Below are 57,671 nucleotides of genomic sequence, written 5' to 3' on the forward strand. Positions count from 1 at the left end.
AATTTTACCATTCATAAATAAAGCAACAGCAGCAGGCACAAGTGTTAATGACAAAACCAGCGCGGCCATTAATGCCATCACTACCGTAGCCGCCATAGGGTGAAACATCTTTCCCTCAACCCCAGTTAAACTAAATAACGGGATATAAACGATAGTAATAATAAAGACACCAAATAAGCTCGGCCTGATCACTTCATTCGTTGCCGAATAAACGACATGTAACCGATCTTTTCGAGAAAGAATACCGCCTTGGAGTTTTTGCGCATCGCTTAATCGTCTAATGGAGTTTTCAACAATGATCACTGCACCATCAACAATTAAACCAAAGTCAAGTGCGCCAAGACTCATTAAGTTGGCTGAAACACCTGTTTTCACCATACCTGTGATCGTTGCTAACATAGCTAAGGGAATTACTGCTGCAGTAATTAATGCTGCTCGAACATTGCCTAGTAAAAGAAAGAGCACAATGATGACCAGTAAAGCCCCTTCAACTAAGTTTTTTTGTACTGTGTACATGGCTTTATCAACCAGCGTTGTTCGGTCATATACCGACTCAACGATAACGCCTTTTGGTAGGGACAATTTTATTTTCTCAAGCTTTTTAGCAACCGCTAAGGCAACTACCCGAGAGTTCTCACCCACCAACATCATGGCACTGCCGAGTACTATTTCTTTACCAGCAGATGTTGCAGCACCCGTACGAAGTGATTTACCGATAGCAACTTGGGCAATATCTGATATTTGCACTGGTGTATCATCAATGACTTTAACAATCACTTGTTCTATATCGTTGATATTGGCGAGTTGACCCGGCGATCTAACCGTAAGTTGCTGACCATTTTGTTCTATGTAACCTGCCCCTCGATTGCTATTATTATTACTTAAGGCAACATTGATATCGTTAAAGGAGATTGAAAATTCGAGCATTTTTTTAGGCAATGGCGTGATATGGTATTGTTTGTCATACCCTCCTATCGTATTTATTTCTGTAACGCCGGGCACCAATGCAAGTTGAGGTTTAATAATCCAATCTTGAATTTCCCGCAAAGCCGTTGCGTCATAGGGTAAACCGTCTGCTTTTACTGCCTGTGGTGATGCCACCACGCTATACATGAAAATTTCTCCCAATCCCGTTGATATCGGCCCCATTTCAGGCTCTAGACCTGCGGGGATTTTATTTTTAATGGTGCTTAACTTTTCGTTAATCAGATTACGGGCAAAATATAAATCGGTATCTTCACTAAAAACCACCGTGACCTGCGATAATCCATAACGTGAGATGGAGCGCGTGTATGACAAATTAGGAATACCAGTAAGCGCCGTTTCGACCGGAAAAGTAATGCGCTGCTCCGTTTCAAGTGGTGAATAACCTGGCGCACGGGTATTAATTTGCACTTGCACATTAGTAATGTCAGGCACTGCGTCTATGGGAAGTTTTTGATAACTCCAATAACCAAGACCGATGAGTACAAATATCATGGTCATCATCAGCCAACGACGCGCGATGGAGAAACGTAATATTGATTCAATCATGTTTATCTCCTTAGTGAGCGTGCGCTGCGCCAGCTTTACCTAAATCGGCTTTTAGCAAGTAACTATTGATCAGCGCATATTGCTCACCCGCTTTTAAACCTGAGATAACTTGACTAAATTGTCCATCAGTTTGGCCAAGTGTTAGTTCACGCGTTTCATATCCCCCTTTATTTGTTACAAAAATAATGTTTTTTCCTTCAACGGATTGAAAGGCACGATTATCGATAACTAAGTTAACATCCACTTGATGAGTTACTACACTGCCCGTTAACAGTTGTCCTGGAGCCCATGAACCTTTGCTATTATCTAATGGCACTCTTGCGATGATAAATGGCTGATTTTTATTGGCCATTAAATGCATGATGCTCGATTGAGTTGTGGCAGCTGTTGATGAAATAGTGACTTGTTGACCTGTGTGAATTGCTTGTCGTTGACTTGGGAATATCTTGTACTGAACCCATAACTGCTTATAGTTTTCGACAGTTAATAGCGGTTGTTGATTGGTCAAGTCGCCGGGGTTAGCGTGACGTTTGGTTATCACACCTGAAATAGGCGCGGTAATGTTATAACGCGTTAAACTATCGCTTGATTCTACTTGGGCAATGTTTTCACCCGTCGTAACATTATCGCCAACGTTAACGGTTAATTTAGTGATCAGTCCAGGAAAACGTGCGCGCACCTGACTTATTGCACTTGAGTCAATCACCGCTTTACCATAGACAGTGGTCGTTTGTTTTATTTGCCCTGCACCTGCTGTAGCGTTGATGATACCTGCTTTTTGCGCATTAACTTTTGTAATTTCAATATGCCCTTCTTCTTCACCATGTTCATCTTTGTGTTCGCTTTTATGCTCATCCGTGTGCTCATCTTTATGACCATGCGTATCTGCTGACATTGCATTGTTGCTGATGGCTATGCTGGCTAACGCCGTTACTAATAAGAATAAAACACTGGGATTGACTCTATTTTTAATCACTTTTTTGTGACCTTTTAGTTGGTGACTAGTTTCTCTTTGAAAAGTTGCCATGGAAAATACCTTAAAATGCTTTTTGATTGATGAAGTTATTTGGTTGCGCATGATTGCTCTGTGTCGCAGACAATGGCTCAGCGATAAGTTGTTCTATTTGTGTGCCATAGCGTAAAGCGGCTGCTGCTGATTCAATCATGGCGCGACGAGCAAAGAGCAATTCCTGCCTTGCACTTAAATAATCCAAATAACTGTAACGGCCACGTTGGTATGCTACCTGGGTCTCATTTAACGCTTCTGTTAATGTCGGTATGATGCTCTCTTTTAAATTTTTCGCAGTAAAAATAGCCTGTTTCCTGTTCGCATAAGCTCGATATAGCTGATGGTGTAAAGCCAGCATGGTCGCTTTCCTTTTAACAACTACTTCGTCACGTGCTGCTTGAGCTGCGCTAATTGCGCCGACATTTCGTTTTGAAGCAAATAACGGCATGCTAAAACCGGCGGTTAGTGCAGTATCATTTAGCGCTTGTATTTGTTTGATACCGACCGACCATTTTATATCTGCACTGGACTCTGTCCGGGCTAATCTTAACTCAGCTTCTTTTAATCGTTCTTCAGTGGCATAAATTAAAATTTCAGGGTTTTGTTTCACCTTCTCCAACAAGATTGTAAATTCAATATCCGTTGAAAACTGATATAAACTGCCCTCAACACGGGTAAATGAGGGTGTCGTTTCATTCCACATCATGGCGAGCGCAACTCTTGCGTAGTCCAGCTGTTGTTGCTCAGATGAGGTGGTAAGTCTGGCATTGCCTACTGCGGCTAGTGCTCGTTTTATCTCTGCTTTAGGTGCTACTCCCGCTTTTGAGCGTTTTTCAACTTCGGTTAACGTCTCCTCAGCGAGTAATGTCGCCTCTTTAGCTAATAACAAACGCTCTTGTGCCGCAATGATGTCAATGTACCGACGAGTCACTTCACCTAGCACATTTAGCGCTTCAATTTTACGCATCGCCGCAATTTGTGAGCTACGGCTATTAATCACATCGGCACGCGCTTTTCTTTTATCCCCTAATTCTAAAATTGAAGAAAGTGAAAGAGTGAATTCTGTACTTTTGAAGACACCTACATCATCCGTACCGGCGAAATTTTCCATTTCAAAACCGACTTCATAAGCCGGACTTAAACCCTGAATTTGTAATTGGCCCTCAAGAGCGTTCTGACGAAATTTAAATACCTTAAGTGAAGGGTTATCTTTAAGCGTTCGTTTGATCGCCGAAGACAATGTTAAGTGTTGCTGTTCAGGTGTTTTTACTTCATTTTTACTGTGCACCAAAGGACTAAATGCCCAACAAAGCAGAATAAATAATTGAAGGTAAAATACCTTCGCTGAAGATAACCACGACATGTTTACTGTCTTATGAGGCACATTACTAAAATAATGCATCTGTATTTCCTATTTTTTGATAATGATATTGAAGGTATTTTGTCAACTACCTACGGAGTTTTAAAAGGTTATAACGTACGTTTTTGGCGGACGAAGTCCTAAACTAAACCGGTTAGACCGACTTGATAACGATAAAAATATGGCTGAAAATTCTTGGGTAATGCACTCATTAAGTACGGTTTTTATCAGCTACTGCATCGCTTTGAATTGATACTTTCGCTTCATTAATAATAGCGAGACTAGAATGAATGACGATACCAGCAATGACACTGCCTATTACCCAATCAGGCCATGCTGCATCGAATTGACCGACTAAAACGGCTGAGATTATTATCCCTATATTGGCCAACATATCGTTACGTGTGCAAATCCAGCTGGCTTTAAGGTTCACATCACCTTGTCTGAACTGGTATAAGAGGACAAAACAAATCATGTTAACAATTAAGGCCATGAAACCAATCGAAAGCATCAACTCAGATTGAGGCTCACTGCCAAGCCAGATGCGTCTGGCGACATCGACTAATACGAGTAAACCAAGCGATAACTGCAAATAGCCATTTGCCAAAGCCGCACGACCTTTATACAACAAACTTTTACCAACCGCATAAAGGCTAAGTGAGTACACTGCAGCATCGGCAAGCATATCTAAAGAATCTGCAAGCAATCCACTAGAATTGGCTAACCAGCCTGCAATAAATTCGATAACAAACATACTAAAATTAAGGATGAGTACAATCCAGAGTAGTTTTCTTTCACTGGCATTCTTTGCTTCTGCAGCACAACAACTCGACATAATAAGCTTCTTTATTCTTGAATAAGGTATTTAATTACGTCATGATAAACCTTACTGTTGGAGTAAGGTCAAGCGTAATGAAAATAAATCAGCTATCTAAATTAACCAATGTGCTCAGCAAAACCATTCGATATTATGAAGACGTTGGTTTACTGCCTAAAGCATCGCGTAATAGCAATGGCTATCGAGAGTACCGTTCTAGCGATGTCGATAATTTGATTTTTATTCGCCGATGTCGAGAACTACAAATTCCTCTTGAGAAAATAAAAATTTTAATACAAGTACAAACAGACACCTCATCCTCGTGCAGTGAAGTAGACCTACTTATTAAGCAGCAATTGGAGAATGTTCGTGAGACGATAAACGAATTATCATTATTAGAGAAAACGTTGCATACGTTAGCGAAATCTTGCTCAAATGATATTGTTGGGGAATGTGAAATTTTGAAGAATTTAAAACAGTAAATTAACTAAACAGGCAACAATAAAATTATTACCTGTTCTTGATCACTAATACTTTATTCAGGTAAACCAAAGGTATCAACAACGTAATCGAGATCTTTATCTCCTCGACCACTTAGATTAACGAGTACAGATTTTTCTGGGAATTTCTGTGCAAGTTTCATGGCGTAAGCAACCGCATGGGCACTTTCTAAAGCGGGGATAATTCCTTCTAATCGACTCAATTCATAAAATGCATCAATACACTCTTTATCGGTAATACTGTCGTAGGTCACTTTATTCATATCCTTCAACATACTGTGCTCTGGACCAACGCCGGGGTAATCAAGTCCACTGGCAATAGAATGCACTGGTGCTGGCTCACCATTTTCATCCTGTAAGATATAACATTTAAAACCATGGATGAGACCAGGCTTACCGAGAGTCATAGTGGCTGCATGCTCACCCATTTTAAAAGATTTCCCTGCAGGTTCAATACCAAACAACTGAGTCTCATCATCTTCTAAAAAGGAAGAAAAAATTCCCATCGCATTACTACCACCGCCAATACAAGCAACAACGCTGTCAGGTAACTCACCTGTCATATCTAAAAATTGTTCCCGCGCTTCAATGCCAATAACACGTTGAAAATCACGTACTATCATTGGAAATGGATGTGGACCCACAACTGAACCGATGCAATAAATGGTTGAAATCGGATCTTTAAGGTACGCTTCAAAAGCACTATCTACCGCTTCTTTTAACGTTTTCAAACCATGCGTTACGGGGATAACAGTTGCCCCTAATACTTTCATGCGCAGTACATTAGGGTACTCTTTTTTTATATCAACTTCGCCCATATGTATTTCGCACTCTAAGCCAAAATAAGCCGCTGCGGTAGCCAAGGCAACACCATGTTGTCCTGCGCCCGTTTCAGCAATTAGCTTCTTTTTACCTAAGTGTTTAGCGAGCAATGCTTCGCCCATACAATGATTTAACTTATGAGCACCTGTATGGTTTAAATCTTCTCTTTTTAAATAAATTTGGCCTCCATATTTTTCTGATAAGCGTTGGCAATGATAAACAGGAGTCGGACGACCTTGATAATATTTTCTAATATCACGAAGCTCTGAAATAAATTTATGGGACTTACTAATAGCAAAGTAAGCATCATTAATTTTTTTCATTTCTTCTTCTAAATTTGGGGGAATAAATGCACCGCCATATTCATTAAAAAATCCGTCTTTGTTTGGGTACTTTTTAAAATAATTCTCTTTCATTTTATTCCTTTATGATTATGGGAAGAGTAAAAATAATAACCAGCGATAAATAATACCGCAAGGATAAATCTGCCTATTATCCCAATCTAAATCAAATAAATGGGAAAAATTTCATTAGGTAAAAAACTGGATGAAGTTTTTGAATTTTTAAATAATATTTATCAGAGTATTTTGGATGACATATAGATTATCTCAACGATTATTCTTTCCCTCTCCTTAAAATTAGTCGTCATAAGATGGTGCAATTACAGTGTTTTAGCCCAATTGTAAGTGCATTAAATCAGTGACTGGCAGTAAAGCCCAAAAAACACCTACTTTTAATGTTAATTAAACAATTACCTTGTGTTGAATCAAAGTAATTGTTTTAATTAATTTTATAATATCAGGTAATCCCCATTAATTTATTATTTATGAATCATCAGTTTATCGTTTTTCTAAAAGCATTATTAGGTAGTTGTAAAGACTTGTTACCTATTATCCTCGTTATTGCATTTTTTCAATTTGCTGTGCTGCAACAACCCATGCCTAATATTGGCGATATTTTAGTTGGTCTCGCATTAGTCGTTCTCGGATTAACCTTCTTTATTTACGGTTTAGAAATGGGCTTATTCCCCATTGGTGAATCGATGGCGCAAGCATTCGCCAAAAAAGGCAGCATTAGCTGGTTACTGACTTTTGCTTTTTGTTTAGGATTTGGCACCACTGTGGCTGAGCCTTCCTTAATCGCCGTAGCTAAAGAAGCAGCAATTGTTGCGGCATCAGGTGGAATTATTGCTGATACGTTAGAGTCACAACTTTCTTATGCCAATGGTTTACGTTTTACCGTTGCCTTTGCTGTTGGTTTTGCCATTGTTATTGGTGTATTACGCATAATTCGTGGTTGGCCTATACAATATTTAATTTTGGGCGGTTATGTTGTTGTGGTATTGATGACGTTAATTGCTCCTAGCTGGATTATTGGTATTGCCTACGATTCTGGCGGCGTTACGACGTCAACGATTACCGTCCCCTTAGTAACAGCATTAGGTGTTGGTTTAGCCTCAGCAATAAAAGGTAGAAACCCGATGATTGATGGCTTTGGTTTAATTGCTTTTGCCTCATTAACACCAATGATTTTTGTGATGATTTACGGCATGGTGATCAGTTAATGGATTTATTATTTGAATTTTTGACCACCTTAAAAAATACTGTTATTGATGTATTACCTATTCTGTCGATAATTTTAGGCTTTCAGTTGCTGGTTATTCGCAAACCTATTCCGCACATTAAACAAGTAGGCTTCGGTTTTATCTATGTACTTATTGGTTTAGCGTTGTTTTTGCTTGGTTTAGAAAAAGCCTTATTTCCGCTCGGAAAAATGATGGCAGAACAGCTAACCGCACCAGAGTTTATTCATGCTGGCGAGCAAGTGTTAACCAGCATTCATTGGACAGATTATAAGTGGGTTTATATTTTTGCCGCAGCTATTGGTTTTAGTACTACCATTGCAGAGCCCTCACTTATCGCCGTAGCCCTTAAAGCAGAAGAAGTTTCCGGTGGAGCGATTAATGCGAATAGCCTGAGAATTTCAGTGGCTATTGGCGTTGCTTTTGGTATCGCTTTAGGGAGCTACCGCATCGTCGTTGGTCATCCTATTCATTATTATATTATTGCCGGCTATATTGTTGTGGTCATTCAAACTTTTTATTGTCCTAAACTTATAGTGCCATTGGCATATGATTCAGGTGGTGTAACAACCTCAACCGTAACCGTTCCTTTGGTAGCTGCTTTGGGGTTAGGTTTAGCCAGTACTATTCCGGGACGTAGTCCTTTGATTGACGGATTTGGTTTAATCGCTTTCGCTAGTTTATGTCCAATCATTGCCGTAATGGCTTATGCGCAGCTTACTGAAGCGAAAACACATCGGACGCATAAAAGATTAGAAAAAAGAAAAAGAATTAAGGAAGAAAAACGTAATTTAAACAGAAATAACGAGGCTCCTTAACAGAGTCTAAAAGATAAATAAAACAGGTGATCATATGCAATTCAAACTAATTGTTGCCTTTGTTGACGACGCTGTAACAGACGACGTTATGAAAGGTGCAAGAATGGCCGGTGCAACAGGCGCAACCATAATAAACAATGCCCGAGGCGAAGGTGTTAAACGCCAGCGCACTTTTTTTGGCATGCAACTTGAGACACAAAGAGATGTATTGCTTTTTGTTGTTGAACAGCACTTAGCGAGAAAAATTCTTGAGCGAATTAGTAATATTGCTGGTTTTGATGAAGATCCAGGTAAAGGTATTGCTATTCAATTAAATGTCGAAGATGCAGTAGGAGTAGCTCATCAGGTGGAGCGCTTAAAAGGTAAAATTGAGGAAGAGTTATGAGCCATAAGTTTGTACAAGTTAAAGATGTAATGACCACCAACAACTATCAATTTGCTGATGGGATGATGACCGTTGCTGAAGGCATTAAATTAGCCAAAGAGCACAATATTAGTGCGCTAATTATTAATAAACGTAATGAACAAGATGAATACGGTTTAGTTATGCTTGCTGATATTGCCAAAGAAGTCCTGGCAAAAGATCGTTCTCCAGATCGCGTGAACTTATATGAAATAATGACAAAACCATTGGTCAGTGTATTACCTGACATGGATGTAAGATATTGCGCTCGATTATTTGAGCGCTTAAGTATTCACCTTGCACCTGTTATTGAAAATAAAAACATTATTGGTATGGTTGATTATACCAATATGGTTTTTAGCCAAGTTGAATAACACTAACAAAAAGACCCGCTTTTTGAGCAGATTCAATTTTCAGCCTACTGAATAATAACGTTTGCTAAGATAGATGATTTCCGCAGCATTGTTGCAGTAATGTAATGGCTCCACAATGCTGACATCTCAATCTTATAGGTAACAAGAATAATAGACGCAGAGCAATCAAACGTTCTAAATTTGATTGCTCTTTTTTCTGTGCATTTCACTATTTATACCCTCTTATAAACAGTCCCAATTACTCTTCTTCCTAAAATGCCAAGCAGCCACAAAATATGCTTTTTTGTCATTTATATTGCCTTAATCACAACACTTAGATAACAAATTGGCCATTAAAATTTAGTAGACGTTGTTCTTTTGTTGGTTATTTAATAGTTATGCGATTGATCAAGGTCAACATGACCATAGATAACTTAATTCATAATAATAAAGCGCAGTATTGTTGTATCTAAGGGGAGAAATACTTTGGAATTTTCTGACGAGGATCTATTCGAACAAGGACCTGTTATTTTATTTACCTGGCAACTTACGCCGGGTTGGCCTGTGGTGAAAGTAACGAATAATGTTCATCAATTTGGCTACGAACCCGAGGAGTTTTTATCAAAAAAGTTATCGTTTACTGACATTGTCCACCCTGAAGATTTAGGTCGTATTATCAATGAAATGATGGCTTTCTTAGAGAATGATATTGTTTATTTTGAGCAAGATTATCGAATCATGACCCGTAGTGGTGATGTTCGCTGGGTCTATGAAAAAACAATATTAAAAACAGATGCTACAGGATTGCCAACGCTCGCTAAAGGTTATCTGCTTGATATAACCGAACGTAAACTAGCAGAGCAAGAGTTACGCGAATCTTCAGAAAAATACTACCAACTGTTTGATAAAAATAAGGCTATTGAGTTACTAATAGATCCCAATACTCAAAAAATCGTCAAAGCAAATGGTGCTGCTGAAGTATTCTACGGCTATAACGAACAAGAATTCAACAACTTATCTATCAGCGATATCAATGTACTATCCGTTGAAATAATCGAAGCGGAAATAGAACTTGCAGTAACCGAAAAACGTGATTATTTTAATTTTAGACATCAGCTTAAAAGCGGTGAGATTAGGGATGTCTGTGTTTATTCAGGCCCTTTGATAATGGCTGGCCGTAAGGTACTTTATTCAATTATCCATGATATTACCGATCAGCGTCTGGCCGAAAAAGCTCTTTTGCAAAGCGAACAAAAATTCCGTTCATTTATTGAAACAACTTCTGAAGGATTTTTAATTCTTACACCACAATTAGATATCAATTTTTCTAATACCGCTATTTGCCAACTAGCAGGTTATTCTTTGTCTGAAATGAGGGAGAAATCTGTATTAGTCTTCCTCACTTCTGAATCACGTAAGCAATTACGTCAACAGTTGATTATGGCGCGTTCCCACTCGCATCTAGCCGCTGAGCTAACCTTAAAACACAAAAATGGCCATCATGTATTTATTCGTTTCAAGGCTACAGTTATGGCCGATGGTAGCGGTTTTTTTACTTATATTACTGACATTACCGAACGAAAGCTGAAAGAAGTTGAACTGAAAACATTAACTAGTGCAGTAAAACATAGCGCTAGCTCAATTATTATCACTGATAAACATGGCATTATCGAATATGTTAATCCTCGCTTTTGTGTGGTTACTGGTTACACTGAGCAAGAAGTTATTGGGCAGACGCCAAACTTAATTAGTACAACGACTACACGAAAAGAACTTCATAACGAATTATGGAAAACGATTCTTGCCGGTGATGATTGGCACGGTGAGACCTACAATTGTACTAAAAACGGTGAGTTTTATTGGTCAATGATGTCAATCTCACCGATTATGAATGAGAATGGAGAAATAAGTCAGTTTGTTAGCGTTAGTCAGGATATTACTGAGCATAAATCCAAGCATTTAAAAATGGAAGAATTAGCCCTGAGAGATCCCTTAACAGGTTTGGCTAATCGGCGTTTGTTTGATGACCGCCTTAACCAAGCGATTCAAATAATCAGCTATCAAAATAGAAATGGTATTGGAATTATTATGCTTGATCTTGACCATTTCAAAGATATCAATGATACCTATGGTCATGACGTCGGTGATTTAATATTAAAAGAAGTCGCACGCAAATTACTATTGTCTACTCGTAAAGAAGATACCGTCTCTCGTTTTGGAGGCGATGAGTTTATTATACTGTTACAGGATGTTAGTAAAGTCTCTGATGCTCAACGAGTGGCAGCAAATATTCTTAAGACTTTATCAGAGCCAATAGATGTAGGCGAGCATACTTTTTCTATCACCTGTAGTTTGGGTGTTTGTCTCGCACCTCAAGATGGCTGTATTCCAACTCAACTGTTAAAAGCCGCAGACCTTGCGTTATATCAGGCGAAAATAGCTGGCCGTAATAATATACAATTTTACAACACTGCTATGCAGCAATTGAGTGAAAGCAATAAATACTCAGAACAAATAACTTTTCCCTAGTAACAGAGTTATTTGTTCAATGTTTTGAATTTACTATAACGTTGTCTTTATAAGGGATCTGGACATCGTTAACGTTTATTTGAGCTATGTAATCAATCAGTATTAAGTGCAAGTTTTAATCTAGGTATTTCTATGGCTGGGCAGCGATTTACAATCATGGTGATACCGCTTTTTATCGCCAATAGCTCAGCACTTGCCTCAGTCACCCCCAGTTGAGTCCATATAGTGGTTATATTGGCTTGTGTAGCCTCAACAACTATATCGTACAGATACTTAGATTGGCGGAATACATCAAGCATATCAATAGGTGATGGTACGTCGCCTAAACAACCATAAACCTTTTGCTCCATGATTGTTGTTCCCGAAAGAAGTGGGTTGATAGGGAAAACTTGATAACCTTCATTTATCAAAAAAGACATCACCTTATAACTGTCGCGTTCTGGTTTTGAACTGGCACCAATTAAGGCAATCGTTTTAACCTTTTTTAACGTTTCAACAATTTTATGCTCTTCAAGATCATACCTATCATGAATAAGTTCAGTACTCACATTAAAGTCCTTGCCATTGCGGTGCTCTTTTATCAAAAAATGCACTGACACCTTCTTCACATTCATCAGACAACATAGCCTGCAACATAGCTTGACTTGCTGAAGTGTAAGCATCTTCAATTGACTCTTCTATTTGCTGATAGAAGGCAAGTTTACCTGAATGAATTCCAACCGCTGACTTTTGAGCTATCTTATTCGCTAACTTTTCAGTTTCGTTTTTTAAGTCTTCTATTTTTACTACTTTATTGACCAAGCCGAAACGCATGGCATCCTCTGCACTAAACATATCACCTGTTAATGCTATTTCCATGGCATGCTTACGATGCATATTACGACCAATGCCTACCAGTGGAGTGGTACAGAATGTTCCTATATTTACCCCAGGTGCACAAAATTTAGCTTGGTCTTGAGTAACCGCTAAATCACACATAGACACTAACTGACACCCAGCAGCACTTGCCGTGCCTTGTACACAAGCAATAATTGCTTTAGGAGATTTAATGAGTGACATCATCAATTGTGTGCAGTCATCTAAAACGGCTTTAACGCGTTTTTCATTATCAGGTTCACAGTGCTCTTTTCTGCCCGACATTTCTTTTAAATCATGACCCGCTGAAAAAACCCCACCTTCGCCTGTAATCACAATGACCCGAATGTCATCATTCTCACTCGCTTCTCTTATACGCCCATATAAAGCCCGTAACATAGCTGAAGATAATGGATTTCTTTCTTTCGGACGATTCATAGATAACCAAAGCACATGATTATTGGTGTTTGCTAACACATAAGGCTGATTTTCATTAGTTAGAGTCATGACATTCCTATTTATGTAAATTATTCCGTTTGATTACTTAATACTAAATCTGAAGCTGAATTCGAAAGTTAAACATTAAAACAAGTGTGATCACTACGCCTCTTTAGGCAGCTAAAAACAATGAACTTAACTGAGCGTTAAACCAGAAAACCTGAGAATTCAACATCGTTTTTTATCACTTTTAAACACATTATCATACATAACTTTAGCTTACATTGAATAGCGCAATCAATTCAAGTGACTGGTTATATACCCATTACCATTCAAAGTGCAGGATTTCAGTGGGATTTAAAATCATTTTAGGCAAGGAGAATAATTTAAGCATAGTCAGTCTATGGTTAAGTTATTTAACACGGCATAAAGTGATTTTAAACCCATCGAATAACCGCTTGAGCCATATCACTTCATCGTTGCAGTGACTGATAATGGAACAACCATTATTTCATCACAGCGCCTTGAATTGAAATAGCTCAAGCACTCTGAAACCTGCATCTTGATTGGTAACGGGTATAGTAGCCTATAGTGTCTCATTCAACGTCGCTAACAAAACGAACAATACTTAAAATTATGTGCTATTCCGCGTAGCCAACCAATAATAAAAGCCATTAATCTAGCCCATAAAGTCTTCTAAAAACCATGCAGCAAACTCATGTCGCCCTTCTACATTTGCTTTACTATAGATAACAGAGGCTTGTTGTCTAACCGTCTTTTCCTTGGTATTCCTAACGCCACTTATTTCTTTAAAACTGAGTCCCTTCAGTAATAACATGGCAACGTCTTGCTCACTAGGCGTTAAGACCCATTGTTCAAACTGTGTATGAATAACATTGCTATATTCATGACGAGCGCTTCTCATCTCTTCAGAGATATCTCTCAATTTATTATCTGAAAATACTAACTCTTGTTTTAATCGAATAGTATTTAATGTTCGAGCACGCATATCCCTTATTAAAAACAGTGCACCAAAACCTGAAACAAGAACAATGAGGCTTTCAGAGACAATATGCCAATTGGGTACGCCTAACGATATATCGGTGATCACATCAGAAAAATTTAATAACATTATTATTATCAAAACCAACAGTATAACTTTGTCCTTCATAAAACCTCTTTTAAATCAGACCATTGAGAAGTCAATGGACATATGTACCATACGTAAGAATAAGTATAAATTCATTAGATTACGACCTATGCCCAATGACCTGGCATTTCAATTTAGTAATAATTACTCTACAAAATTTAATTACCACTGAACTTATTATATGCCGTTTTTACAGCTAAAAAAAACACCAAATGTTTTTACTAACAACTTTGTATTATTAACTTTGTTTTTTATTGCACTATGTCAAATACCATCAGTATTCGCTTTTGAGAAAAAGGAAATTATTGAGCTATCTGTATTGGGTGATTTTGAAATTAAATTTTCAACAATAGAAAAAGAAACATTGAAAGTCGGTCAAAATTTAATTGGAGAAGTAACCTACAAGCCTGGGGAGAACTATTCTGTTGTACTACCGTTTGATGTTCAAAAAGTTACTTACCATATAAAAAATGGCAGTTATGTAGAACTCGGTGCAACCATTGCTACTGTAGAAGGATATGATGTCCATCACTTTCTCGACGAGTTTGAGTCAGCTAAAATAATACTGGAAGCGTCAGAAAATCATTTTCAAACCAATAAAGCTTATTTTGATAATAAAACCATAAAAAGCACCCAATGGATTGAAATTACCAAAAGCTATTTCAAAGCTAAATTAAATTTTGAACATTTCCAACATCAAATGTCTTTTTTACATATTGATAAAAATGAAAAAATCACCCTTATTAGCCCTAAAAATGGCATAGTGAAAATACCTAGCTTTCAGAATATAAAGTCAGCAGGAGATCTCGCTTTTGATGTTATAAGTACTAACTCGGTGAAAGTAAAGATCACCACACCTCTGTCCTACTCTGCCAACTTATCCCATTTTATTATGTCATCGACTTGTGAGCTTGAAATTAACAGCTTTGAAAGTATTGTCGATAAGTATCACCAAACAGTATGGGCTTCCCCGAAGTCTGAACAGTGTAAATTAACATTGGGTCAATCGGTAAAGCTGACCCCCATACTCAATTTTGTTGGTTATAAAGTCCCTAAAAAATCACTTTTTGAGCTCAATGACAAAGACTATATTGCCATAAAATCTAAAGATAAAATCTCACTTACTTCTATCGTTATTGTTGGTTCAAACAATAACGAGTATTACGTTACCGCTAAAGAGGATATCAGTAATAAGAAAGCACTTGTTAGTTCCGTAAGTATCCTTCAGGGAAAATTACTTGAGTTAGGGGCTGAATAAATGCTGAACTTCCTTATTAAATTTTCTCTCACTCAACGCTTGTTTGTCTGTATCTTTGTGGTAATTACTCTATTGGTTGGTGCTAAGTCTTGGTTAAGTATACCTATCGATGCCTTTCCAGAGATATCACCTACACAAGTTAAAATTGTGCTTAAGTTACCTGGCATGAATGCCTTGGAGATTGAATCTCAAGTAACACGAGTAATTGAAACAGAATTACTCGGTATACCATCACAAGAAATGCTTCGGTCAACAACAAAATATGCAATCACGGACATCACGATTGATTTTGAAGAGGGAACTGACATTTATTGGGCAAGACAACAAGTAAATGAGCGTTTGGTAAACATTCTCCCTTCCCTACCTTCAAACATAAGTGGCGGTATGGCGCCAATGAGCACACCATTAAGTGAAGTGTTTATGTTTACTGTAGAGAACCCTACTTTGTCTCTCACACAAAGAAGAGAGCTATTAGATTGGCACATTCGCCCATTATTACGAACGGTTTCAGGTGTCGCAGATGTAAATAGTTTAGGCGGCTATGTTAAAGCTTATGAAATAACACCTGACATATTGCTAATGCAGCAATACAACATTTCTTTTAACGAGTTAGAAATGGCTATAACAGCCACAAACCAAAATGGCGGAGTTGGTCGTCTGGTAAAAGGTAATGATACTTTAATACTTAGAACCGAAGGTAAATTTGAAAACATTGATTCATTAAAAAATGCAGTGATAAAAACAACTAATAATAAGGTCATTAAATTACACAATATAGCGACGGTATCGATAGGTAGTTTAACGCGTTATGGTGGCGTTTCTAAGAATGGTGAAGAAGCAGTCCAAGGTTTAATTATTGCGTTAAAAAACAGTAATACCGCTAAGGTAGTTGAGAATGTAAAAAGTAAGCTGCAAACGATTGAGGCATCTTTACCTACAGGAACAAAGATCAACGTTTTCTATGACAGATCTAATCTTATCAATACCGCAATTAATACCATTACCAATGCATTAAGCCAAGCCGTTATATTGGTCATCGTATTGCTTGCCATTTTTTTAGGTGATATTCGCTCATCATTAGTCGTTGCACTTTCTTTACCAATGTCAGCATTAATGACCTTTATACTGATGAAAGAATTTGATTTATCCGCTAATTTGATGAGTTTAGGCGGGCTAGTAATCGCTATAGGCATGTTAGTCGACTCTTCTGTAGTGATCGTTGAAAACATTGTAAATCGACTCTCAAGTAATCAACATTTACCTCGGTTACATGTCATATATCGTGCATGCAAAGAAGTCGCAACCCCGGTATTTTCTGGCACCATTATTATCATTATAGTCTTTTCACCTTTACTGATGCTTTCTGGCTTAGAGGGGAAATTATTCACCCCTGTCGCCTTGACGATTGTATTTGCCATGTTAAGCGCCCTACTTCTATCCTTAACTATTATTCCAATACTAGCGTCATTATTATTAAAAAACGAGCCGGTTAAACAACCCAAAATAGTCACTTTACTGCAGCGTTTTTATTCAAATACACTGCGTCAAACCATCAACAAACCAGCAGTCATCGTTGTGTTATCGGTAAGTACTTTCATCATTAGTATTATACTTTTTCAAGGCTTAGGTAAAAGCTTTATGCCGGTACTTGACGAGGGCGACATCATAGTTCAACTCGAAAAATCTCCTAGTATTTCTTTGTCTTCATCTGTTGATATAGATGAACAAATTGAGAAAGCGCTTTTAAAAAGTACGCCTGAAATAATTCAGATTGTCGCTCGCACAGGTTCAGACGAGCTCGGCCTAGATCCAATGGGGTTAAACGAGACCGATGTATTTATGGAGTTAGCACCAAAGTCAACATGGCGGTTTAACACTAAATCCGAGCTTATTGAGGATATTCGCAATACACTGACCAATTATCCCGGCATGAATATAGGTTTCACTCAGCCAATTCAAATGCGCGTATCAGAAATGCTAACCGGTGGTACTGGAGATATTTCTATCAAAGTCTTTGGCAATGACATTGCCATACTGACCTCCCTTGCTGAAGAAATATCAGGGTTGGCGAATAAAATCCAAGGCGCTTCAGATGTGCAAATGGCCTTAATTGAAGGGGGGAAATACGTAAATATTAAACTTATTCCTGAAGTAGCAAGTCAGTTCGGTTTATCCACCCAAGCCTTAAGTCATTACTTGAAATATCAATTAGAAGGATTGCAAATTTCATCCTTACTTGATGGAAATCATGCGATTCCTATCGTATTTAATCGAGCAAAAGAAACATCATCTACTGCTGATGAAATATCGTCCATTCATGCACTAAAACAAAAGCTAATTTTAATGCCTAGTAACGTTTTACTACCCCTTGAACAAGTTGCCAATATCAGTATGAAAAATGGTCCACTATTAATTGAAAGAGAAAAAGGCAACCGATTTTCCTCGGTAAGTGCAAATGTTGTTAACAGAGACGTTGTTAGCTTTGTTGACGAGTTAAACATGAAAATCCAGAATGAAATAACACTACCTAGTGGCTATACTTTAACCTTTGGCGGTGAGTTTGAAAGTCAGCAACGCGCGACAAAAAATTTATTATTATTAATTCCTATCGCGCTTATTTTGATCTTTATAATATTGTTCACCACCTTTAATTCTCTTTCTAAATCGAGCCTGATTATTGCCAATATCCCTTTTGCCTTAATGGGAGGCGTTATTGCGTTATATGTGAGTAACGAATATTTATCCGTACCTGCTTCCGTTGGTTTTATTGCATTGCTCGGTATTGCGGTACTAAACGGTATTGTGATGATAAGTTATTTTGAACAAACCAAACAGTTTGCCGAGAGTTTGCATAACCGGATAATTGACGGAGCAAAGCGCCGACTTAGACCTGTTTTAATGACCGCAACCACAGCAATGTTTGGTTTATTACCCTTAGTTTTTGCAACGGGTCCTGGCGCAGAAATTCAAAAACCATTAGCGATTGTTGTTATCGGCGGCTTAATAACATCAACCGTCACCACCCTATATCTATTACCACTATTTTACTGCTGGCTGGAGAAACGAAATGCCTGAACAAGTAATATTTACCTTAAATATACCAACGGATTTAAAAGATGATGTCGTTGATAAATTAATCACCTTTTCAAGCATTACCGGATTTAATTTAAAAACAATAAATGGCTACAGCAAAGAACATAGTCAATTTGATATCGCTGAGCAAGTCGAAGGGTATAGAGCTTTTTATCAAATAGAGGTGCTGATACCTTTAACAGATATTAAACAACTTAAGACAAGTCTCAATCCTATTTGCCAACCAGCCAAGTTAAAGTATTGGCTTACACCCGTTATAGAAAGTGCACACTTTTAATCCTGTAAAAAATAAAAGAGAGGTCGATATGAATATCAAAAGAGAACAGGTTTTCGTATGGAGTGGTAAAATTAGAATTTTTCATTGGATAAATGTTATTGCCATTTTATTGCTGATTGTTATCGGTGTTGTCATATTAAATGGCAAACTTTTTGGTGTAAGCACTGACGGAAAAATATTATTAAAAACAATACACGTGATTGTTGGTTATGTTTTTGCTACAAATTTAATTTTCCGTTTAATCATTGCTTTTATGGGTAAAACATATGAAAAATGGGGCAAGATGTTACCTTTTAACAAAGGTTTTACTGAGGAGTTAATTGAGTTTACCCAACAAAAAAGATTAACGTACAAGGGGCATAACCCAGCAGGTAAACTGATGGTATTAGCGCTGTTATCATTCATGAGTGTTCAAATGATTTCAGGCCTTGTCATCGCTGGTACTGATATTTATTATCCCCCCTTTGGTAACTATTTCATCCAGAGCATAGCTATTGATAAAGACAATTTAGCGGTGATAAAACCTTATTCAAAAGAAAATATCGATGAAGCCTCTTATCAAGCAATGAGAGATTTTCGAAAACCCTTTATTACCGCGCATGTGTATTCTTTTTACTGTCTTTTATTTCTCATTCCATTGCATATTATCGGAGTCATTGTTGCTGAAAGACGAGAACGAAGCGCTATTGTTTCTGCGATGTTCAATGGTTATAAGTATCTCCCTAAAGATGAGCCAACTGATCACTAGACATGGCAAGTAAATATTGACGATGCTCACTACAAAAATCGAAGAATTAACATAGTGGGCATATCAAACTAATTATTCGTTAAACTGCCATTTATCAAATTGATCCGCAGGCATAGGTCTGGCGATATAGTACCCTTGAGCTATGTCACACCCTTCGGCCGATAATAAATCCCATGTTTCTTTATCTTCAATACCTTCAGCAACCGCTTCCATATTAAGCTTATGCGCTAACATAATGCAGGTTTCGACAATTGCCATGCTTTCCTTTTCTTGCTTCATATTAGTAACGAACGATTGGTCAATTTTTAATTCGGTAAAAGGTATTTTGTGTAACTGTGATAATGATGAGTATCCCGTACCAAAATCATCAATGGATAGTTGAAAGCCCTTTAATCTAAAACGAGTAAAAATATCTAATGAAGTCACTTCACTATCCATTAATGCACTCTCTGTTAATTCTAAAACGATCATAGATGGGTCAATTTCATACTTTTTAACCAGCATTCTTAGCTGCTCAGGCAGTTTCAAGCTGGTGATGTTTTGTGCAGATATATTAATAGATAATCGAGTCGCTCTATTTAGTTTTTGCCAATGGACACTTTGTTTGATCGCTAAATGGATTACTTCTTCAGAAAGCTGTTCAATTAAGCCAGTTTGCTCTGCGAGTGCAATGAATTTATCAGGGTAAATCAATCCAAACTTAGGGTGTAACCAACGAACAAGTACTTCTGCGCCATGGAGACATTCGGTTTTCATATTAATTTGTGGCTGGTAATATAATATTAGCTGTTTTTTATCAATCGCTTCACGTAAGTCTTGTTCCGTTGGAATGAAGTCAAACGTGCCTTGATTTGCTTTATCATTATTGAAGCTAACAAGTTCTCTTTGTGCCTGCCTATTCGACAGAGAGGTCAAAAAGCACGTCAATACCTCGGTATTAATTGGTTTGGTAAAAGTGTTAATAACATTCAGGCCACAACTTAGCGCTAATGTTTCAGCCGAGTGCAATACACCACTATCGTAACCACTGATTAAAATCAAACTTGCCGGTGATTTATGCTCTGCTAAGTGACGAATCACTTCAATGCCATCCATATCAGGCATCATTAAGTCTAATATAATAATATCTTGCTTGTTCAAGCTTAACGTTAAAAATGCGCGTGGATGCTGAAATGTTTCAACATTTCCAAAAATAGGCTCAACGATAGTTTTAAGTAAATTGCACGTTAAGGTATCATCATCGACTATAAAAACTCTATTCATCATACATATAACCCTCGGTATTTCCTTTTAAACCGCTGCCTACTTGCTCTTTGTGTTTCAAAATATACTTATGCAAAGGTTTATCCATTTCCATGATATGTTCAACTAGCCAAGTGCTCATATCGGTAATTAGCCATCTTAGAATTTCGTTGTCTGAACAGATTAAAACCTTTTTGCTTAATTGTTTAGCAATCATGCGGTGAACCTCACAATGATTTTTAGCATAGGGATAGTTGATGTTATTCATCAATAATTCTTCGTTAACAAAATGGTCTTGAGTGTATTGCACTATCTCAGTAATAATTGCTTGTGCAGATTGGTGATCATCTTGCTCTTCTAACAATTCTTGACAACGATTGAGTAAAGAAAACATAAACTTATGGTCTTCATCGAGTTCGCCGCCATCATCAATGCTCATTTCATTCGTCCATATTATTCTTTTTTATTGGTGAGCTTTTGGGGACGATTAGGTTGTTATTTTGATTACTCCCTTGAATAATCTTAGCATCTTGTTTATCTAGGCACTCCCTGATGATACGAAGTAAACATTTGTTCTCGTAAGGTTTAGCTATGATAGGTTCATCCAAAATGATGTTGTTATCAATTTGATTACCTTGAAAGCCACTCGCTAATAATATCTTCAATTCTGGATACAGTTTTTGCGCTTTTTCAACCAAAATATAACCGTTCATTTTAGGCATAATAATGTCTGAAAACATCAAGTCTATTGAATTTTCTTCTAATACAGCTAACGCCTCTATCCCATTTGTTGCGGCTAACACTCGGTAACCTTTGGCGGCTAAAATTGTTTGAGCTAAAGCACGAAGTTGAGGTTCATCGTCGACAACAAGAATGGTTTCATTCCCAAAAACACTCGATTGATCCTCTTTATCTTCTACTTTATTTTCTGCTTTATAATCTTGTTTAGGTATGGGTAAATAAAGTGAAAACCTTGTTCCTGATCCTAGCTCTGAATACACATTAATAGCGCCCATAGAGGATTTAATGAATCCATAGACTTGTGCAAGACCAAGCCCTGAGCCCTGATCTCCTTTGGTAGAAAAGAAAGGTTCAAAAATTTTATCTTGTATCGATTTACTCATCCCTTCACCATTATCTTCAATCGATAACTGTACGTACTTCCCCTGTTCAATATTAAAGTTAGCTGCTTGTTCTTTTGATAACTCTACTTCACAAGTGGATAAGTTCAATACTCCACCATGGGGCATGGCATGCATTGCATTAATTGCCATATTTAATAGTGCATCTTCAAAAGAGTTCCGATCAATATTAATCTTGTGAATTGCATCATCAAGGTTGAGCCTTAAATCAACCGACAATAGAGTCTTGCGCAGTACGTCTTTATTATTTTTAATAAGCCGATTGATGTCTGACTCTTGACTCGCATCAGGTGTTTGACGAGAGAAAGAAAGTAATTTACGGGTGAGTTGGGCTCCTCTATCGCCCGCTTGATGGATTTGTTCGACAAAATTAAGCAATCCAGGTTGATCTTTTAGCTGGGTTTTTAAAATATCACTATAGCCAATAATAACGCCGAGCATATTGTTATAATCATGAGCAATACCACCGGTAAGTTGCCCAAGCGCTTCCATCTTTTGAGTTCTATTTAGCAGTTTTTCATGCTGTTTCGTCTTTGATAAATCATGACAAACCCCGACAAATCGTTTTCGCTCATCTTTATTTTTAGGGAGCTCAGCAATGGTTAAATGTAAAGGAAATGCCTTCTGATCTTTATTTTTACCGACAAGCTCTCGACCTCTTCCTATTATTTGATTTTCACCGGTTAACAAGTAATTATTAATGTATTCATCATGTTGGGCAGCTAACTTTTCAGGCATAAGTAAACTAACATTGTTGCCAACTAATTCCTCTGCTGCATAACCAAACATGAGTTCTGTCGCCCTATTACAACTCAGTATTAAACCTGATTCATCAATGGTAATAACCGCATCAAATATTGCGTCAAGTGTTTGCGATAACTCCTTTTGTTGTTTAGATATTTTAGCAAGATTAGCAATATGTTCAGTCACATCATGACCAATCCCTATCACTCCACCAATATCACCATTTTCATTTCTTAAGGGAAACTTTGAGGTCTCAAGTACTTTATTGCCATCAAGCGGTCGACGGCTTGGCGTAATAACACAGCTCCCATGCAAGACTTTCTCATCTTGCATTTTGAAGTTATTTATTTGCTCGTCGGTATAATTAAACTGTTGATCCGTTTTTCCAATTAATGACTGCGATGATTGCTTTAAAGAGTGGGCAAAAGCATTATTCGCTAAAATATATTGATGTTCTGTATTCTTAGCAAAAATTAAATCTGGTGTTGAATTAATAACATTTTGTATGATTGCATTCGATTGCTTTAATTTAAGTTCTACTTGTTTTTTTTCTGTTATATCAATAACAATACCTTGATAAAAAGTAACGTTATTATCTTCACCTCGTTCAATGGTTGTTCTATCTTCAACCCAATACATTGCTCCTGAAGGAGAAACAATACGGTATTCATGAATAAATTGTTTTACACCTTTTTCAGTAAAAGACCTAACTTCTTGCATCACACGAGCTAAATCTTGCGGATGCACCATATCGGTATATTTAGTTTTCCCCGAGAGTAAATCACTTGCCTTAACCCCCAATAAATCAACATTGCTTGATACATGTTCTACTGAGCAGTCGGGCTTCCAGCGAAAAGCAATAACTCTACTATTTTCAATAACAAGCTTTGATTTCTCGAGGTTGTCTTGATAGTGCTTTAGTTCGGTAATATCACGCGCATTTACCATAACACCATAAATATTACCGTCATTTTGATAATAGGGCGACATTTCTATATCGATAAACCATGCCTGACCCGAAGAGGATCTCATCCACTTTTCTAACTTAATAATTTCTCCTGCTAAACAACGCTCACTGTAAACTTTAAGCTCTGACTCAAAATAACCTTTACTATAAATATCACGAGGATGCTTACCTATAACCTGATCAATGGTTAAATTAAGTTTTTCTGCATAAGCTTGGTTCACCGCTAAATAAACAAATTTATCATCAAGCAACGCTTGCATGCCTGAAGATAAAGTCACCATAGATTTATATTGATGTAGATTTTTATTACTTTCATCTTGAAAAGACATCAATTTTTTAGTGACCAGCATGGCTATAAAACCACAAATTACCGCAAATAATATAAGAATGGTCGTCGATAAAAAAATAGAATTATTTACTGAACTGACTGCAAACATAAAGTGCTGAACAAGTCCTGTTATAAAAACACTGAATACCGTAAAAGGAGTAATAAAACGAATCAAAGCGGTAGAGGGTGACAAGTGAGTAAATGTTTTCATAAAATAATTTTTATTATCATTTACTATGAGTACTCCAGACACAGATAAAAAACCTAAACTGGTGGATAAAGCCATAGGTATTATATCTTGTGTATTATAAAAAACAGGTGAACGATAAAGGTAAGTAACTATAAATAATAAGGAAATTAACGATAGTAGTGTTGTGAAAGAATTTTTTATTAAACCAATAAAATGGCTGACGTCACTCTTTTTATTGTGATTTAATAGTATGAATAAAACACAACTGGTGAGAAAAAAGCACAGCCCTGTTACTGGAGACATTCTGGCGATGGGAACACCATTTAAATCGCCATAATTCGGCACTATATAACTCTCAAAATTAAGCTCAACGCCAGTGAAATATTCAACAATTTCTAACAGCCCAAAGAGCGAAACTATTAATAACATTAAGCCAATAGACTTTTTATAACGATAAAATTGACGAGTACAGTTAACCCAAATAAACAAAGCTAAAAAAGTCACTAAAAGTAAAGCAGAAGTTGACGGGGCCATTGGAATAAAGCCTTCATCAATACTTAAGAAGAATTCAAATAAAGGTAAATATGAAATCCCCCCGAGTACAGCGAGGCTAAATATACTTGCAAACATAATTAAGTTTAATTTTTGTTTCACTTGTACTCCTTTACTTTTTCTCAAAACATCTAAAAGTTATGACTTCTTTGATATATTTTCCATCACCACAAAGCACTTATGTTCATAAAACCGATTAATTTAAAGCCAATTGTTTTAGTAAAACAGGAATATCTATCGGTTTATTTAAACAAGTTTCTGCACCAATATTTTTAAGCTTTTCAGCATCACTTTCACTAGTATTTCCAGAAATGGTAATCACCCTAATATGATTTTGAAGAGGATTTTCCTTTACCGCTTGGCAGACTTGAAAACCATCGAGACCAGGCATTTTAAGATCCAACAACAGTATATTCGGAGTAAAATCGTGAAGTTTGTTCGCTGCATCGAAACCATCTAAACTAATTTCGACTTCAACATTTTCAATCTCTATTTTGAGCAGCGCCTTTAAAAATTCAGCAAAATGAATATCATCATCAACAATCAACACTTTAGGGTTTTCACTCATTTTTATATTAAGTTGTATGTTTTTTTTAGCCGCAAATTCTTTTATATCATCAAGTTTGAAGCGACGATGCCCGCCAGCAGTGACTCTTGCTTTTAAGTTCCCTTTTTCTGCCCACAAACGTACCGCAGCAGTAGAAACCATAAGTAATTCAGCGACTTCTTTAGGTGTTAAGTAGCTTTTCACTGACTTTTTCGATGACATGTAGATAACTTAATTGATAGTTGATGCATAATAATTATTCGCTAACATATAAGAAGCCCTTAAGCTTTTATATAGTTTTTTACCCTTTATGTGATGAAATGTGATCCAAATCAAACGCAGTAAAGTTTTGTTGCGTTTTTTGCGATTTTTATTGTTTTTATGATTCTATTCCGTAAACTTTACTTTCATAAATAACATGAAACATTCATAGCAGGCTCTAATGAGACTTATAGATATATCCTTTAATAAGAAAATTTTTATTTTATTATTTTTTCCTCTATTGGGCTTTTTAGGGATCGGATTAAATGCCATTGTATCTTCCCTTTCGACCAACAATGAAATGGAACAACTGAGTAAGTACACAAAACTGTCTTCTGTGTACAGCGAACTGGTTCATGAGCTACAAAAAGAAAGAGGAATGACAGCAGGTTTCCTTGGCTCAAAAGGAGTGAAGTTCGCCTATAAATTACCAAGCCAGAGACAAAACACCTCCAGTATTGCGGGGAAACGATTAGATTACTGGCAAAATAATCAATTTGATAATAAGCAGGTTCAACAATTAAATGACAATATTAATCAGCGTTTAAATATGCTCAATCAAATTAGAAGTAATGTTGACAGTTTATCAATCCCTATATCAGATGCATTATCCTTCTATACCAAAACCAATGAATTACTGTTGAGTGTTTCAACAATCATTTCTTCGATTTCTACTGATGCCAAAATCACAAAAGAAACGGTTGCCTATTATAATTTCCTTCAAGGTAAAGAAAGAGCCGGTATTGAGAGAGCCGTATTAACGGGTACTTTTGCTTCAGGTAAGTTTAATCCAGGTATGTACCAGAAATTCATTCGGTTTCTTTCTGAGCAAAATACGTATTTTTATAGCTTTAATGCCTTCGCGAGTAACGAAAATAAAAATTATTTTAGTCAAAAACAAAATGCCCCTTCAATTAAAGAAGTGATAAAGCTAAGAAAAATAGCGATAGATAATGCTACTTCAGAAAACCTTAATGTAGACGCTTCTTTTTGGTTTGAACAAGCAACTAAAAGAATTGGCGTGTTAAAAGAGATTGAAGATGAATTAACACGTTCATTATTATTACTCACCAAAGAAACCCAAGGTAACGCATTCAACTCGTTAATCTATTACCTAATATCTTCATTAATGATTCTTTTGTTAGTTGCTATTTTTAGCTTCTATATTTTGAAAGAACTACATAACCAAGTGACAGATCTTACCTGCGTTATGTCAAAAGTCAGTGATGGAAATGATTTAACCGTTAGAGCCAAATTTACCGGTAAGAGCGAGTTAGGGCTCATTTCTACGGCATTAAATTTAACGCTTGAAAAGTTTGCTGGTGCCATGAGTGAAATTTCTACTTCAAGTACAATGCTTGCAGCCGCATCAGAAGAAACATCACAAACATGTGAACATAATTCACGTTCTTTAGTTGAGCAACAAGATGAGATTACGCTTATTGCTACTGCGATAGAAGAGTTATCAGCAACGGTTAAAGAAGTTGCAGGAAATACTCAACTAGCCGCTGATTCAGCTAAAGAAGCGGATGAGCAGGCACAGGGTGGCGCGGGTGTTGTACAAGAGTCTTACCACTCAATTGAACTTCTTGCTGAAGAAATAAATAATTTAGCGTTGAGAATAACAAGCCTTCACGAAAGTAGTAACAATATAACTAGTGTGGTTGATGTGATTAAATCAGTCGCGGAACAAACTAATTTACTAGCCTTAAATGCAGCTATTGAAGCAGCAAGAGCCGGAGAACAAGGGCGTGGATTTGCAGTTGTTGCTGATGAAGTGAGAACTTTAGCACAAAGAACTCAACAATCGACCAGTGAAATAGAAGGTTTTATATCGGCGCTACAATCAGATGCTAACTCAGCCTATAGTGTGATAGAAAAAAGTCAGAAAATGGCAGTGAGTGCAGTGGAAAATTCTAAAAATGTTGAACAAACATTAGGCGCTATCACCCATTCAGTCAGTACCATTTTTGCGATGACCGAGCAAGTTGCTGTTGCGGTAGAAGAGCAAGCAATGGTTACTCAAGATGTCGCTAAAAATGTTGTCACTATTGAACATAAATCAATGGAATCGGCTACAGGTTCAACTCAAATTACCACTACAGCCAGAGAACAAGCGATATTAGCTGTAACATTACAAGATATATCGACGATATTTAAAATATCTTAATGTTTTGACGTTAATTGATAAAGGTTGAAAGTTATTAATATTTACTAGAAATTATTGATAACTTTCACATAACTTAAATCGATATCATAGCCATTGTCCCAAGCTTGAAAATTAGCAAGTCTTAAAGCTCTCACTGTAAATCCTGCCAATAAATAACTCAATTTTCTTTTATTTATTCAGTCAGTCCCCCTACAAAAAATTATTTTTTTTGAAGGTTTTAACATACCCATAAAATAAATCTAAAGGGGCTAAACATGATATTTAAGGTTAACCTCCAAGCCACTGTTAAAACTGTATTTTTTGAGTTTTTTTCATTAAATGCTAAGCTTACCCCATTGATGGTATTATCTGTAGAGAATGTTACCTATGCAAATAGGCAAGACTAGACAGTGTATGAACAAACCAAAATTTAAGGTCGGCGTACTCAATTCACCTACGTTACTCAACACTCATAAGTGTAATTATTTGTTAGCCATATAAAGTAGTTCTTAGTTTTTTTACCCATTTTGATCATTATTCTATAAGGAGTGTCTGATGACATATGAACAACTGGTAAATTTTTTAAACATTTCTATCGCTTCAATTGCAGAGCAACCTATCACTATTGGCGACATTTTGCTGGTCCCCACTTTTTTGATTATTGGTTTTTTCTTGACAAAATGGTCGGTAAAAATAATTACTCACCGCTTAACAACCAAAAATACCGATCCTAATATTATTCATTTACTGCAACGAGTATTCTATGTTGTGGCAATAACGATCATAGTGATCACCACGCTAGACGTTATCAATGTGCCCATCACTGCTTTTGCATTCTTATCGGGGGCTATCGCCATTGGTTTCGGTTTTGGTGCACAAAACATTATAAATAACTTTATTAGCGGTTGGATACTAATGTGGGAGCGCCCTATTCGCATAGGTGATTTTCTCGAAGTTGAAGATGCAAAGGGTATCGTTGAGCAAATTAACACGCGGTCAACACGGATAAAGCGTGTTGATGGCGTACATTTATTAATACCAAATAGTAAGTTAATTGAAAATACGGTGATTAACTGGACGCTTGTCGATAGCTTAATGAGATCAACGGTTAGAGTTGGGGTCGCTTATGGCACGTCAGCAAAAAAAGTGTCTGAACTTATTTTGCAGGCAACAACAGAGCAGTCACGAATATTAACTGATCCAAAACCTCTGGTTGTCTTTGAAGATTTTGGTGATAACGCCTTAATATTTGAAGTGAATTTTTGGATGAAGTCAAATGTTGAAGGGGGGTTGAGAGTGATGAGAAGTAACATTCGTTTTAGATTAGATGAACTATTTGAAGAGCATAATATTATTGTTGCCTTCCCGCAAAGAGATGTACATCTTGACGGTTCAATTACTATCCTAAACAAGGATTAACCAAGGCATTAATGCCTTATTTATAGTGGACTGAAAAATCAAGAAGCTGCTTCGCTGGTATCGGTTTACTAAAATAATACCCTTGCACTAAGTCACATCCCAATTCCTCTAATAACGTGAGTTGCTCCTTCGTTTCAACACCTTCAGCAACTACTGTCAGCCCTAAACTATGTGCCATTGCTATGATTGTATTAACTAACTCACAATCAGCCTTATTTAGCGGTATACCACGAATAAAGCTCTGATCTATTTTCAGTACATCAAAAGCATATTGTCTTAAATAGCTTAAGGATGAATACCCTGTACCAAAATCATCCATTGATAGTTTTATACCCAACTCACTAATTTCAACTAACGCATCATGAATATGAGATTGCCCACTCATTAATACTCCCTCTGTAATTTCAAGCTCCAGATGTTCAGCAATAACATTTGTTTCACTCAGTGAATCCTTGATAAAGCCAAGTAATGTTGAATCTCTGAATTGGCAAGGAGATAAATTAACTGCCATTGTGAATTTTTGCTGATGAATATTTTGCCATTTATTTAAAAAACCGAGGGCTTGCTTAATAACAAATCGCCCAATAGGAATAATAAGCCCAGTGTGTTCTGCAATGGGAATAAACTCATCAGGTGTTACATTACCTAGTGCAGAATTGTGCCACCGCAACAACGCTTCCACCCCCGTGATCTTTTGTTTTTTAACGTCAAATTGAGGTTGGTAATATAATTCAAATTCATTACGCTCCAAGGCCCCATGCATTTGTTCTTCAACTTCAAAACGACGGAGCATCATGGTATTCATTTTCTTAGAAAAAAACGAATAAGTATTTCGTCCTAAATCTTTTGCTTTATACATAGCGGTATCTGCATTTCTCAACAAATCAGAAGCACAACGGCCATTTTCAGGTGAAATGGCAACACCAATACTCAAGGTCAGCATTAATTCTCTACCATCTATTACAAAGGGTTCCCTAAAACTTTTAAGTAAATTTTCAGTAATAACTAACGCATCGTGATTTTCAGTTACACCGCGTAATAGCACAATAAACTCATCACCACCCAAGCGCCCTACAGTATCTCCTTCTCTTAATACTTGCTTTAATCTATGGGCTGATTGTATGAGTACTTTATCGCCTATCTCATGACCCAATGAATCATTAATTTTCTTAAAGTCATCTAAATCAAGAAAAAGCACTGCGATTTTTTCATTATTCCTTTCAGCTTCAGTAAGCATTTGAGATAAACGGTCGAGTGCTAAGAAACGATTGGGTAATGAGGTTAATGTATCAAAATAAGCCTGATGCCTTATTATTTCGGCAGATTTATATTGTTCACTAATATCACGAATGATGAGTACTATTTGATTATACTCAGGCAAATAACTCATTCTTGCCTCAAAATGCACCAATCCATGCGGCATAGTTAACTCATACTCAAAAGTTATCATCCCTTCTTTTTTTAATATTTTAGCAACATGAGCTTGAAATTTACTGACGACCTCCTGAGGTAATATATCTGTCATACGTTTACCAATAAACTGGTGTGGCGCAACGTAGAGATTCTTTTGGTCACCTGTATGATAATCAACAATAGTGCCATCTACTTCCATCAAGAAAAATAAATCAGGTATTGCATTAAAAATTGTCTCAAGCATATGCTCTTTAAATAGTGCTTGGGATTGGGCATGTTTCACATCAGCTAAATTGACGTCAATACAATACATTTGCTTTTTATTATATTGATTAGTAAATAGCGCATGACTTGAAAAAACATTTACATCATTACCATTTTTATGACATAAGGTGATTTCTGAAGCAGGAATTTCAATGCCTTTTTTGAGCCAATCACTGTGCGCACCAATAACTATCTCACGCATGGGCTTAGGGATAATTAAATCTTCTAATTTTTGCCCTAGTGCTTCTTTTTGGGTGTAACCATAAAGTAATTCACTTCCGACATTCCAATAAATTACCCGACGCTGTTCATCATATCCCTGTACGGAAACAATATTTACAGCATCAAATAATTGGTGAAGCGAATCATTAAGAACATATTGATGAGTTAGTTCCTTTTCAGCTTTGCTTGATTTCATATTAAGCTAAATCCAAGAATTCCTTTACTTTTATAATAGACTTACATAATCAATTTGGCACAACTAATTGATTATTTTTTAATCTACATCAAAATATTAAAGCGCTGCCCTGCTAATCCTTTGGCGTGTAAAACTGGAAATTTCAATTGAATATTTAGAAATGGAGATAGAAACTGCTTTGTCGATTTAGCAAAGCACCGAAACTTATATTTATGACATAGAATAATTGAGGTACTTACGTCCTCAATTATTGGAAGGAAAATAAAACTAACGCTTTAAATATTGATTAAAATCGATATCGCTACAGCCGAGTACTACTTTCACTCGATTAGATGCACCTAGCTTTTTAAGAATGGATGAAACATGTGATTTAACGGTTGTTTCAGAAATATGTAAATTAAAGGCAATTTGTTTGTTTGCTTCACCTTTAGTTAAGTGTTGTAACACAATCAATTCACGCCGAGTCAATAAGGAAATACTTTCAGGTAAGGCTTGAAACTCATTTTTAGTCACTGTTGAGTTCGTTGGCGAGCGCATAATATCTGATGGTAAATATACGTTGCCTTGAAAGATACTGTCTAGTGCATCGCCAATAACATCTTTCGAAGATGATTTGGCTATAAAACCAACCGCACCATAAGAAAGGGTTTGTAGAATTTTTTGTTTCTCTTGCTCTGCTGAAACAATAACAACAGGCGTTGTCGGGCATTGATTACGTAGATCTAGCAAACCGCTGAGGTTTGACATACCAGGCATATTCAAGTCTAACAATATTAAGTCAATCTCATCATTATCTTTAACGAAAGCGAGTGTCGATTCTACATCCTCAGTTTCATAGGTGGTTGAACCGGGATACTTTATGCCGATAATATTTACAATGGCATCTCTAAACAACGGATGATCGTCTGCGACTAAAATTTTATACATAAGGCTAACTACCATGCGATTAAATTAACTATTTAAACTTAACATGTTACAAGTACTTAGTTAACCCTACGTTAGTTGTAGGTAACTCATCTTTTAGTGCAACACTTACCCAACAATAGATCAATAAACACCCAAGCCATTTAAAGGTGCCTGTTGCTAATTATAGCTAAAATCTGCTTAACCATAACGCTTGGGTGTAAATTAATATTCATCACCTTCCCCACACACTAACGAGGAAGCATGATGAACTGCGCGTTAGAAAGTTACCACTGCGCCAATTGAGAAGGTGTTATTATCTTCTGCTATCAGTGAGTTAGTTGCATCAACTTCGGTATTGTTATATTCAAATACCGCTGTTACACCAGGAACAATCGTTCTAAAATAAGCCACACCGGTATTACTATGTACCGCATCACCAACAATGCCAACAACCTCAACATTACCAGCATTTGTTGTTTCAGATTCACCGTAAGTTAATACAAAACGGTTATCATCCATTGTGTAGGCTGCTTGTACTAGATAACCATCAGATTCAATCGTATCAACCCCAACAATATGATCTAAACCTGCAACATGACCTAAACCTTTTGAACTATAACCAGAAGCAGTTAATGATAAGCCTGAAAACATAACGTTAACGCCGTAGCCAATACCTGATTGATTTTGTTCAACATCATTTATTTCACTAGTTTGCGCTACACCACTAACCCAGGCTTTCATTGAACTGTTTTCATTAAAGCTTGTGTTGTACATTAATTCAGCTTCAAAACGCGGTAATTCTTCAGATGAGTCTCCCGCTGTTTTATTAGGGTCCATAATACCTACCGCTAATTTAAAGCCGTTCATTTCAGGTGTTCTATAAGTCATTTGTGCTTTTGGCATTGGGTAAGTGTAACCCGTAGCAATGTTACCGAAAGACACATTACCGCCATCAACTAAACCAAAAAAGTCAGACGTTTGACCAAAACCAAGTAACAGTTCATCACCTAAAATATTAGCACGGTTATAGAGACCAAAATCTTTACCAAGTAAAACTTCACCCCAGCTACCACTTACCGTTGCATAGAATTGACGCACATCAATTAGTGAACCTGTGCCCAAATCAGCTGGCGATGCATCACGATTATTATCGCTATCACTTAGAGAAACCCAAAATGAAGAGCGCATACCAATTTTCACATCTGATAATTGCTTAGCAAAATTAAAACCAATATTACTTGGTAGGAAGCCTGTGCGAACACGCGATTGAGTACGATCTTCTTCCATGCCAGCAGCATTGGTTGAATCAATTGAGCTGTTAGAATAAAAGACATTGACTAAGCCATCAGCACTAAATGACATGCCATCTTTTTCGTAAATTTCAACTGCTGCATTTGCGTTGAATGCTGCCATAGTCATTGTTGCTGTAATTAAGCTTAATTTAAATAGTTTAGTCATTTTCATGCTTCCCGTTTTATCGTTATTATTTAGTACATCCATGATAAAACCATCCAATAGAAAGAGAATGAGTCAACTTACCCAAATAGCTTGTTATTTAGTCGCATACAAAAGGCTTACTACTTTAGGGGGAGCAAGGATGAGAAGTGAGTAATTGCTTTTGTTAGTTGGAATAAACGGACTAATTTGAGGGAGTAATAGAGCTCTGAGCGGGAACTAAAAGACAAATAAATGAACAATATGACGACAAGGCTGACTTTATTTAATTGAGCTATTAAGAGTTTTTACTATGAAAAACTAAGTAAAGGTAAGTAAAAGTAATAACAGAGTCGACAATATTTACAGCACTGATTGTTCATCCTTTTAAATTGATCTTATTATTGCCTTACGCAAATAAATATCGCGCGTTAGTCAATTTGCCCCGCAAGTAAGCCTGGGTACTTAGATAAAAGCTTTGCTTGCCATGCTAACTCAGACACCCCAGACTCTTTACGCGGCCTAGGCAAATCAACAATGCTCTGATGAACTATGGTACTAGGAGAGTCACTCATAAAAATAATGCGGTCAGCTAAATAAACAGCTTCTTGCAAATCATGGGTTACAAACACAACGGTAGTACCTCTTTGTTCGCACAAATCAATTAACAGTTGTCGTAATCGTGCTGCAGTAGGCGCATCAAGAGAATTAAAAGGCTCATCTAATAACAGCAACTGTGGATTTATTGCAAAGGCACGCGCGATGCTTACCCGTCGTTGCATGCCACCAGAAAGTTGACTTGGAAAATACTCCCCTTCATTTGCTAAACCAACTTGCGCTAATAAATCATCAATTTTGTGAAACTGGTTCGGTTGTAGTATCAGCTCAATATTCTCTCGAACGGTAAGCCAAGGCATTAACCTGGGCTGTTGAAAAATATAGCCGAGTTGATGTAACGCTTTATTACTTTCACCCTCTTCTTGCAAAGCCCGTTCATTATAAGCGTTCTCATTATAAGAGATGTGCTGGCCCGAACAATTTTCAAGACCACTAATCATATTAAGTAAGGTCGACTTTCCACAACCCGACGGCCCTATGAGGGCAACAAACTCTCCAGGCTTCACAGTAAAATCCAATTGCGCTAATACCGCTTGGTCACTGTTTGCATAATACTTATTTTTTATAGCGACATTGAGTTCAATCAAAACGGGTTCCTCTGGCAACAAGTTTATCAAAGGGTTTAAAAATCAGCGCTTCAATGAGTAAAATAATCACAACAAAGACAAGGGTATAGGCAAGAATCCCTGCAATATCAAAAAATTGAAACAAGGTATTCAGTGCAAAGCCGACGCCATCACTTCGCCCTAGCAACTCAACCACTAATACTATTTTCCAAATTAAAGATAACCCTGAGCGGGCAGAAGCAATGATAAAGGGATAAAGTTGCGGTAAAAATACATTAAAAAAGGTTTTACTGGCTGACAGTTGGTAAATTTTAGCAACCGCCAATAAGTCTTTATCGACCGCTCGCGCTCCTTCTCGTATCATCACAACTACCGTAGGGATCTTATTAATAACCACTGCAGCAATGGCCGCAGATTCAACTAAACCAAACCAGATATAACAAAGTAAAATAGTCACCAAGGCTGGAATATTAAGCATGATAATAAGCAGCGAATCGCTTAGTTTATTAATCCGAGCATTAACCCCCATCATTATTCCAATAATGCCGCCTAACAGCATCGCAATAATAAAGCTCAGTAATACACGTCTAAGCGTAATCAAAATATTAGTCACCATCTCACCTTCATTGAGGTGAAACTGTACACTGTTAATCACGGCAAATAGTGAAGGAAAATCTGGGCTAGCAATTACCCATGCCAAACCCTGCCATAATGCAGAGATTACAATAATAACGCCGAGCCGCAATAATAAAAGTGAAAACAACTCCCTTGAAAATCTCATGGTCAAAGCGCCTTTGTGTAAAGGGATATTTTTAAAAAAGCTTTTTGGTGTTGCAACATTTTTGTTGAAAAAGAGTTTCATTGAAGACTCTTAGCACGACTCGTTTTATCCAGCGTATTGTTTCGCCAGAAAGTTCCCTCGCTTAATGCCGTCGCTTTACCAACCAAAGCACTGCCGCCCTGCTCTGCTAATATCTCAAAAACCTGCTGACTTGCCGCTATTTCTTTGTCACCAAATTCACGTAACAAACCTGCGCGATAATCTTTTTTCAATAGGGTAAATACGTCTTCATTTTCAGCTTTAATCAAGGGACGAATACGTTGCCACTCTTTATCAGATGATAATAATATTTGCTTGGCTTCTAGTGACGCTTGCAAAAATCGTGTTATCGCCTCGGGATGTTCATTTGCCCATGTTTGATCAAATACCCAACCTAACAAAGGTATTTTAGTTTCAATTCCAAGTTCCGCAAGCATTTGAGGCACAGTCACTAAGGTCTTATAACCTGCCGCTTTCAGTCTAGCGCCATAGTGCCAAAAGTTAATTGCGGCGTCTAAATCACCGCGTAGCATTAGTCTATTTAACAAAGGTGGCACGGCAAAAGTAGGTTCAGCTTGCTTCTTTAAATCAAGTCCATATTTTTTTTGACTGTAGGCTTGCAATAACAACCAACTTTTATCAACAGCTCCGCCAGCAATACCTACTTTTTTTCCTTTAAGGTCGGCCAAAGATTTAACTGCAGAATTAGCAGAAACATAAAGTCCTCCAGTCGCCATTGAGGTTGGGTACATGGTATACATTCTCTGTTCAAAACGCTGACGGTTCACCCAAAGCCAATCACTGAGGATAATATCAACCGCCTTACTTTGTAAGGCAACCGCAGAGGCATTTTTACTGGCTAATGCCATTACGGTTAAATCAAACTGAAACTTCTTATCGAGTTGATGATGTTTAATCACATCAATTTCCCAGTTAACCGTGCCGAACTTTAAAACACCAACACGTACCTCAGGTTGGGCAACGACATAAGAAGATAAGAAAAAACATACCATCAAGCCAATAAACCATTTACTCATCTTTTTTCCTTTTCTATCGATTCAATATTAATTCTAGTCTTAGTCTGGACTAAAAGTTGGCACTAACACCAAAGTGAATAGCGCGCGGTTGACCACCAAAGAAGCGATAAGAGCCAAACGCATAATCAGCACGACTAGCGTATTTCTCATCGGTTAGGTTCTCAATACGGGCAAACAAATTAACATGACGATTTATTTGAACAGCACCACGAAGTTGCCACAAGTTATGCCCTTTATACTTACGCTCATTAGCTGGGTCTAAGAAGTAGTCCCCCATATGTAACCATTCTAGTTCAAGGGTTGTGTTAGTCGTTGGTAACCAGCGTAATCGTGTATTGGCAAGGTTTTTAGGTGCGGTATCAATCTCATTACCTTTTACCACGCCACTGCTTGGACGGTCGAATTCGTATTCATGCTCGCCATAACTGTAATTAATAGCCAGATTGATGCTTTCAGTAAAGTCATAGTTAACGCCGAGTTCAAGACCTTGATGTGAAGTTTTACCATCGGTAACATTGAGGCCACTAGCATCGCGGAAGAAAACGTTATTTTTAGTCATGGTATAAATAACAGCTTCATAATGAAATTTGTCAGTTACGCCACGTACACCTATCTCAGTACTGCTAATTTCCTCTGAGTCTATTTCTCCTACCACTTGTTGATTTTGTAATCGATACAAGTCTGTCGTTTGTGGCGCCCTAAATCCTTGCGACCAAGCGCCAAACAACGCGGTATCATCAGCAAATTGATAATTAAAGCCAAGCTTGGTACTAGTATTATTAAAGTGATCATCGCTATCACTCGGTCTAAGATACAAACAAGGGGTCGCTTCGCCTGAGTTATTAACACAACTGCTACCATCAGCTTTAGTGGTGCCGTCAGCAATGAGATTATTGTAACGATACTCGGTGGCATCAAAACGGATACTACCGGTGAACTTTAAAATATCGTTCACTTGCCAGTCTGCTTGAATATAGGGCGCTATCGTTGAAGCCTCAACCTCATAATCATAATGTGTGCCTTGTTGTCGTGCTTTACCAAAACTAAAGGTATCTGGCTTTTGTTGCGTTTGGGTCAGCTCTCCTTCAGTCCACTCAGCATCAATACCCATGACTAACGCTAGGTTAGCTTCTAGTTGCCAATAATAATTACTGGTAACTCCGACACTGTAATGACTATTTTCTTCTATCGCTTTTGACGGCAAGTAGTGTTGGCGAAATTCCATTTGATTGACCCGAAAGTATGGGGTAATACTGAAGTGAGTTTTAGCACTTAATAGACGTTGCCAGTTAGTAGCAATACGTAATGATGACCACTTACGATAGGCATCATCATCACAATTTTTTTCCATTGCATTACGGTCTTGATAAAGATTTTCATCTGCATAGTCAGAACTATAACAATCACTTCCATTGTCACCTGAAGAGATAAAACCAGCGGTATCTTGATCTAGTACAAAACCTGAAATAAGCGTGCTAATTTTATCAACACCTTCTTCATAATCATGTCTGCCATTGACCTTAAATGAAGTAAAGCCACTATCATCTCGATAGCCCTCTTCGTCAATAACTTGAAAATTACCACTGACACCTTGCTGATCCATTTCCCGACCTAGCGTGCCTTGAAGTTGAACGCGTTCATTCGGACCAAATAGTAATAAAACGTCCCCTTCATCACTCGGGGCTTTTGTTAAGACATTAATCACACCATGCACGGCATTAGAGCCATAGACAGCACTAGCGGGTCCTCTGATAACTTCTATTTCACTGGCTTGCGCAAGGTTCAGCTCTGATAGACCATTATTATTGGCAAAACCAGCAGATCGCGTAGCAATACCATCTTCGAGGAACAAAAAGGCGCCAGCAGCTCCCGGTCCTGTTAGCACAGGAGAGCGCATTGAAGGCAATGATTCCATGCCATTATTAGTTTGAATATGAACGCCAGTTGCACGATTAAGAATGTCGCTAGGGTGAACAGCGCTAACAATGTCGATATCTTCAGTGGAAATGCGATCGACATTGCCGGCAAAACTCAACAAGTCAGAGGCTTGTCGACTGCCGGTAATGACAATAACCTCGGTATGAGATGAATTGTTTTGCTCGATTTTTATATCATCATCTGCCAGCGCTATCCCACTTAAGCTAGTTAGTGATAAGGCGCAATAAGAAAGGTAAGCAGGATAAGAGTTTTTGTACATCGATTTGATCTTATAAGAGATAAAATACATACCCTAATCCTATTCTCACTGCTGCAACAATGCTTTCCTCCTTTAGTATGACAAAGCTCGTCTTTTAGTGAGTACGCCAGTATTCTACCGATTCAAATAAATTTAGAACTGATAGTTAATACTGACGCTGATAGCACGTGGTCTTGATGGTCCGACAAAGTATTCATCAAATTCCGTATCTGGGTATAGTTCGCCTAACACTTCATCGGCTTCGCCATAGGTTCCAAACGTATCAAAATGACGGTCAAATAAATTATCCACTTTCGCAGATAAACGTAGTCGCTCATTGATTTGATAATTCAGATAAATATTGGTTACTGCATAACCCGGTATTTTCTTATTATCGTTTGCTTCATCACCTCGATAATAAGATGAAGAGGCATATAAAAATTCTGTGCCGACATTTATCTGGTCGTTGAACATCCAATTTATATGGAATTTAAACTGGTTTTGAGGTTGTCCTGGTATTTCATCACCTGGATTAACTTGTCTGTTCGGTCCTAAAGGATTAACAGGACTAAAAGAGACAAAGGGAGATTCAAACGTTGCTTTTAAATAGTTATAACTAGCACTAAAATCAACATCGCCAACTTGGGTGGAAAACGCAAGTTCTAACCCTTGGCGTTGAGTTTTATCAAGGTTGATAAAATAACCTTCATTAGACTTTTCTCCCGCCTGTTGGAAGATAATATCTTGATAACTCAAGGTTGAAAAAACCGTGGCTAGCGCTGAAAAATTGGTATTATCGTAATGCAAAGACGCTTCTGTTGTTTTGGCAACAACTTGCTCAAGAGGCGGATCGGCAACAAAAGCATTGGGTAATTTACACGGGTCTTCTTCATCCGCACAACTCAATTCAGCAGGACTGGGTGTACGTGAAGATTCACTGTAACTTAATTTCACCGTGTACTCTTGATTAAGCTTATAGTTAACAGAAATTGCCGGATTAAAACGATGAAAAACATGCTCACCGTTTAGTGAGCCTTTGCCAGTCTCAATTTGATCCTTCATGCTCACATCGGCGTAATTGTAACGACCAGCGAGGTTAAGGGTAAAATTCCCTCCGAATGTCATCGCATTTAAAAAGTAAAGGTATTGCTGTTGAGTTTTCACCTTTAAACTTACACGTGATTCACTATCATACAAACCAATACCGGTTACCGAACGGTCATCATCTACTGTTTCATTATTAAGTATGCCAAATTGGGTATCGCTGTTGAAACTAATTTGAGCTTGATCTACACCCAAGCCAAAAATAAATTCATTATCAACAGCGTAGAAAGATTCAGAAGTATCAAAATGACTTAATCCAACCCATTGCAGCGCAGCACCATAACTCTCGTTATCCGTGAAACCTGTGTTCAAAGTACCATCTATATCGTCTGCATCAATATCACTTAGTTCGCTTAACCAAGTATCTTCATCATAACCAACAAAATGAACTCGCTCTAAAGAGTCATCTTCACCCTCTTCACACAAGCTATAAAGCGAGCCAGACTCACACTCTTCATAATCACTGTCATCACCATTTAAGCTGTTAATTTCGTTTTGGCGATAATAAACATTTGCCTGCCATGACATTTGATCGTTAATAACATTGTCGGCCTTAACAATGAACTGTTGAAAACTCGTGTCGGTTTTATCTGGCTGGGTATAAATAGCGCTTCTACCCGCTAATCCAGCAAGTTTTTCTGGCACTGCGCCATTACCAAGCATTTCGTTATTATTGGCAGAAACAATAAAATCGATGGTACGACGTTCACTCGCATAAGTAAGGGTTGCAAGCATCTGTTGTAATTCACTTGCAGAATGATCTCGCCAACCATCCTCTTGATACTTGTTGGCAACAAAATAATAACCCCAATTGCTCTTATTACCGCCAGATTGCACCGTATATTGTTGTTGTCCAAAACTACCAAAACGAGCCTCAAGCTCATTTTGTGTATAGCTAAAGCCATTTTTTGTCTGTAACGCGAGCGCACCGCCTAAGGTGTTTTGGCCAAAAGCAGGGTTTGAACCAGAATATAAAGAAACAGTGTCAAGCGCCGCAAGAGGTATTAAATCCCAATTTACGGTATCACCAAAGGGTTCATTAAATCGTACGCCATTTAAATAAACAGAGATGCCCTGAGGTAAGCCTAATAGCGGTGAAGCGGTAAACCCTCTGTATTGAACATCAGGCTGAAATGGATTATTTTGCACGTCATTTATATGCAGACTGGTCAGCTGATTCTTCATATGTTCGGCTAAAGAGATAGCTTGCGATTGAACAAGCGCTTGCGCATCTATCGTTTGAACACTGCCAAAAGCACTGTGATCACTGACGACAGTACTCGACAGTGGCGTTTGACCATAAACATTAATTTTTTCCATATCATTTATATCTTGTCCTAATACGGGCAAGATAATAAAAAAGCTTAGACAGGCTGAGACGCTTTTCATAAACATTCCTGAGATCATAATTAACGCTGATGATGGTGCAGTCTTCGTCAAAAATCAATCAGAGTGAAGTCAATTACAAAGCAACCAATACACAATAAAGGATTACATTACAACAAGTTAAAAAACACCAGCTTAATCATTGTCATGCTAAAGTATGAGTGATTTACTCCTCTATGTTTATACCTTTATTAATTGAATATCTATTTAAGCAATGTCAGCTCAAGCGTAATCAGCCGTTAATTTCGTCTATTGTTATCGATGACTCTGCACTATTCACCTCCACAACCACCACAACATACGCCATCTTCGCCATGCACTTTTTTATTCTCTTCCTCTTCAGTTGAGTTATTTTTTACAGCATTATCGTGTTCGTTTGACTGTGCTGATACGTTATCGTTGGTTTGCGCTTTGTTAGTCTTGAAAATATTAAACATGATGTTTTCCTATTATTTGATTGAACGGTTAAGTAAGTTATTTTTAGCTATTTATCTGGTTTTAGTTAATTTAGTTAAGTTTGATTTGAAAAGATGAGCACTGAGACCATCTGATCTGCATTTATGCTATCTGACGGTAATCAATGATTAACTCAACATCTCTTCCAGTGAGTGTTCTACTCCCAATCGTTGATGTACTACCGGACTCGTCGTTGTGTATAACGTGGGAATACGGTCTTTCTCTAAAACGGTTTCGGCAATAGAAAACGCTGCTAACGCTGCCTCATGAAAGCCGCTCAGAATAAGCTTTCTTTTACCGGGGTAATAATTAATATCGCCCACGGCATAAATGCCAGTTACTGATGTTTGAAATGATTGCGTATCTACTTTTATTTGGTGTTGATGCATTTCAAGCTGCCAATTATCTATTGGTCCAAGTTTGGGTGACATCCCAAAAAGAACGACGAGTTCATCAAGTTCCACTCTGCGGTTAACGCCATCTTTTGAGGTAATAGTCAGTCCTATTAGCTTATTTTCTTTTTCTTGAAAACTGCTCACTTGGCCACATAAAAACTGCATTTTTAGTTGCTCACATAACTCATACATTTTATTAACGCTGCTTTTTACTGCTTTAAAATGACTACTTCGATGAATAAGAAGCACACTCTTAGCTGTTTTTTGCAGCGTTAAGCTCCAATCCAAAGCAGAATCACCACCGCCTAGCACAACCACATTCTTATCTCTGAAATGTTCGATATTACTAATACGGTAAAACAGTTGTGTATCTTCAAATTTATCGATTAACGGCAGTTTTAATTTAACAGGTGAAAAAGCGCCATTACCCGCCGCAATAACGACTGCACGGCAATGAATTTGTGTCTGTTTATGAGTCGTGACGATGAAAGAATGCTCTGAGACTTTCTCGATATGTTCTACCCGTTCAGCCAATAAAAATGTAGGGTCAAAAATTGCAGCCTGTTGCCAAAGGTTATCTATCACTTCACTGGCTTTTGCGTTAGGCAAGGCAGGAATATCGTAGATAGGTTTATCTGGGTATAGCTCACTGCATTGACCCCCTATCTCCGGCAAACTATCAATTACAACAGTACTTAATCCTTGTAAGCCAAGCTCGAATATCTGAAATAAACCAACGGGACCTGCACCGATAATAGCAACATCTGTAGTTAGGGTTTTCATAAGTACCTCCTTGGTACAGTTAGCATGTTCTCAGGGTTGCCTCAGCAACTTGAAGAATTGGTATTTTTTAAATAATGAAATATGTGGGTTAATTCATGGTGATTTTCACTTCTATCAAGTTCATTACCACAATGTTGAGTCCACTCATGTAACACATATTGCAGTAATGGTACTGCAGAAGGCATGCCATAATAATAAAAGCTTATAAATCATTAAGATAAATAAAACAGTAATAATAATATAGAACAAACGTGTCCATATAACTCAAGATACCGAGTCGTTATGACATCAAACTAAATTAAACAAATCAAAAAATTTAAAAAATCTTATAAAAACAAGTAGATATAATATGGCACAGTGGTTGCTATTATTTGACTAGGTCTAACATTAATCTAAGGAAAATTATGAAAAAATTACTATTGAGTTCAGTAACACTTGCACTAGTTACATTGTCTTTTAGCAGTTTCGCTGGAGATATTGCAGCTGGTAAAGCCAAATCAGGTATGTGTGCAGGCTGTCACGGTGCAAAGGGCAAAGCAATAATTCCCACTTACCCAAACCTGGCTGGACAGAACCAGCAGTATTTGGTTAGTTCTTTAAAAGCTTATCGTTCTAAGAAGAGAAATGGTGGTCAGGCGGCGGTGATGCAAGGCATGGCTGGTGCATTATCTGATAGTGATATAGAGAATCTTTCTGCCTATTTTGCCAGTTTAAAATAACTAACTTCTTTAAATAGGTGAGCTCTTGAAATAAGCAGCCTAAAAAAATGAAGCCAATAATAAACTATTGGCTTCATTTTGATTATTGGCTTCATGCTGTTAATTATAAAACTTAGGTTAACCCTAGACGTTTCGCTTGACGATATAAATTGCCTCTATCAAGTTGCAGTTGACGCGCAGCTTTTGCCCACACATGATCATTATCTTCCATTGCTTGTGTGATCAACTGACGTTGAAAATCCGATAGTATTTCGTTAAATGATTTATTGTCAGTAGAGATTACAGGAGTAATACTGCCACTTTCAACAGCGATATCCGCAACAAAGTCTGAACCTAAATGTTTAAGTTCTATCACTGCTACTTTTCCTTCTGCGCTGGCTGCCGCTCTCAATGCTGCACGCATAAGCACGTGTTGCAGTTCTCTAACATTGCCAGGCCAGTCGTATTGCATGAGTTGATGCATAGCCGTTTTACTCACTCTGACATTGTTGGTGCCAATTTTTCCTTTAATATTATTTAAGATAAAGCCACTCAACTGTGGAATATCATCAATTCGTTCACGTAAAGAGGGAACATTAAGCGGAAATACACTTAACCTGTGATAAAGATCTTCTCTGAATCGTCCTTGGGCAACTTCTTTGGATAAATCTCGATTAGTCGCAGCAATAATTCGCACATCAACATAGAAATTTTTATCCGCACCAACCCGCTGGATCTCGCCCTCTTGAATAGCTCTTAATAGTTTTGCTTGAAGATTTAAAGACAGTTCACCTATTTCGTCTAAGAATAATGTACCGTGATTGGCGAGCTCAAATTTACCCATGCGATCTTTATTGGCGCCAGTAAACGAGCCTTTCACATGACCAAATAATTCACTTTCCGCGATATTTTCTGACAGAGCCGCACAATTTATTTGCACGATTGCTTCTTCACTTCGACGTGATTGCGCATGAACAGTACGTGCGACAACCTCTTTACCCACGCCAGTTTCTCCGGTAATTAATACCGAAAGCTCTGAATTGGCGACTACCTTGATCTCATTTTTTAATTCCAGCATTTTCGGGCTTTCACCAACAAAATCATCACCTTTGGCTTTATGAGCGTCTTTCACCAATTCATTAGTTAAACACAATGCTTTCTCATTTCTTTTCTCTAACACAGCGATACAGTTAGCATTACGTATCGTTGCTGCTGCAAGCGCAGCTAAAGTCGCAACGGTAATATCATCGACATTACTAAAGGCACCAACTTGCAACGCATCCAACGTGAGTACGCCAACAAGATTCTCTTCAACATATAAACAGCAGCCCATACAATCATGAACATCAAGTACACGTTTGGGGTCTATCGATAGCAGGCCATCATAAGGGTCAGGGTAACTTGAGTCGGCATCAAAACGAATGGGTTTACGCGAAGATAAGATAGCTTTTAATCTTGGGTGTTCTTCAGGAGAAAAGCGCATTCCCAGTACTTCGGGTGACAAACCGTCAACCGCGACAGGAACCAAATAATCATCTTGTAATACCAGTAAGGCTACCGCATCACAGGGCATCACTTCATTAACGGCCAACATTAAACGCTGATAATGGGCTTTTTTAGGTAAACTTAAACTCAGATCTAAAGCAATTTTTAGTAACGTTTTTTCAAGCACAAGCAATATTCCAACGTGGGGAAAAAGAATAAATCATTAGTAATTCAATGATTATAGCGTGTTTAACTATACCCGTTCCACTTGAAGATGCATGACTCAGCTGGAATTAGAAACGCCTTTAGGCAAGGCATTGATTGAAGAGAATAGTTATTCTATTGTCGAAATCAATAACGCAGCATTAAGCGCTTCTAAACCAGCCCCTTGGGGAAGGCTGAGCAAGTAATACTCTGCGTTACCTTTCTTTTTAAGAGAATAACCCTTAATAAAAAAATGCGCCTTGATCATGAAGCGCTCAGACTTCCTGAAACGAGCATCTTCAAGTGGAGCGGGTATATATAATGATAGCTAATATCGTAGGGACTAAAATAGCGTAACTTAACAAAAGCCAGCGCCATTTAGCTTGTGCCCTCTTTAGCTCCATAAAAACATCGACGATCTGCTGGCCTTTTATCACTACTGACAGGGTAACTAATATCGCAACTAGATTTGTCTGACTATTTGATTGTGCCAATAAAGTACTAACCAGTGTTAGTACTATCAGAATAATTTCTGAAAAATGCACATTATTAATTAAGCGATTCATAATTTATCCTAGTGAATGATGTAAATAAGAAAAAAAACAATAATCCAAACAAGATCAACCATATGCCAGTACGAAGCTCCTGCTTCAAAACCATTACTATCCGTCGGAATATAAGAATCTTTGCGTGCTTTAAGTCCCATATAAGCCAAAATAATCATTCCTAATAAGACATGCATAAAGTGAAAGCCAGTAATGAAAAAGTAAAGGGTATAAAAGGTGTTCGTTGATAGGTCATAACCAAGCCCAACCAAGGTTGTATATTCACTCAGCTTTAAGACCAAATATACGGTAGCACTAAGTAGAGCAAGTATCAGTCTTCGACTTGCGACAAAATTCTTACCTTTCTTCACTGCTTCAACAGCTAAGGCAACATAATAACTGCTAACAATTAAAGCTAAGGTGCAAAATAGTCCGATGGAAGCATTAAGTGTGGCTCTGCCCTCAATAAACATTTCACTTTGTATCCGCTGCGTAACGGCAAAAGCAATGAAAAATATAGCAAAAACAGTAAGTTCCATAACAATGAAAATCCACATTGCTAAATCACCAGGCAACTTCTTTTCTGAAGCATGATTCGTTACAGCTACCTTGTTAATTTCATCAAAAAGTAGAATATTAGTCATTTAACGTCCTTTGGTTTAGCTTGAGTTTAGTTTGAGACTTTCACTGAAAATTTATTACTCATCAAAAATAACGAAGCTGTACTATTCATTAGTTTCAATCGGTATAGCTCTAAGTCCTACTATTTTGACTTTATCGCCCACTTGAAAAGTATAATTTGGCGAGCGAATTAACACCTCTTCCTCATTTTCTTGCTTCACTACGTAAGAGTTACCGCTAGTACCTGATAATTCTTGCACGCCACCACCTGCCCAAGCACCGACTAAGCCGCCTGCAATAGCACCTACAGGTCCGCCTAAAACCCCACCAATTATAACAGAACTCCAACCCCCAATAACTTGACCGACACTATTATCAGGTACGCTTTGCACAACTTCATCAGCATTTGAGTAACTACTTACTAGCAACATTGGGATAAGAAGCATTGATTTTATTGTTTTCATATAAGTATCCTATAACTTAAGTTTTTGTTTAATGTTTCTTATATAGCAAAAACAGAGCCAATAAAATAAATACTTACATATCAATAAGATAAAAAAAACACTTGTATTCATCAACTAAATCGATGTCATAAAAACATCAATGAGGCGTAAAGTAGACATCAAATACACATCGGAAATAGCGAGCTGTTAATTGCACAACATAACTTAAATAGAGAACGGTTTGAAAATCAACGAATCGCTGATCTGACAAAGCCTTCACAAGAATGATTTTTCCCATCTTCGAGTCCTGTGATTGCACGTCATACTGTCAATTTTCATTAATAACATCTTTTCTCCTAACAACAGTTGACCTTACTACCGTGGTAAGCTTTAACCTCAGCTTAGTTCTACAATTCAATTAAGATGAGAAGCTTATGAATACAACTACACAATTCAAAATTGACGGTATGACCTGTGCTTCATGTGTCGGTCGTGTTGAAAAGGCGTTACACAAAGTGGTTGGCGTGACAGATGTTACAGTCAACCTAGCTACAGATACGGCAACTATTCAAGGTACTGCCAGTCATAGTGAATTAATTACGGCTGTTATTGAGGCGGGTTATCAAGTGCCAGTAAAGGTAAAGCAATTTGGTATTGGAAAGATGAGTTGCTCCTCTTGTGTGAAGCGGGTCGAACAGGCATTGCTAAAAGTAACCGGTATGGTCAGTGCATCGGTAAATTTAGCCACCGAGCACGTACAAGTAAAAACTTTATCCTTTGTAACTGATGAACAAATAGCCCAAGCCGTGACACAAGCCGGTTACCTTTTTATCCCATTGAACAATGACAGCGTGATAAATAAACCCAGTCAACATCAGCCTTTTTATACTAAAGCCTTGTGGCCCGTATTGGGAGCAGGCCTACTTACCTTGCCACTGGTGTTACCCATGTTAGGCATGTTTTTTTCGCAACAGTGGATGTTACCGCCTGTTTGGCAATGGTTGTTAGCTACGCCAGTACAGTTCTATTTTGGCGCTCGTTTTTATCGTGCAGGCTGGGGGGCATTAAAAGCTGGCATGGGCAACATGGATCTTCTTGTCTCCATCGGTACCAGTGCAGCCTACGGACTATCTTTATATTTGTGGTCGAGCTTTGATAGCGCTCATGGCATGCCGCACTTATATTTTGAAAGCAGTAGCGCAGTAATCACCTTGGTTCTGCTGGGTAAATATTTAGAACACAAAGCAAAACGCCGAACAACTGATGCACTTAGAGCATTAGAAAATTTGAAACCTGTTGAGGCAACAGTGCAACGCTTAGGTAAATGGCAAAAAGTGGCCGCTTCATCAGTGCAATCAGGTGAAAAAGTTAAAGTAATACCCGGCGAAAGCGTCCCTGTTGACGGTGAGATTTTACAGGGGCAGAGTCATCTGGATGAAGCGTTAATTAGTGGTGAATCGATTCCGTTAAGTAAAAAAGAAGGTGATATTGTCACGGGTGGCTCACTTAACTTGGACGGTATTTTAGAGATCCGTGCCACTAATGTTGGTACCGAATCTACCTTATCTAAAATCATTGAATTAGTTGAGCAAGCCCAAGGTGCTAAAGCCCCCGTACAGGCAATAGTAGATAAAGTCAGCAGTATCTTTATTCCTGTGGTGTTATTGGTCGCACTTACCACCTTATTGGTGACAGGTTTAGTATTTGATGACTGGACCAATGGCATTCTCAATGCGGTAGCCGTTTTAGTTATTGCCTGTCCATGCGCACTTGGTTTGGCAACTCCTGCAGCCATAATGGCAGGCACAGGAACCGCTGCCAGATTAGGCGTATTGGTTAAAGATGCAGTGGCATTAGAGCAGGCAAAAAAAATCGATTTAGTGGTATTTGATAAAACAGGCACCTTGACCCAAGGCAAACCTGTTGTAAATGAAATGACGGTCATCAGTGGCAGTGAAGAAACAGTATTGCAGTTGGCCTATTCCTTACAAATAAATAGTGAGCACCCATTAGGCAAGGCAGTGGTTGAAAAGGCATTAACCAAAGGGACACAAGCATTACCTGTCAATGAATTTCAGGTTGTCGCGGGTTATGGTGTCAAAGGCAACATTGCTGACAATTTAGTATTGATGGGCAGTAGTCATTGGATGCAAGAGTTAGGCGTAACACTGCCAACCGAACAAATAAAAATAACGGGGGCTTCTGTTTCTTGGTTGGCTAGTCAGCAACAAGATCAAATAACATTACTTGGGTTGTTTTGTTTTAGTGATAAATTAAAATCTGATGCGCTGCAGGCTGTGAAGCTATTGCAACAACAAGGTATAAAGGTTGCTATGCTGACCGGTGACAATCAAGCGAGTGCAACATCGGTGGCGACAGAATTACAGTTAGACGATTTTAAAGCTGAGGTGCTGCCAGCAGATAAAGCAAAATATATTCTGCAATATCAAGAGCAAGGTTATCAGGTTGCTATGGTTGGTGATGGCATTAATGATGCGCCAGCGCTAGCACAAGCAGATTTGGGCATGGCAATGGCATCGGGTACTGATGTTGCGGTTAGCGCTGCGTCTTTCACTTTAATGCGCAGTAAGCCAAGCCTAGTACCCACGGCATTGATCATTGCAAGACTGACTTATCGCAAAATACAGCAAAACCTTTTTTGGGCCTTTATCTTTAATGCTGTGGGAATTCCTCTAGCAGCCTTTGGTTATCTTGACCCTATTATTGCGGGTGCTGCAATGGCATTTAGTAGCTTATTTGTCGTCAGTAACGCATTGTTATTACAACGTTGGACTCTTAAGGAGAAATAACATGGATAAACTTGTCACCATAGGCAAAGCCTCTAGTTTAACGGGGGTGTCAGCCAAAATGATCCGATACTATGAAGAGATTGGCGTGTTGAAAAAAGCGAGTCGCACAGATGCAGGCTATCGACTTTATAACCAAGCGCACATACAACAATTGGGATTCATCCGTCATTCGAGAAACTTAGGCTTCTCCATGACTGAAATTCAGTCACTGCTCAAGTTCTGGCTCGATACTGATAGAGAAAGTCGACACGTGAAGCAACTAGCACTGAGTCATTTACAAGAGATAAATGCAAAAATATTGGAGCTAGAGCAAATGAGAGAAGTATTACAAAAACTAGCGGATAAATGTGATGGTAACGATAACCCTGACTGCCCTATTTTAGAAGGTTTGGCTCAATTCTCATCCGAATAAAGCAGGACATGGAGATAAACCAACCATTAACTATCGTGTGCGGATAAGGACTTAGACACGATCATAATATCCAGTACATAGTAGAGTGACTCCCAACCCCAAGGTTGGCGACCCAAGTTATGAAATATCATGCCAGTAGCAATATCTTCAACAGAGAATTGTTGCTCATGTTCAGCAAAATATCGGGCAGCTTTTCCCATTTCAGTGTCCGTGAGTAATTTTGTCATAGCGCCAATCCCTGAGTGGTAAGATTGAACTAAAAGTATATCGAAGAGTGCTTGTTTTTTTGCCTTCTCAAGATGCCCAAATACCGATGAAAATACTGGTTGAAGATTTCGGCTAATCATCACGTATAACCGTACAGCGCAATCTACCTGTGCCATACGATGTTGATAGAAGCGTTTTGCAATACCACAATCATTCAAAACCTCAGGTTTTAACTGCAGCATCCCTAAAGCATTGTCACTTGAACGAACATGTTTTTTTGCACCACTTTCAATAATCAACTGGGCGACAAACAACCTTAATGACAAGGCATCTATTGGCTTAACTAACTGTGAACTGCGGTGTTGAAACATTAACCCGACCAATGCCTCTAAGCTAATAGGATTAGACTCTGTACCGGCCTTAACACCGTCCCAAGTGCCCCATACTTTCGAGTCCGGCGTTATGCCTTTTACTCGGTCAATAGCCGCACGAATATCAACCCATGGCTGATCACAACTCAGCGCAAAGGGATAACCTATGGTAGACATGCTCCCTTCAATCCAGCGGTTAACCTTTTTATTTTGATGTAATTGCAGACGAATTTTATTTAACTTTTCCTGTGTCGCTATGCCCGTATCTTCATTATCCATCCAGGTTAAGAATTGACCCCGTTGATCAAAAAACACATGTCGGTCAGGGAATTCGCAATAACCATTCGACAGTAATACCCAGCGGCGTAATTCTGCTAAGTTTTTGGACGCCCCTTTACTAAAAGAATAAGGAGTATCGCGAACAATTTTTTTCCAATCAGAAGTCGGCGCTGCAATAGTCATTGCACACCATAATAGAAAGAATATTGCTAAGGGATACTTTATTCGCACGATAATTAACTCACTAAAAAATCGACTATTACTATAACTATTCCGAGATGATAATAATAAATTTAATCTCTGTTCAAGGTTTAAATATTTTTATGTGTTGTCTTTAAACCAAAATTCGATTTCATCAGTATCAACGTCAAAATGAGCTGAGTGCTCTACATGTGCAGGCACATGATACCAATCTCCTGTTGCCACATGCGTCGTTGTACCATTCATTGTTAATAGTAATTCACCGCGAGTAATAACCCCATGATTATCAGTACCATGAGTATGCGATGGAATTGATGTTCCTGCTGGGTACGAAGCAAATAAGACTTCACTCTCTTTTGCTTCCAGTTTATAAGCATCAAACCTACCATCATATAACGGTAGACTCTTTATTCTACTTGGATAATTACCAGACATGAACTGCATCCTTTTTGAAATACATAACGCCGCGATAAGCGGATAAAAAACGTTGGCTAAAATGTGAAGCGAACCATAGCCAACTGTTGAAGTTCCTGCTTGAACTGCTTATTAGACCTATATTACACCGTTCAAATTCTAACCCCATAAGTAAAACTACAATAAGGAAATACATGATGTTTATCTACTGGTTTTAATTCTATTATCTCTACTTTACTTACTAAATCTATGTCTGTTTTTTTTTGTATTTCAAAATAAAATGACCACATTTTATTTGCAGATACTAATTTAATATACGGATAACTTGGTATATGCCATTTCCCTGTTAAGTGCTCTGGTTGACTGAAAGGAACATCTGAATATGACAATTGGTATGTCTCATCTCTATTTAAACGAAGCTTAACTGATATTTCGCATTTTTCTGCTTCATAATCATTTACAAGATCTTGAGATAGTAATTTGTCACTTTGCTTTAGTCCATCAGGAAGAAGAAGCAAGCCAACACTATTTTTTGTATAGTAATGATTACCCGCAAAGAGAGGTTTTACTATTGGGAGTCTCCAACCTAAATTTTCTAGCGAATCGATTAGTATATTTAAATTATCTTCCCCTTTTACAAAAGGAGAATAAAGTAAAGTCGATTGTTGAACATCATCAGGAAAAGATAATGTGTTAGCTATAACTTCAAAGTCATGTTCTTCAAGGATTTTAGTTATTTTACCTGTTTGTTGTTCAGACAAATAACGAGTGTAAAGATGAACTTTTGTAGAAGAACAAGATAATAGAAAGAAACATATTAATGCAATACTTAAAATTTTCATTTAATTCCAATCCTTTGAAATATTCCTAACGTCCATTCAAGGGGCTGATAATTGTTTGCCAAAAGTCCTCCAAAGTGATAAAAGATCAGATCGGAATCGAGCCAACTGTTGACAGTCCCGCTTAATTTTCTTGTTAGTTATGCTTAGCTCAATACTTTGATTTGGTTTAGTGATTTAACTCTTATGTGTGTTTGGAAATAATATTTTTCAGTTCTTTTACCATTAGAGATAAACCAAATTTTTATTTGTTTGGCTTTACCAGTAACTTCTACATTTTTATTAAGAAAGTAAACTTTAGGGGAAGTACCGTATTTTTTAGTAAACGCTGCAATTGTTTTAGGATGAAGTTCAATCGTAATACTTCTTCTATCCCTATAATCTAATTCAGTGTTTAAATAGACTACGCTATGCAACAAAGCTGAGGCTTTTATTGCAAATTGAAAAGTACCTTTAACACCTTCAGGGGCATTTTCTGCTGTTTGTTCAATTAATCGCATAACGTCAGTTGACGCTGGGTTTAGAGTTAAGTCGGGACTTGCAGTACATGCAGATAAAACTAAAATTGATAATAATAAAAAATACTTCATTGAAATGACATCCTTGTTTGTATACCTAACGCCGCTATAAGAAGACTAAAATAGTTGGCTAAAATAGCGAAGCATGAGCTCAGCCAACAATTTAGCGTCCCTTTAAGCATCTTGTTATATTTTTATGTTCAATTAACTCTATTTAATTTCCACGCTGATACAAGAAGGAGGTAATTGTTCCGGAGTGAGTCCCTCTCCATTTATACAACCCCAAATGATTTTTCCTTGATCATCTTCTGCTGGTGTAAAGATGATTTCCCCTTTTTTTGTATTTACAGAAAGTGCCATATTATTGGTATCGAGTGTCATCAAAGACCCATCGATTAACTCCGCCTTAATATTTAAAGCGCTTAAGGACTCAGGGATTTCTTGATTATTCTCATAGTAGTTACCAAGTGCATCTCGTGTATCTTGTGATTGAATAATATTCGCCGCCAAAACAGCTTTAGTTGTATATTGTTGATACGCGGGGAGTGCAATTGCAGCTAAAACACCGATGATATATACCAATATCAAAACACCAAAACCTGATCCCAAGCGACCAGCGAATGGAACAAAAGCAGCTAAAATATAAGAAATAAAGCTACGCTTAGGCATAGTAGCCTCTACGTCCATTACGCGTGCAGCACGTTTAGTCAACCAAGGATAACCTGCAGTTAATTCATGAAATGACATCCAAAAACCAGAGGTGTGATTAGTTTGCTTTACATATGAAATAACATCGAGGTCTTTCCAGCGTTCAACACCTGCAGCAAGAGCTGCAAGAGAACGAGCGGCGCCTTCTGGAGATTTACAACATGCTAGCCCATGACGATCACACGTAGTTTCGCGTGCACGAGAATATGCGGCTCCAAGTAATGGTAACCAAAGAACAGGCCATCGTAATAATCCACCACTTAAATGTTTCTTACGTAAGTGGCCAAGCTCATGACCAATATAAAAACTAACACCATCATCGTGCTTATCCATCGCATCGACAACGTCAGTCATTAGAACTACATATTGTGTGCCGAGGAATTTTGTTGCGAAAGCATTGAGGCCACCATTTCCATTTAATATATATGCCTGTGGTCGTGATTTTATTTCTAGTTGATCACAACATCTAATGAACTGTGAGTATAAATCGGGAAATTGTTTCTCAGATAACTCAACACCATTACCCTTGATATGTGCAATTAATGAGGATTGGGCAAATAAATATAGTACGAAACCCAGTGCTAATATAACCAGAGCGATTCCAAAAGAACCTATTATTAGTCCCAACCAAGCTATAAGACCTAGCACTAAGGTTATGGTTCCAAGAGTACGTTCTCGTGGATATGTAAGGTGATTCATTTTCAAGTTCCTTTTGAATAAATAATAGAGAAAACTAGTGCTCTTCTATTTTTAAAATATAACAGTTTATTATGAGGAAAAATTCCTTCTTTCTACAAGATGGGAAAAATCGTCCATAATTTTATAATGGACTGAGATTACTCGATTGTTATAGATAGATCAACGAGTTAAAGATATTGGGTTAAGTGGCTGATGTATTATGGAATCTATTCAGCCTAATAACAGATTTTATTCAAATGCTGTTTCTTTAAAGCTTAAACGTTTACTGATGTTACTACGCCAGTCCTCTAACTTTGTATAGCTATTGGATATTCCAAGTTCTGGTAATCTAAACGCTAGGTAATCTAAGGCTACGGCAACAGCAATATCACCAATAGAAATGGTTTCAAATGATAGATAACACTCTACATTGTTTTCTAAATGTTCAAGAGTTCGTTGAATTGCTCTTAAACGTCGTTGACTTAAAACAGAATCATTGGCCTCGTTATTTAAGTACTTAGCTGAAATTACCGTAGAAAAAGCAGCATCCATTAACCCAACACCTAAACCCGCAACATGAAGAATCTCCTCTTTACGATCAGCTGTAATGAGCGGTCGAACTGAACATTGTTCATCTAAATAAAGCGCAATGAGAAGAGATTCAGATATTGCCATACCAACCTCAGTCACTAGCGTTGGTATTCGCCCAATAGGGTTTTCTCTAAGGAGCGCTTCATCATCACTCCATGGATCGCACCAACACAGTTCAACGTTACCTTCTAATTGTTTTTCTAACATAATAATGCGTACCATACGAGCGTATGGCGAGGTTGCATTTAGATATAATTTCATCATAGTTTCATCTCATTAAGTGTTGTGGATTTATTTTGATTTGATTTGTTTGTTGCGATGACTATTTCTCCTATAAAGAGAAGAGAAAAACCGCAAACTATCGCTGTACTGCCTATGTAAAATAGATAAATATAACTTCCCCAAAGGTTATAAATTAACGACATACCATAGCCTGAAATCGCTTGCGCTATTGCGAAAGTAGCCGTAGCTAATCCCCAATACTGTTTGTGTTTTCGCGCTCCAACTAATTCGGCTATTCGACCTGAGGCAAGTGCAACAATTCCTGGCACCAAAGCGCCAACAATAAAAGATGATATTGTTAAGATAATTAAACTATCTGATAAAGTGGGAAGGAATACGGCAACGGCTTTAAACAAAAAAGCAATAAGAAGTGCATAACTTAGTCCGACTTTATGTGCAGTAATGCCAACAAAAATGGGGCCTAACATTGCGCCTATGCCAAAAACTAACCATTGTGTAGACGCAATATTAATTCCTAATCCTAACTCTCGTGCTAGATAGTCAGCCCAAAATACTGTGTGTGGGATAAAGCCTACGGCATCAAGCGCGTAAGCAGCTACCAGCAAAAATACGATAGTTTTAGTTTTAGTTTTATGGTTATCGGTGGTTTGATCAGAAGTTACCTCTTTTTGAAATGCTTTATTAGGCAGCTTTTTAAGAGCAAAATGACAGAGTATGCCAATAAAAATTATGATACCTCCAAGAGAAATCCATGTAATAAATAAATTAATCTGTAACAGTAAAGGCACAGTTATCGCTGATATTACAGCGCCTAATCCGATGCCAATAAAAACTAAGGTACCTACACTTGTACGGCGAGAAAGAGGTGTACAGGCCAGAGCTTCTGCTGGGCCAACGACCATAAGAATAGCGCCAGCTACCCCAGCTATAAATCGCCAGATAAAAAACCATTCGAAACTATTTGGCTGAGCACAAAAAATGAAACTCAAACAGATACTAACTAAACAAAGCCTTATCACTGATGAAGGAGCAAACGATTCCGATAGTCGAAAAGCAGAGAGAGCACCAATCAAATAACCTAACAAATTTGCTGCCCCTAAATAAGCAGCTTGACCACCACTGAACCAGCCTTGTTGAACTAACTCTGGTAATAAAGGGGTGTAAGCAAAGCGAGCGATACCAATCCCAGCAAGCGTTGCCATAATGCCAACCACTATTGCAGGGTGGTCTTCTTTTTTAATCATTTTTATAACTCACTATGATAGATGAAGATTATTGTTCTAATTGAAATTACAGGAAACAACTTACTGCACTTCAATTCACTAAATGCGACGACTCTTACCACGTTATTGTATTACGCCAACACCAAGCTTTAAAAGTGATTTGAAATGAACTCAAGTATCATATATTGTGATAAGAAAAGTTAATAAAGAAAGATAAGATGCAAATAAAATCACTTCGCCTTTTCATGGATGTAGCAGAGACTGGAAGTTTTGTTGCTGCAGCAGAGCGTCAACACACTGTTCAATCGAATGTAACAGCCCATATCAAGAAGCTAGAGGAAGAGTTAGGTGCTCTACTATTTCACCGTAAAGGTGGTGCTCGTTTGACTACAGCAGGTAGAGATGTTGTCACTTATGCAAAACAAATACTCAAATCTCATGATGATGTTTTAGGGTTATTTAAAGGGGATGAGTCTATACCTAGTCGACTGCGAATTGGCGCAATGGAGACAACAACAGCATTACGTCTACCCCCTGTATTAGCTGCCTTCCATGCCCGTTATGCTCAAATAGATATTACCGTTGAAACAGCTCCAACAGCCCAATTGCTAACTCAATTAATAGAAGGCGATGTAGATGGTGTATTTATTGCTGGAAAACCAGAGCACAAGCGCTTGCAAGTTATCAAAGCATTCTCTGAAGAATTGGTGCTTGTAGGCCCCAAAACCTTGCATAAATTTCCTACCGCAGAGCAATTCTTAGAAACAACTTTTCTCGCGTTTCGTCAGGGGTGTAGTTATCGCCAACGTATTGAGCAATTACTTTCAACTTGTGGAGTCAATGCAACGCGTATTTTTGAATTCGGTAGCATAGATGGCATATTAGGTTGTGTGGCATCAGGTATGGGTTATTCAATTATGCCCTTGTCCACAGTGGAGGCTCATCGCCATCGGTTCGACATTGGTTATCTCAAGCTGCCCTCGTCTATCGCTAATATAGATACCTATTTTGTTACAGCTAAGCAGTCAACTTGGACACCTTCCCTTACCCGTTTTGTAGATATTTTGAAAACAATTAAGTCTGATGTTAAGCAATGAGTAAATAGTGTTTAGATACTTATAATGAAAAGGGGTCGCTATTGAAAAATCAGCGCCTCTTAATTATTTAAAATAACCAATGTCTGACGTTTCACAAATATAAATACAAACCATTTAAACATTCAATACTAAACAGATAACCGCTCAGATAAATAATCAATCAACATTCTAATTCTTCGAAAGAGGTTTCGATTTAGCGGATATAAGGCTTGAGTCTTCCAG

General features: G+C 37.8%; 51 protein-coding genes (2 of these 51 cut by a window edge). 17 read left to right on the forward strand and 34 right to left on the reverse strand.

Going from position 1 to position 57,671, the window contains the following annotated elements:
- The 4 genes from CXF79_RS15725 to CXF79_RS15740 all read right to left on the reverse strand — a co-directional run.
- Positions 1–1,533, reverse strand: the start of a protein-coding gene (locus tag CXF79_RS15725) for an efflux RND transporter permease subunit (protein WP_101156093.1). Its footprint begins 1,584 nt before the window's first position; 1,533 of the gene's 3,117 nt are visible here — the first part of the coding sequence; it begins with the start codon at positions 1,531–1,533; its stop codon lies off the left edge, out of view.
- Positions 1,534–1,543: 10 nt separating this feature from the next.
- Positions 1,544–2,560, reverse strand: coding sequence for an efflux RND transporter periplasmic adaptor subunit (locus CXF79_RS15730; RefSeq protein ID WP_101156095.1), 1,017 nt, complete (start codon positions 2,558–2,560; stop codon positions 1,544–1,546).
- Between the two features lie 10 nt (positions 2,561–2,570).
- Entirely contained in the window at positions 2,571–3,905 is a 1,335-nt protein-coding gene (locus CXF79_RS15735; protein WP_101156395.1) for a TolC family protein, read from the reverse strand.
- 208 nt (positions 3,906–4,113) lie between these two features.
- Positions 4,114–4,737: a cation transporter gene (locus CXF79_RS15740; RefSeq protein ID WP_101156097.1), complete on the reverse strand. Its 624-nt coding sequence runs from the start codon at positions 4,735–4,737 to the stop codon at positions 4,114–4,116.
- Positions 4,738–4,814: 77 nt separating this feature from the next.
- Between CXF79_RS15740 and CXF79_RS15745 the strand changes: the two genes are divergently transcribed.
- Positions 4,815–5,201 (forward strand): Cd(II)/Pb(II)-responsive transcriptional regulator, encoded by a 387-nt coding sequence (locus tag CXF79_RS15745; RefSeq protein WP_011042779.1) that lies wholly within the window; start codon positions 4,815–4,817, stop codon positions 5,199–5,201.
- A 53-nt stretch (positions 5,202–5,254) separates the two neighbouring features.
- On the opposite strand, the gene trpB is transcribed toward CXF79_RS15745, so the two are convergent.
- Positions 5,255–6,457: a tryptophan synthase subunit beta gene (gene trpB / locus CXF79_RS15750; RefSeq protein WP_101156099.1), complete on the reverse strand. Its 1,203-nt coding sequence runs from the start codon at positions 6,455–6,457 to the stop codon at positions 5,255–5,257.
- A gap of 410 nt (positions 6,458–6,867) precedes the next feature.
- Between trpB and CXF79_RS15755 the strand changes: the two genes are divergently transcribed.
- The 5 genes from CXF79_RS15755 (at position 6,868) to CXF79_RS15775 (ending at position 11,726) form a co-directional block, all read left to right on the forward strand.
- Complete coding sequence (locus CXF79_RS15755; RefSeq protein WP_011042777.1) at positions 6,868–7,605, forward strand: DUF1538 domain-containing protein; 738 nt, start codon at positions 6,868–6,870, stop codon at positions 7,603–7,605.
- Positions 7,605–8,441, forward strand: a complete 837-nt coding sequence (locus CXF79_RS15760; RefSeq protein ID WP_101156101.1) for a DUF1538 domain-containing protein — start codon at positions 7,605–7,607, stop codon at positions 8,439–8,441. The genes CXF79_RS15755 and CXF79_RS15760 overlap by 1 nt, the downstream gene beginning before the upstream one ends.
- 34 nt (positions 8,442–8,475) lie before the next feature.
- Entirely contained in the window at positions 8,476–8,826 is a 351-nt protein-coding gene (locus CXF79_RS15765) for a P-II family nitrogen regulator (RefSeq protein WP_011042775.1), read from the forward strand.
- Entirely contained in the window at positions 8,823–9,218 is a 396-nt protein-coding gene (locus CXF79_RS15770) for a CBS domain-containing protein (RefSeq protein WP_011042774.1), read from the forward strand. The genes CXF79_RS15765 and CXF79_RS15770 overlap by 4 nt, the downstream gene beginning before the upstream one ends.
- Positions 9,219–9,683: 465 nt before the next feature.
- Entirely contained in the window at positions 9,684–11,726 is a 2,043-nt protein-coding gene (locus CXF79_RS15775; RefSeq protein ID WP_232769196.1) for a sensor domain-containing diguanylate cyclase, read from the forward strand.
- A gap of 92 nt (positions 11,727–11,818) precedes the next feature.
- Here CXF79_RS15775 and CXF79_RS15780 read toward each other — a convergent pair whose 3' ends face one another.
- The 3 genes from CXF79_RS15780 to CXF79_RS15790 form a co-directional block, all read right to left on the reverse strand.
- Complete coding sequence (locus CXF79_RS15780; protein ID WP_101156103.1) at positions 11,819–12,274, reverse strand: CoA-binding protein; 456 nt, start codon at positions 12,272–12,274, stop codon at positions 11,819–11,821.
- Between the two features lies 1 nt (position 12,275).
- Complete coding sequence (locus CXF79_RS15785; RefSeq protein ID WP_101156105.1) at positions 12,276–13,088, reverse strand: enoyl-CoA hydratase; 813 nt, start codon at positions 13,086–13,088, stop codon at positions 12,276–12,278.
- Between the two features lie 610 nt (positions 13,089–13,698).
- Positions 13,699–14,190: a helix-turn-helix transcriptional regulator gene (locus tag CXF79_RS15790; protein WP_011042769.1), complete on the reverse strand. Its 492-nt coding sequence runs from the start codon at positions 14,188–14,190 to the stop codon at positions 13,699–13,701.
- A 160-nt stretch (positions 14,191–14,350) separates the two neighbouring features.
- Here CXF79_RS15790 and CXF79_RS15795 point away from each other — a divergent pair, with 160 nt between their 5' ends.
- The 4 genes from CXF79_RS15795 to CXF79_RS15810 are packed head-to-tail and all read left to right on the forward strand — an operon-like array spanning position 14,351 to position 19,545.
- The gene (locus CXF79_RS15795) at positions 14,351–15,427 is read left to right on the forward strand and encodes a hypothetical protein (protein ID WP_101156107.1); all 1,077 of its coding nucleotides are present in this window, start codon (positions 14,351–14,353) and stop codon (positions 15,425–15,427) included.
- Positions 15,428–18,502, forward strand: a complete 3,075-nt coding sequence (locus CXF79_RS15800; protein ID WP_101156109.1) for an efflux RND transporter permease subunit — start codon at positions 15,428–15,430, stop codon at positions 18,500–18,502. It abuts the gene before it with no gap.
- Positions 18,495–18,797 (forward strand): DUF3240 family protein, encoded by a 303-nt coding sequence (locus CXF79_RS15805; protein ID WP_101156111.1) that lies wholly within the window; start codon positions 18,495–18,497, stop codon positions 18,795–18,797. The genes CXF79_RS15800 and CXF79_RS15805 overlap by 8 nt, the downstream gene beginning before the upstream one ends.
- Positions 18,798–18,825: 28 nt before the next feature.
- The gene (locus CXF79_RS15810; RefSeq protein WP_101156113.1) at positions 18,826–19,545 is read left to right on the forward strand and encodes a cytochrome b/b6 domain-containing protein; all 720 of its coding nucleotides are present in this window, start codon (positions 18,826–18,828) and stop codon (positions 19,543–19,545) included.
- A gap of 72 nt (positions 19,546–19,617) precedes the next feature.
- Here CXF79_RS15810 and CXF79_RS15815 read toward each other — a convergent pair whose 3' ends face one another.
- The 4 genes from CXF79_RS15815 to CXF79_RS15830 all read right to left on the reverse strand — a co-directional run bounded on the left by CXF79_RS15815 (position 19,618) and on the right by CXF79_RS15830 (position 25,461).
- On the reverse strand, positions 19,618–20,811 hold the full coding sequence (locus tag CXF79_RS15815) for an EAL domain-containing protein (RefSeq protein ID WP_101156115.1): 1,194 nt from the start codon (positions 20,809–20,811) through the stop codon (positions 19,618–19,620).
- Positions 20,801–21,226 (reverse strand): bacteriohemerythrin, encoded by a 426-nt coding sequence (locus CXF79_RS15820; protein ID WP_101156118.1) that lies wholly within the window; start codon positions 21,224–21,226, stop codon positions 20,801–20,803. The genes CXF79_RS15815 and CXF79_RS15820 overlap by 11 nt, the downstream gene beginning before the upstream one ends.
- Position 21,227: 1 nt before the next feature.
- Entirely contained in the window at positions 21,228–24,812 is a 3,585-nt protein-coding gene (locus tag CXF79_RS15825; RefSeq protein ID WP_101156120.1) for a PAS domain S-box protein, read from the reverse strand.
- A gap of 94 nt (positions 24,813–24,906) precedes the next feature.
- Entirely contained in the window at positions 24,907–25,461 is a 555-nt protein-coding gene (locus tag CXF79_RS15830; protein ID WP_198560072.1) for a response regulator, read from the reverse strand.
- Between the two features lie 238 nt (positions 25,462–25,699).
- Between CXF79_RS15830 and CXF79_RS15835 the strand changes: the two genes are divergently transcribed.
- Positions 25,700–27,688 (forward strand): methyl-accepting chemotaxis protein, encoded by a 1,989-nt coding sequence (locus CXF79_RS15835; protein WP_101156124.1) that lies wholly within the window; start codon positions 25,700–25,702, stop codon positions 27,686–27,688.
- 534 nt (positions 27,689–28,222) lie between these two features.
- Positions 28,223–29,086 (forward strand): mechanosensitive ion channel family protein, encoded by an 864-nt coding sequence (locus tag CXF79_RS15840; protein ID WP_101156126.1) that lies wholly within the window; start codon positions 28,223–28,225, stop codon positions 29,084–29,086.
- A gap of 16 nt (positions 29,087–29,102) precedes the next feature.
- On the opposite strand, the gene CXF79_RS15845 is transcribed toward CXF79_RS15840, so the two are convergent.
- The 10 genes from CXF79_RS15845 to CXF79_RS15890 all read right to left on the reverse strand — a co-directional run bounded on the left by CXF79_RS15845 (position 29,103) and on the right by CXF79_RS15890 (position 42,862).
- Positions 29,103–31,181 (reverse strand): sensor domain-containing protein, encoded by a 2,079-nt coding sequence (locus tag CXF79_RS15845; RefSeq protein WP_101156128.1) that lies wholly within the window; start codon positions 31,179–31,181, stop codon positions 29,103–29,105.
- A 267-nt stretch (positions 31,182–31,448) separates the two neighbouring features.
- Positions 31,449–32,108 carry a response regulator transcription factor gene (locus CXF79_RS15850; RefSeq protein WP_011042756.1) on the reverse strand — a complete coding sequence of 220 codons (660 nt, stop codon included), beginning with the start codon at positions 32,106–32,108 and terminating at the stop codon, positions 31,449–31,451.
- Positions 32,109–32,363: 255 nt separating this feature from the next.
- Complete coding sequence (locus CXF79_RS15855) at positions 32,364–33,545, reverse strand: porin (protein ID WP_011042755.1); 1,182 nt, start codon at positions 33,543–33,545, stop codon at positions 32,364–32,366.
- Between the two features lie 407 nt (positions 33,546–33,952).
- Entirely contained in the window at positions 33,953–34,726 is a 774-nt protein-coding gene (locus CXF79_RS15860; RefSeq protein ID WP_101156130.1) for an ABC transporter ATP-binding protein, read from the reverse strand.
- Entirely contained in the window at positions 34,719–35,486 is a 768-nt protein-coding gene (locus CXF79_RS15865) for an ABC transporter permease (protein WP_101156401.1), read from the reverse strand. The genes CXF79_RS15860 and CXF79_RS15865 overlap by 8 nt, the downstream gene beginning before the upstream one ends.
- Before the next feature lie 77 nt (positions 35,487–35,563).
- Positions 35,564–36,562 (reverse strand): ABC transporter substrate-binding protein, encoded by a 999-nt coding sequence (locus tag CXF79_RS15870; RefSeq protein ID WP_101156132.1) that lies wholly within the window; start codon positions 36,560–36,562, stop codon positions 35,564–35,566.
- A 49-nt stretch (positions 36,563–36,611) separates the two neighbouring features.
- Positions 36,612–38,759 carry a TonB-dependent receptor gene (locus CXF79_RS15875; protein WP_232769198.1) on the reverse strand — a complete coding sequence of 716 codons (2,148 nt, stop codon included), beginning with the start codon at positions 38,757–38,759 and terminating at the stop codon, positions 36,612–36,614.
- Positions 38,760–38,891: 132 nt separating this feature from the next.
- Positions 38,892–41,231, reverse strand: a complete 2,340-nt coding sequence (locus tag CXF79_RS15880; RefSeq protein ID WP_101156136.1) for a TonB-dependent receptor — start codon at positions 41,229–41,231, stop codon at positions 38,892–38,894.
- 269 nt (positions 41,232–41,500) lie between these two features.
- Positions 41,501–41,665, reverse strand: coding sequence for a CCGSCS motif protein (locus tag CXF79_RS15885; RefSeq protein WP_081428709.1), 165 nt, complete (start codon positions 41,663–41,665; stop codon positions 41,501–41,503).
- 147 nt (positions 41,666–41,812) lie between these two features.
- Positions 41,813–42,862: an NAD(P)/FAD-dependent oxidoreductase gene (locus CXF79_RS15890; RefSeq protein ID WP_101156138.1), complete on the reverse strand. Its 1,050-nt coding sequence runs from the start codon at positions 42,860–42,862 to the stop codon at positions 41,813–41,815.
- Between the two features lie 404 nt (positions 42,863–43,266).
- Here CXF79_RS15890 and CXF79_RS15895 point away from each other — a divergent pair, with 404 nt between their 5' ends.
- Positions 43,267–43,581, forward strand: coding sequence for a c-type cytochrome (locus CXF79_RS15895; protein ID WP_101156139.1), 315 nt, complete (start codon positions 43,267–43,269; stop codon positions 43,579–43,581).
- Between the two features lie 112 nt (positions 43,582–43,693).
- Here CXF79_RS15895 and norR read toward each other — a convergent pair whose 3' ends face one another.
- A complete protein-coding gene (norR, locus tag CXF79_RS15900; RefSeq protein WP_198560073.1) occupies positions 43,694–45,232 on the reverse strand; it encodes a nitric oxide reductase transcriptional regulator NorR in 1,539 nt (512 codons plus the stop codon).
- Between the two features lie 91 nt (positions 45,233–45,323).
- Here norR and CXF79_RS23830 point away from each other — a divergent pair, with 91 nt between their 5' ends.
- A complete protein-coding gene (locus tag CXF79_RS23830; protein ID WP_269801471.1) occupies positions 45,324–45,455 on the forward strand; it encodes a hypothetical protein in 132 nt (43 codons plus the stop codon).
- A gap of 93 nt (positions 45,456–45,548) precedes the next feature.
- On the opposite strand, the gene CXF79_RS15905 is transcribed toward CXF79_RS23830, so the two are convergent.
- From CXF79_RS15905 to CXF79_RS15915, 3 genes are all read right to left on the reverse strand, one after another.
- Entirely contained in the window at positions 45,549–45,815 is a 267-nt protein-coding gene (locus tag CXF79_RS15905; protein ID WP_101156143.1) for a cytochrome C oxidase subunit IV family protein, read from the reverse strand.
- Between the two features lie 8 nt (positions 45,816–45,823).
- A complete protein-coding gene (locus CXF79_RS15910) occupies positions 45,824–46,438 on the reverse strand; it encodes a cytochrome c oxidase subunit 3 family protein (protein WP_101156145.1) in 615 nt (204 codons plus the stop codon).
- An 81-nt stretch (positions 46,439–46,519) separates the two neighbouring features.
- Positions 46,520–46,879: a hypothetical protein gene (locus CXF79_RS15915; RefSeq protein ID WP_101156147.1), complete on the reverse strand. Its 360-nt coding sequence runs from the start codon at positions 46,877–46,879 to the stop codon at positions 46,520–46,522.
- 413 nt (positions 46,880–47,292) lie between these two features.
- Between CXF79_RS15915 and CXF79_RS15920 the strand changes: the two genes are divergently transcribed.
- Together CXF79_RS15920 and cueR are read left to right on the forward strand one after the other, a co-directional pair.
- On the forward strand, positions 47,293–49,668 hold the full coding sequence (locus CXF79_RS15920) for a heavy metal translocating P-type ATPase (protein ID WP_101156148.1): 2,376 nt from the start codon (positions 47,293–47,295) through the stop codon (positions 49,666–49,668).
- 1 nt (position 49,669) lies between these two features.
- Complete coding sequence (cueR, locus tag CXF79_RS15925; RefSeq protein WP_101156150.1) at positions 49,670–50,080, forward strand: Cu(I)-responsive transcriptional regulator; 411 nt, start codon at positions 49,670–49,672, stop codon at positions 50,078–50,080.
- Positions 50,081–50,106: 26 nt separating this feature from the next.
- On the opposite strand, the gene CXF79_RS15930 is transcribed toward cueR, so the two are convergent.
- The 7 genes from CXF79_RS15930 to CXF79_RS15960 all read right to left on the reverse strand — a co-directional run bounded on the left by CXF79_RS15930 (position 50,107) and on the right by CXF79_RS15960 (position 56,373).
- Positions 50,107–51,120, reverse strand: a complete 1,014-nt coding sequence (locus CXF79_RS15930; RefSeq protein ID WP_232769199.1) for a hypothetical protein — start codon at positions 51,118–51,120, stop codon at positions 50,107–50,109.
- A 138-nt stretch (positions 51,121–51,258) separates the two neighbouring features.
- Positions 51,259–51,573: a cupin domain-containing protein gene (locus CXF79_RS15935; RefSeq protein WP_101156154.1), complete on the reverse strand. Its 315-nt coding sequence runs from the start codon at positions 51,571–51,573 to the stop codon at positions 51,259–51,261.
- A gap of 131 nt (positions 51,574–51,704) precedes the next feature.
- Positions 51,705–52,394, reverse strand: coding sequence for a hypothetical protein (locus CXF79_RS15940; protein WP_101156156.1), 690 nt, complete (start codon positions 52,392–52,394; stop codon positions 51,705–51,707).
- 143 nt (positions 52,395–52,537) lie between these two features.
- On the reverse strand, positions 52,538–52,981 hold the full coding sequence (locus tag CXF79_RS15945) for a hypothetical protein (RefSeq protein ID WP_101156158.1): 444 nt from the start codon (positions 52,979–52,981) through the stop codon (positions 52,538–52,540).
- A 138-nt stretch (positions 52,982–53,119) separates the two neighbouring features.
- Positions 53,120–54,316, reverse strand: coding sequence for a M48 family metalloprotease (locus CXF79_RS15950; RefSeq protein WP_101156160.1), 1,197 nt, complete (start codon positions 54,314–54,316; stop codon positions 53,120–53,122).
- Between the two features lie 228 nt (positions 54,317–54,544).
- Positions 54,545–55,150 carry a glutathione S-transferase gene (locus tag CXF79_RS15955; RefSeq protein WP_101156163.1) on the reverse strand — a complete coding sequence of 202 codons (606 nt, stop codon included), beginning with the start codon at positions 55,148–55,150 and terminating at the stop codon, positions 54,545–54,547.
- Entirely contained in the window at positions 55,147–56,373 is a 1,227-nt protein-coding gene (locus CXF79_RS15960; RefSeq protein WP_101156165.1) for a YbfB/YjiJ family MFS transporter, read from the reverse strand. Before CXF79_RS15960 ends, CXF79_RS15955 begins: the two co-directional genes overlap by 4 nt.
- A 197-nt stretch (positions 56,374–56,570) precedes the next feature.
- Here CXF79_RS15960 and CXF79_RS15965 point away from each other — a divergent pair, with 197 nt between their 5' ends.
- The gene (locus CXF79_RS15965; RefSeq protein WP_101156168.1) at positions 56,571–57,449 is read left to right on the forward strand and encodes a LysR family transcriptional regulator; all 879 of its coding nucleotides are present in this window, start codon (positions 56,571–56,573) and stop codon (positions 57,447–57,449) included.
- A 168-nt stretch (positions 57,450–57,617) separates the two neighbouring features.
- On the opposite strand, the gene CXF79_RS15970 is transcribed toward CXF79_RS15965, so the two are convergent.
- Positions 57,618–57,671, reverse strand: the 3' end of a protein-coding gene (locus tag CXF79_RS15970; protein WP_232769200.1) for a LysR family transcriptional regulator. Its footprint extends 441 nt past the window's final position; the window shows 54 of its 495 coding nt (coding positions 442–495); the start codon falls outside the window, past its right edge; it ends in the stop codon at positions 57,618–57,620.

Source organism: Colwellia sp. Bg11-28 (assembly GCF_002836245.1).
Classification (GTDB): domain Bacteria; phylum Pseudomonadota; class Gammaproteobacteria; order Enterobacterales; family Alteromonadaceae; genus Colwellia; species Colwellia psychrerythraea_A.

Bases quoted from the DNA above. Each gene is read 5' to 3' on its own strand.
- CXF79_RS15730 (WP_101156095.1), bottom strand. From the start codon at position 2,560: ATGGCAACTTTTCAAAGAGAAACTAGTCACCAACTAAAAGGTCACAAA.
- CXF79_RS15735 (WP_101156395.1), bottom strand. From the start codon at position 3,905: ATGTCGTGGTTATCTTCAGCGAAGGTATTTTACCTTCAATTATTTATT.
- CXF79_RS15740 (WP_101156097.1), bottom strand. From the start codon at position 4,737: ATGTCGAGTTGTTGTGCTGCAGAAGCAAAGAATGCCAGTGAAAGAAAA.
- CXF79_RS15745 (WP_011042779.1), top strand. From the start codon at position 4,815: ATGAAAATAAATCAGCTATCTAAATTAACCAATGTGCTCAGCAAAACC.
- trpB (WP_101156099.1), bottom strand. From the start codon at position 6,457: ATGAAAGAGAATTATTTTAAAAAGTACCCAAACAAAGACGGATTTTTT.
- CXF79_RS15755 (WP_011042777.1), top strand. From the start codon at position 6,868: ATGAATCATCAGTTTATCGTTTTTCTAAAAGCATTATTAGGTAGTTGT.
- CXF79_RS15760 (WP_101156101.1), top strand. From the start codon at position 7,605: ATGGATTTATTATTTGAATTTTTGACCACCTTAAAAAATACTGTTATT.
- CXF79_RS15765 (WP_011042775.1), top strand. From the start codon at position 8,476: ATGCAATTCAAACTAATTGTTGCCTTTGTTGACGACGCTGTAACAGAC.
- CXF79_RS15770 (WP_011042774.1), top strand. From the start codon at position 8,823: ATGAGCCATAAGTTTGTACAAGTTAAAGATGTAATGACCACCAACAAC.
- CXF79_RS15785 (WP_101156105.1), bottom strand. From the start codon at position 13,088: ATGACTCTAACTAATGAAAATCAGCCTTATGTGTTAGCAAACACCAAT.
- CXF79_RS15790 (WP_011042769.1), bottom strand. From the start codon at position 14,190: ATGAAGGACAAAGTTATACTGTTGGTTTTGATAATAATAATGTTATTA.
- CXF79_RS15795 (WP_101156107.1), top strand. From the start codon at position 14,351: ATGCCGTTTTTACAGCTAAAAAAAACACCAAATGTTTTTACTAACAAC.
- CXF79_RS15800 (WP_101156109.1), top strand. From the start codon at position 15,428: ATGCTGAACTTCCTTATTAAATTTTCTCTCACTCAACGCTTGTTTGTC.
- CXF79_RS15805 (WP_101156111.1), top strand. From the start codon at position 18,495: ATGCCTGAACAAGTAATATTTACCTTAAATATACCAACGGATTTAAAA.
- CXF79_RS15810 (WP_101156113.1), top strand. From the start codon at position 18,826: ATGAATATCAAAAGAGAACAGGTTTTCGTATGGAGTGGTAAAATTAGA.
- CXF79_RS15815 (WP_101156115.1), bottom strand. From the start codon at position 20,811: ATGATGAATAGAGTTTTTATAGTCGATGATGATACCTTAACGTGCAAT.
- CXF79_RS15820 (WP_101156118.1), bottom strand. From the start codon at position 21,226: ATGAGCATTGATGATGGCGGCGAACTCGATGAAGACCATAAGTTTATG.
- CXF79_RS15835 (WP_101156124.1), top strand. From the start codon at position 25,700: ATGAGACTTATAGATATATCCTTTAATAAGAAAATTTTTATTTTATTA.
- CXF79_RS15840 (WP_101156126.1), top strand. From the start codon at position 28,223: ATGACATATGAACAACTGGTAAATTTTTTAAACATTTCTATCGCTTCA.
- CXF79_RS15845 (WP_101156128.1), bottom strand. From the start codon at position 31,181: ATGAAATCAAGCAAAGCTGAAAAGGAACTAACTCATCAATATGTTCTT.
- CXF79_RS15850 (WP_011042756.1), bottom strand. From the start codon at position 32,108: ATGTATAAAATTTTAGTCGCAGACGATCATCCGTTGTTTAGAGATGCC.
- CXF79_RS15855 (WP_011042755.1), bottom strand. From the start codon at position 33,545: ATGACTAAACTATTTAAATTAAGCTTAATTACAGCAACAATGACTATG.
- CXF79_RS15865 (WP_101156401.1), bottom strand. From the start codon at position 35,486: ATGAGATTTTCAAGGGAGTTGTTTTCACTTTTATTATTGCGGCTCGGC.
- CXF79_RS15870 (WP_101156132.1), bottom strand. From the start codon at position 36,562: ATGAGTAAATGGTTTATTGGCTTGATGGTATGTTTTTTCTTATCTTCT.
- CXF79_RS15875 (WP_232769198.1), bottom strand. From the start codon at position 38,759: ATGTACAAAAACTCTTATCCTGCTTACCTTTCTTATTGCGCCTTATCA.
- CXF79_RS15880 (WP_101156136.1), bottom strand. From the start codon at position 41,231: ATGAAAAGCGTCTCAGCCTGTCTAAGCTTTTTTATTATCTTGCCCGTA.
- CXF79_RS15885 (WP_081428709.1), bottom strand. From the start codon at position 41,665: ATGTTTAATATTTTCAAGACTAACAAAGCGCAAACCAACGATAACGTA.
- CXF79_RS15890 (WP_101156138.1), bottom strand. From the start codon at position 42,862: ATGAAAACCCTAACTACAGATGTTGCTATTATCGGTGCAGGTCCCGTT.
- CXF79_RS15895 (WP_101156139.1), top strand. From the start codon at position 43,267: ATGAAAAAATTACTATTGAGTTCAGTAACACTTGCACTAGTTACATTG.
- CXF79_RS23830 (WP_269801471.1), top strand. From the start codon at position 45,324: ATGACTCAGCTGGAATTAGAAACGCCTTTAGGCAAGGCATTGATTGAA.
- CXF79_RS15905 (WP_101156143.1), bottom strand. From the start codon at position 45,815: ATGAATCGCTTAATTAATAATGTGCATTTTTCAGAAATTATTCTGATA.
- CXF79_RS15910 (WP_101156145.1), bottom strand. From the start codon at position 46,438: ATGACTAATATTCTACTTTTTGATGAAATTAACAAGGTAGCTGTAACG.
- CXF79_RS15915 (WP_101156147.1), bottom strand. From the start codon at position 46,879: ATGAAAACAATAAAATCAATGCTTCTTATCCCAATGTTGCTAGTAAGT.
- CXF79_RS15920 (WP_101156148.1), top strand. From the start codon at position 47,293: ATGAATACAACTACACAATTCAAAATTGACGGTATGACCTGTGCTTCA.
- cueR (WP_101156150.1), top strand. From the start codon at position 49,670: ATGGATAAACTTGTCACCATAGGCAAAGCCTCTAGTTTAACGGGGGTG.
- CXF79_RS15930 (WP_232769199.1), bottom strand. From the start codon at position 51,120: ATGACTATTGCAGCGCCGACTTCTGATTGGAAAAAAATTGTTCGCGAT.
- CXF79_RS15935 (WP_101156154.1), bottom strand. From the start codon at position 51,573: ATGTCTGGTAATTATCCAAGTAGAATAAAGAGTCTACCGTTATATGAT.
- CXF79_RS15940 (WP_101156156.1), bottom strand. From the start codon at position 52,394: ATGAAAATTTTAAGTATTGCATTAATATGTTTCTTTCTATTATCTTGT.
- CXF79_RS15945 (WP_101156158.1), bottom strand. From the start codon at position 52,981: ATGAAGTATTTTTTATTATTATCAATTTTAGTTTTATCTGCATGTACT.
- CXF79_RS15950 (WP_101156160.1), bottom strand. From the start codon at position 54,316: ATGAATCACCTTACATATCCACGAGAACGTACTCTTGGAACCATAACC.
- CXF79_RS15955 (WP_101156163.1), bottom strand. From the start codon at position 55,150: ATGATGAAATTATATCTAAATGCAACCTCGCCATACGCTCGTATGGTA.
- CXF79_RS15960 (WP_101156165.1), bottom strand. From the start codon at position 56,373: ATGATTAAAAAAGAAGACCACCCTGCAATAGTGGTTGGCATTATGGCA.
- CXF79_RS15965 (WP_101156168.1), top strand. From the start codon at position 56,571: ATGCAAATAAAATCACTTCGCCTTTTCATGGATGTAGCAGAGACTGGA.